This is a genomic window from Cellulophaga sp. (assembly GCF_039943695.1).
Classification (GTDB): domain Bacteria; phylum Bacteroidota; class Bacteroidia; order Flavobacteriales; family Flavobacteriaceae; genus Cellulophaga.
The window spans coordinates 1-47,606 of sequence record NZ_JBDVAA010000210.1 but is presented as its reverse complement, the minus strand read 5'-3'; the positions used below and the strand labels follow the sequence as shown (position 1 = coordinate 47,606).

45 protein-coding genes, 2 tRNA genes and 1 pseudogene are annotated in these 47,606 nt (G+C 32.2%); 21 read left to right on the top strand and 27 right to left on the bottom strand.

The features are described from left to right. Nucleotides 1-2,858: two-component regulator propeller domain-containing protein (locus ABJD66_RS15185; protein WP_348133190.1), on the bottom strand; the 2,858-nt coding region annotated here is incomplete at its 3' end. A gap of 239 nt (nucleotides 2,859-3,097) precedes the next feature. Here ABJD66_RS15185 and ABJD66_RS15180 point away from each other — a divergent pair. The 7 genes from ABJD66_RS15180 (at nucleotide 3,098) to ABJD66_RS15150 (ending at nucleotide 10,689) form a co-directional block, all read left to right on the top strand. Next, nucleotides 3,098-4,105 (top strand): zinc-binding alcohol dehydrogenase family protein, encoded by a 1,008-nt coding sequence (locus ABJD66_RS15180; protein ID WP_100895232.1) that lies wholly within the window; start codon nucleotides 3,098-3,100, stop codon nucleotides 4,103-4,105. Nucleotides 4,106-4,114: 9 nt separating this feature from the next. Beyond that, nucleotides 4,115-5,767, top strand: coding sequence for an altronate dehydratase family protein (locus tag ABJD66_RS15175; RefSeq protein ID WP_348133187.1), 1,653 nt, complete (start codon nucleotides 4,115-4,117; stop codon nucleotides 5,765-5,767). A gap of 34 nt (nucleotides 5,768-5,801) precedes the next feature. Continuing rightward, nucleotides 5,802-7,280: a tagaturonate reductase gene (locus tag ABJD66_RS15170; protein ID WP_348133184.1), complete on the top strand. Its 1,479-nt coding sequence runs from the start codon at nucleotides 5,802-5,804 to the stop codon at nucleotides 7,278-7,280. Nucleotide 7,281: 1 nt separating this feature from the next. After that, entirely contained in the window at nucleotides 7,282-8,109 is an 828-nt protein-coding gene (locus ABJD66_RS15165) for an amidohydrolase family protein (RefSeq protein ID WP_303544918.1), read from the top strand. A gap of 11 nt (nucleotides 8,110-8,120) precedes the next feature. Then, nucleotides 8,121-8,912, top strand: a complete 792-nt coding sequence (locus ABJD66_RS15160) for an SDR family oxidoreductase (protein WP_348133179.1) — start codon at nucleotides 8,121-8,123, stop codon at nucleotides 8,910-8,912. 92 nt (nucleotides 8,913-9,004) lie between these two features. Beyond that, nucleotides 9,005-10,345 (top strand): L-fucose:H+ symporter permease, encoded by a 1,341-nt coding sequence (fucP, locus tag ABJD66_RS15155; protein ID WP_348133176.1) that lies wholly within the window; start codon nucleotides 9,005-9,007, stop codon nucleotides 10,343-10,345. Nucleotides 10,346-10,347: 2 nt separating this feature from the next. Then, the gene (locus tag ABJD66_RS15150) at nucleotides 10,348-10,689 is read left to right on the top strand and encodes an L-rhamnose mutarotase (RefSeq protein WP_348133173.1); all 342 of its coding nucleotides are present in this window, start codon (nucleotides 10,348-10,350) and stop codon (nucleotides 10,687-10,689) included. A gap of 139 nt (nucleotides 10,690-10,828) precedes the next feature. Here the strand turns inward: ABJD66_RS15150 and ABJD66_RS15145 are convergent, their stop codons facing one another. The 12 genes from ABJD66_RS15145 to ABJD66_RS15090 form a co-directional block, all read right to left on the bottom strand. After that, entirely contained in the window at nucleotides 10,829-11,842 is a 1,014-nt protein-coding gene (locus ABJD66_RS15145) for an L-rhamnose/proton symporter RhaT (RefSeq protein ID WP_348133171.1), read from the bottom strand. A gap of 34 nt (nucleotides 11,843-11,876) precedes the next feature. Beyond that, nucleotides 11,877-12,914 (bottom strand): aldose epimerase family protein, encoded by a 1,038-nt coding sequence (locus ABJD66_RS15140; RefSeq protein ID WP_348133169.1) that lies wholly within the window; start codon nucleotides 12,912-12,914, stop codon nucleotides 11,877-11,879. A gap of 10 nt (nucleotides 12,915-12,924) precedes the next feature. Then, nucleotides 12,925-14,016 (bottom strand): mandelate racemase/muconate lactonizing enzyme family protein, encoded by a 1,092-nt coding sequence (locus ABJD66_RS15135; protein WP_348133166.1) that lies wholly within the window; start codon nucleotides 14,014-14,016, stop codon nucleotides 12,925-12,927. Between the two features lie 21 nt (nucleotides 14,017-14,037). Further along, entirely contained in the window at nucleotides 14,038-15,492 is a 1,455-nt protein-coding gene (aldA, locus tag ABJD66_RS15130; RefSeq protein WP_100895241.1) for an aldehyde dehydrogenase, read from the bottom strand. An 11-nt stretch (nucleotides 15,493-15,503) separates the two neighbouring features. Beyond that, entirely contained in the window at nucleotides 15,504-16,907 is a 1,404-nt protein-coding gene (locus ABJD66_RS15125; RefSeq protein WP_348133162.1) for a sulfatase, read from the bottom strand. 20 nt (nucleotides 16,908-16,927) lie between these two features. Further along, nucleotides 16,928-17,698 (bottom strand): SDR family NAD(P)-dependent oxidoreductase, encoded by a 771-nt coding sequence (locus tag ABJD66_RS15120; protein ID WP_348133160.1) that lies wholly within the window; start codon nucleotides 17,696-17,698, stop codon nucleotides 16,928-16,930. 16 nt (nucleotides 17,699-17,714) lie between these two features. Continuing rightward, nucleotides 17,715-18,731 carry an alcohol dehydrogenase catalytic domain-containing protein gene (locus tag ABJD66_RS15115; RefSeq protein ID WP_100895244.1) on the bottom strand — a complete coding sequence of 339 codons (1,017 nt, stop codon included), beginning with the start codon at nucleotides 18,729-18,731 and terminating at the stop codon, nucleotides 17,715-17,717. A gap of 195 nt (nucleotides 18,732-18,926) precedes the next feature. Then, complete coding sequence (locus tag ABJD66_RS15110; RefSeq protein ID WP_348133156.1) at nucleotides 18,927-19,718, bottom strand: IclR family transcriptional regulator; 792 nt, start codon at nucleotides 19,716-19,718, stop codon at nucleotides 18,927-18,929. 112 nt (nucleotides 19,719-19,830) lie between these two features. After that, a complete protein-coding gene (locus ABJD66_RS15105; protein ID WP_348133153.1) occupies nucleotides 19,831-21,057 on the bottom strand; it encodes a family 43 glycosylhydrolase in 1,227 nt (408 codons plus the stop codon). Nucleotides 21,058-21,061: 4 nt separating this feature from the next. Further along, nucleotides 21,062-23,593 carry a glycoside hydrolase family 2 TIM barrel-domain containing protein gene (locus tag ABJD66_RS15100; protein ID WP_348133150.1) on the bottom strand — a complete coding sequence of 844 codons (2,532 nt, stop codon included), beginning with the start codon at nucleotides 23,591-23,593 and terminating at the stop codon, nucleotides 21,062-21,064. A 386-nt stretch (nucleotides 23,594-23,979) separates the two neighbouring features. Further along, nucleotides 23,980-24,052, bottom strand: a tRNA-Lys gene (locus tag ABJD66_RS15095). A 197-nt stretch (nucleotides 24,053-24,249) separates the two neighbouring features. Next, a tRNA-Lys gene (locus ABJD66_RS15090) sits at nucleotides 24,250-24,322 on the bottom strand. A gap of 140 nt (nucleotides 24,323-24,462) precedes the next feature. Between ABJD66_RS15090 and ABJD66_RS15085 the strand changes: the two genes are divergently transcribed. After that, complete coding sequence (locus tag ABJD66_RS15085; RefSeq protein ID WP_100895248.1) at nucleotides 24,463-24,978, top strand: shikimate kinase; 516 nt, start codon at nucleotides 24,463-24,465, stop codon at nucleotides 24,976-24,978. On the opposite strand, the gene ABJD66_RS15080 is transcribed toward ABJD66_RS15085, so the two are convergent. Both ABJD66_RS15080 and ABJD66_RS15075 read right to left on the bottom strand, forming a co-directional pair. Then, the gene (locus tag ABJD66_RS15080) at nucleotides 24,970-25,467 is read right to left on the bottom strand and encodes a phosphoribosyltransferase family protein (RefSeq protein ID WP_303545591.1); all 498 of its coding nucleotides are present in this window, start codon (nucleotides 25,465-25,467) and stop codon (nucleotides 24,970-24,972) included. The two genes, ABJD66_RS15085 and ABJD66_RS15080, sit on opposite strands and share 9 nt — an antisense overlap. A 48-nt stretch (nucleotides 25,468-25,515) precedes the next feature. Further along, on the bottom strand, nucleotides 25,516-25,899 hold the full coding sequence (locus ABJD66_RS15075; RefSeq protein ID WP_100895250.1) for an RNA-binding S4 domain-containing protein: 384 nt from the start codon (nucleotides 25,897-25,899) through the stop codon (nucleotides 25,516-25,518). Between the two features lie 78 nt (nucleotides 25,900-25,977). Here ABJD66_RS15075 and ABJD66_RS15070 point away from each other — a divergent pair, with 78 nt between their 5' ends. Beyond that, entirely contained in the window at nucleotides 25,978-26,973 is a 996-nt protein-coding gene (locus ABJD66_RS15070) for a hypothetical protein (protein ID WP_348133146.1), read from the top strand. Nucleotides 26,974-27,072: 99 nt separating this feature from the next. On the opposite strand, the gene ABJD66_RS15065 is transcribed toward ABJD66_RS15070, so the two are convergent. The 3 genes from ABJD66_RS15065 to ABJD66_RS15055 form a co-directional block, all read right to left on the bottom strand. After that, a complete protein-coding gene (locus tag ABJD66_RS15065; protein WP_100895252.1) occupies nucleotides 27,073-27,657 on the bottom strand; it encodes an outer membrane beta-barrel protein in 585 nt (194 codons plus the stop codon). Nucleotides 27,658-27,762: 105 nt separating this feature from the next. Then, entirely contained in the window at nucleotides 27,763-28,716 is a 954-nt protein-coding gene (locus ABJD66_RS15060; protein WP_100895253.1) for a transketolase family protein, read from the bottom strand. A gap of 48 nt (nucleotides 28,717-28,764) precedes the next feature. Further along, nucleotides 28,765-29,610, bottom strand: coding sequence for a transketolase (locus tag ABJD66_RS15055; RefSeq protein ID WP_303545598.1), 846 nt, complete (start codon nucleotides 29,608-29,610; stop codon nucleotides 28,765-28,767). A gap of 170 nt (nucleotides 29,611-29,780) precedes the next feature. On the opposite strand from ABJD66_RS15055, the gene tgt reads away from it, so the two are divergent. The 11 genes from tgt to pyrF all read left to right on the top strand — a co-directional run bounded on the left by tgt (nucleotide 29,781) and on the right by pyrF (nucleotide 39,756). Beyond that, nucleotides 29,781-30,911, top strand: a complete 1,131-nt coding sequence (gene tgt / locus ABJD66_RS15050) for a tRNA guanosine(34) transglycosylase Tgt (protein WP_100895255.1) — start codon at nucleotides 29,781-29,783, stop codon at nucleotides 30,909-30,911. 3 nt (nucleotides 30,912-30,914) lie between these two features. Continuing rightward, the gene (locus ABJD66_RS15045; RefSeq protein ID WP_100895256.1) at nucleotides 30,915-31,994 is read left to right on the top strand and encodes an LptF/LptG family permease; all 1,080 of its coding nucleotides are present in this window, start codon (nucleotides 30,915-30,917) and stop codon (nucleotides 31,992-31,994) included. Then, on the top strand, nucleotides 31,981-32,895 hold the full coding sequence (locus ABJD66_RS15040) for an EamA family transporter (protein WP_348133139.1): 915 nt from the start codon (nucleotides 31,981-31,983) through the stop codon (nucleotides 32,893-32,895). Before ABJD66_RS15045 ends, ABJD66_RS15040 begins: the two co-directional genes overlap by 14 nt. Before the next feature lie 96 nt (nucleotides 32,896-32,991). Beyond that, entirely contained in the window at nucleotides 32,992-34,170 is a 1,179-nt protein-coding gene (locus tag ABJD66_RS15035) for an AIR synthase related protein (protein ID WP_348133136.1), read from the top strand. Between the two features lie 50 nt (nucleotides 34,171-34,220). Continuing rightward, complete coding sequence (locus tag ABJD66_RS15030) at nucleotides 34,221-34,667, top strand: Rieske 2Fe-2S domain-containing protein (RefSeq protein WP_348133133.1); 447 nt, start codon at nucleotides 34,221-34,223, stop codon at nucleotides 34,665-34,667. 29 nt (nucleotides 34,668-34,696) lie between these two features. Further along, on the top strand, nucleotides 34,697-35,131 hold the full coding sequence (locus ABJD66_RS15025) for a thioredoxin family protein (RefSeq protein WP_348133130.1): 435 nt from the start codon (nucleotides 34,697-34,699) through the stop codon (nucleotides 35,129-35,131). Nucleotides 35,132-35,166: 35 nt separating this feature from the next. After that, entirely contained in the window at nucleotides 35,167-36,120 is a 954-nt protein-coding gene (locus tag ABJD66_RS15020; protein ID WP_348133193.1) for an FAD:protein FMN transferase, read from the top strand. 9 nt (nucleotides 36,121-36,129) lie between these two features. After that, nucleotides 36,130-36,339: a DUF4266 domain-containing protein gene (locus ABJD66_RS15015; protein WP_100895261.1), complete on the top strand. Its 210-nt coding sequence runs from the start codon at nucleotides 36,130-36,132 to the stop codon at nucleotides 36,337-36,339. Between the two features lie 14 nt (nucleotides 36,340-36,353). Then, nucleotides 36,354-37,640 (top strand): DUF3570 domain-containing protein, encoded by a 1,287-nt coding sequence (locus ABJD66_RS15010; RefSeq protein WP_348133126.1) that lies wholly within the window; start codon nucleotides 36,354-36,356, stop codon nucleotides 37,638-37,640. 90 nt (nucleotides 37,641-37,730) lie between these two features. Next, nucleotides 37,731-38,807 (top strand): peptide chain release factor 1, encoded by a 1,077-nt coding sequence (prfA, locus tag ABJD66_RS15005; RefSeq protein ID WP_348133123.1) that lies wholly within the window; start codon nucleotides 37,731-37,733, stop codon nucleotides 38,805-38,807. Nucleotides 38,808-38,934: 127 nt separating this feature from the next. Further along, a complete protein-coding gene (gene pyrF, locus ABJD66_RS15000; protein WP_100895264.1) occupies nucleotides 38,935-39,756 on the top strand; it encodes an orotidine-5'-phosphate decarboxylase in 822 nt (273 codons plus the stop codon). On the opposite strand, the gene ABJD66_RS14995 is transcribed toward pyrF, so the two are convergent. Then, on the bottom strand, nucleotides 39,748-39,942 hold the full coding sequence (locus ABJD66_RS14995; RefSeq protein WP_100895265.1) for a hypothetical protein: 195 nt from the start codon (nucleotides 39,940-39,942) through the stop codon (nucleotides 39,748-39,750). The genes pyrF and ABJD66_RS14995 overlap by 9 nt on opposite strands. Nucleotides 39,943-40,141: 199 nt before the next feature. Between ABJD66_RS14995 and ABJD66_RS14990 the strand changes: the two genes are divergently transcribed. Further along, on the top strand, nucleotides 40,142-40,921 hold the full coding sequence (locus tag ABJD66_RS14990; protein ID WP_348133118.1) for an alpha/beta hydrolase: 780 nt from the start codon (nucleotides 40,142-40,144) through the stop codon (nucleotides 40,919-40,921). 217 nt (nucleotides 40,922-41,138) lie between these two features. Here the strand turns inward: ABJD66_RS14990 and ABJD66_RS14985 are convergent, their stop codons facing one another. From ABJD66_RS14985 to ABJD66_RS14950, 8 genes and pseudogenes are all read right to left on the bottom strand, one after another. Continuing rightward, nucleotides 41,139-41,843 carry a DUF4197 domain-containing protein gene (locus ABJD66_RS14985; RefSeq protein ID WP_348133115.1) on the bottom strand — a complete coding sequence of 235 codons (705 nt, stop codon included), beginning with the start codon at nucleotides 41,841-41,843 and terminating at the stop codon, nucleotides 41,139-41,141. Nucleotides 41,844-41,939: 96 nt separating this feature from the next. Continuing rightward, nucleotides 41,940-42,542 (bottom strand): short chain dehydrogenase, encoded by a 603-nt coding sequence (locus tag ABJD66_RS14980; protein ID WP_348133112.1) that lies wholly within the window; start codon nucleotides 42,540-42,542, stop codon nucleotides 41,940-41,942. Between the two features lie 16 nt (nucleotides 42,543-42,558). Further along, a complete protein-coding gene (locus ABJD66_RS14975) occupies nucleotides 42,559-42,822 on the bottom strand; it encodes a hypothetical protein (RefSeq protein ID WP_348133109.1) in 264 nt (87 codons plus the stop codon). Between the two features lie 50 nt (nucleotides 42,823-42,872). Then, nucleotides 42,873-43,175, bottom strand: a complete 303-nt coding sequence (locus ABJD66_RS14970; protein ID WP_100895270.1) for an ArsR family transcriptional regulator — start codon at nucleotides 43,173-43,175, stop codon at nucleotides 42,873-42,875. Between the two features lie 61 nt (nucleotides 43,176-43,236). Continuing rightward, nucleotides 43,237-44,124 (bottom strand): hypothetical protein, encoded by an 888-nt coding sequence (locus ABJD66_RS14965; protein ID WP_348133106.1) that lies wholly within the window; start codon nucleotides 44,122-44,124, stop codon nucleotides 43,237-43,239. Nucleotides 44,125-44,177: 53 nt separating this feature from the next. After that, on the bottom strand, nucleotides 44,178-46,436 hold the full coding sequence (locus ABJD66_RS14960; protein WP_348133103.1) for an FUSC family membrane protein: 2,259 nt from the start codon (nucleotides 46,434-46,436) through the stop codon (nucleotides 44,178-44,180). 153 nt (nucleotides 46,437-46,589) lie between these two features. Continuing rightward, on the bottom strand, nucleotides 46,590-47,258 hold the full coding sequence (locus ABJD66_RS14955) for a haloacid dehalogenase type II (protein ID WP_348133100.1): 669 nt from the start codon (nucleotides 47,256-47,258) through the stop codon (nucleotides 46,590-46,592). 2 nt (nucleotides 47,259-47,260) lie between these two features. Beyond that, nucleotides 47,261-47,606, bottom strand: a pseudogene (locus ABJD66_RS14950) (hypothetical protein); the annotation flags it as partial.

The following is a 47,606-nucleotide window of genomic DNA, read 5'->3' as shown; positions in this document are numbered from 1 at the left end:
TTTCTAAAATCTAATAGTTGATTTACTAAGCGTAACAAATAATCTGTGTTTTTGCGCATTAACACATATTGGTCTTTTGCTTCTTTAGGGCTAATGGTATCTGCTTTTTTTAATAAAAAATCTAAAGGGCCTTTTATAAGTGTTAGTGGAGTTCTAAATTCATGAGATATGTTTGTAAAGAACTCTAATTTTAAACGGTGAATTTCTTCGTGTTTTTCTTTCTCTAGATGATCTAACTCTAGCTTATGTTTTTCTGCAGATCTTATAATAGTGTATCTTCTAAAAGCAAGTAATAGTACAACTGCAAGCAATACGTATAACACTTTAGCAAGTGTTGTTCTCCACCAAGGTGGCGTAACATCTATTTTTAGCTCAATTGGTGTCTCATCCCAAATATAATCGTTATTAGATGCTTTTATTTTTAGCACATAAGATCCTGGTTCTAGATTTGTATAGGTAGCATATCTATTTTTTGATGTTGTGTATATCCAATCCTTGTCAAAACCTTCTAATTTATATGCATATTTGTTTTTTCTAGATGCGGCATAGTGCAAAGCAGCAAACTCAAAAGAGAAATTGTTTTCGCTATACTTTAGTTTTATTTTATCTATGGCGTTTATAGACTTGTCTAGAATTACTCTTCCGTTTATACGTTCTCCAATTGCAACAGGTTTATTAAAAATAGAGAAGTTGGTAAGTACAGTTTCTGCTTTAATTTTGTTACTTATTATTTCTTCAGGATAAAAAGTGGTAAAACCATTTACACCACCAAAAAATAATTGACCTTCCTTGGTTTTTAAAGCTGTTAGCTCGCTAAACTCATTACTTTGTAATCCGTCATTAACATCGTAATTCTGAAAACTTTCATCAGTAGGGTTAAATTTAGATAATCCATTGTTTGTAGATATCCATAAATTACCTTGGTTATCTTCTAAAATACCTTTAATTACATTATTGGGTAACCCTTCCTTTTCTGTGTAACGTTTAAAACCTATCGTTTTATCTTTATTTACAATTAGTTTATTTAGTCCGCCTCCAAATGTGCCAACCCATATGGTCCCTGATTTACACTCAAAAACAGTTAGTATATAATTATGACTTAATGTTGTATCATCATCAGGATTATTTTTAAAGGTTGTAAATTTAGGATTTTTAGAGTTTTGCTGTTCAGGAGTTAACTTACTTAAGCCATTACCTGTGGCAAACCATTTATTTCCTTTAGAGTCTTCAAAAATATCTCTAATAATATTATTAGGTAAGCTATACTGTTGGTTGTTATTCTGTTTTAAAATATCTTTAGTAAATGTAGAGCCATCTTTATTAATTAGCCATCTGTGTACACCGTCATTATAAGTTCCTATCCATATATTTTTTTCTTTGTCTTGTAAAATAGAAAACACACTACCAGATATGTCTGGGATTAATTTTAAATCGTTTTCAGATAATTTTTTATCATTAGTAACATCAATCTCATAAAGTCCTGGAGAAAATTCACCTCCAATAAATATTTTTCTTTTATTCTTTAATTCTATTTCTTCAATAGCAAAAATTTTGTTGACATTATTAAAGTGTTGAAACTGATTAAAATCTTTGGTAATGTTATTCTTTTTAAGAAAATTAAGCCCGCCACCTTCTGTTCCTATCCATAAGTTTTGACGACTATCTTCAAAAATAGCACGCACTTTGTCATTACTTAAGCTATTTGGATCTAAGCTCTTTTTTATATGAGAGAACTGCTTTCTATGCGGATCAAATTTATTTACACCACCACCATTGGCACCAGCCCAAATAATTCCAGTATGGTCTATAAATAAAGATTTTATAGCATTTTTACTTAAACTATTGCTAGGGTTTTTAGGATCATATTTATAAACACTAATTAACTCTGGCTTAGCAGTGCTAGATATGTTAGAAAACTCTAGTAAACCATTATCTCTACCTGCCCATATATGATTGTTATTTATAGAAATGGCGTTGTATGTGCCTTCTTGTAAAAGTTCAATTTGGTTGGTGTCTTTATATGGTGAGTACTTGTATAAACCGTTACTGGTACCTAACATTAAATTACCATAACTATCTTCTGCAATAGCTTTAACATTAACGCTAGGAAGATTAATAAGGTGGTTAACAGACTGAAAATAAATGTCGCCATTATTATCTCTAGATAATTTAGACAACCCGTTTATACCACCAATCCAAACTTGATGTTTACTATCCTCAAAAAATGAACTAACATTGTTGGTGTTTTTTATTGGTCTAGAGCTGTTTTGGTATAAATTGTAGTGTTTAAATTTTAAGGAATCTGTAGGCTCATTTAAATCTACCATACTAACACCTTTAACTGTACCAACCCATAGCCTATTACTACTGTCTCTAAAAAGTACAGTAACATAGTTGCTTTTTAAACTGTTATCATCATTAGGGTCATGTTTGTATGTTGTAAATTCTTCTGTCTCTCTATTAAAGTAATTTAATCCTCCACCAGTAGTTCCAATCCATAAATCACCTTTCTTATCATCAATAATTTTCCAAATTAAATTACTGCTAATGCTTTTTTTGTTTTCAGCATTGGGTTTAAATACCTTAAAGTTATAGCCATCATATCTATTTAATCCGTCATGAGTTCCAAACCACATGAACCGATCAATATCCTGAAAAATGACATTTACATCACTTTGTGATAAACCATTTTCTGTTGTTAAGTGCTCAAACTTTAAAGAATTTTGAGCATAAGTAATTGCAGTTAATATTAAGAATAAGCTAAGTGTTAGTAGCTGTATTCTATGGTAAGAGTAAAGTTTAGTTGGGTTGCTGGTCATACTAACAAATATATCAAAATAGTAAATACAATAGATCATATGTTTTATTACTTAAATAGGTGATAAAACATATGTGTTGCGTTTAAAGTATTGTTTTTAAGTTGTTTGCGTGTATTTGGTTGATGTTCCTTAGGGTGAACAAATAACATATGTTCTAGTTTTTAAATCATTTACTGTAATTAACAAAAATGATATAAACGAACTTTACCAAAGAACTAAAGATCGTATTTGGGTAACAATATCCAAATAAAATTAAACGCAAAATAACGCCATAAATAATGAAATATATAGTTTGTGAAAAACCAGGTGAATTTCTTTTAAAAGAGAAAAATGCACCAGTTAGAAAAGAAGGTGAAGCTCTACTAAAAATAAATAAGGTTGGTATTTGTGGTACAGATTTACACGCGTATGGTGGTAACCAAGCTTTTTTTACATATCCAAGAATTTTGGGTCATGAGTTAGCGTCTGAGGTATTAGAAATTGGAGAAAACCCAAAAGGTATTAAAGCAGGTGATAAGGTAGTAGTAATGCCATACATAAGCTGTGGAACTTGTATAGCTTGTAGAAACGGAAAAACAAACTGCTGCACTAATATTAAAGTTTTGGGTGTGCATACAGATGGTGGTATGCAAGAACAAATTACCGTACCTGCTAGTATTTTAATACCAGCTAATAATTTATCTAATGATCAAATGGCAATTGTAGAACCTTTGGCAATAGGAGCACACGCTATTAGAAGAGCAAATATTACAAAAGGAGAAACTATAGCTGTTGTTGGTTGTGGCCCTATTGGTATAGGGATTATGAAACTAGCACAAATTGCAGGTGCCAAAGTAATAGCTCTAGATTTAAACGAGCAACGATTGCAATATGCTAAAGAAAAAATAGGTGTAGACTACACTGTGAATGTTGCAGATGATCCTGTTGCTAAAATTACAGAGATTACAAATGGCGATTTATGTACTGCTGTTTTTGATGCATCTGGGCATAAAGGAGCATTAGAAACTTGTCCGTCTTATATGTCTCACGGCGGAAGATTTATACTTGTTGGCTTGTCTAAAGGAGAGTTAACCTATACGCACCCTGCAATACACGCTAAAGAAATGACATTAATGTGTAGCAGAAATGCAACAAGTCAAGATTTTGAACATGTAATTAATGTTTTAAATCAGTTTCCTACAGAATCATTTATTACTCATACTGTGCCTTTTACAGAGATGATTTCAAATTTTGATAGTTGGCTTAATCCAGAAACAGGAGTAATAAAAGCAACTGTAAATTTTTAAAAAATAGCAATGTCTAAAAACTACATACAAATAGATGCTAAAGACAATATTATAGTAGCTATTACAGCATTAAGTAAAGGTACAGTAGTAACTATAGCAGGTAAACAAATAGTTTTGCCACAAGACATAAAGCAAAAACATAAGTTTGCTTTACATGATTTTAATACTGCAGATAAAATTTATATGTATGGTGTTTTAATTGGTAAAGCAACAACAACTATTAAAGCAGGTAGTGCAATTACAATAGAAAATGTAAAACACGCATCATCAGACTTTACAAATAAAAAAGAAGAGTTTGTTTGGAGTGCACCAGACATATCTAAGTTTAAAAACAAAACATTTAACGGGTACCATAGAAAAGATGGTAAAGTAGGTACAGCCAATTATTGGTTGGTAATACCACTAACATTTTGTGAAAACAGAAATATTGATGTTTTAGAAGCTGCACTTGCAGAGAAACTTGGCTATCAAACAAAAAAAGATTTTGCTGTAGATACAGATGCTTTAATTAAGCAGTACAAATCTGGAGCAAGCAAACATGCTATTTTTAATACGCCTATAATTACTACTCACGAGGAAATGGCTAAAAATAGAGTATTTCCTAATGTAGACGGAATTAAGTTTTTAAAACATGATGGTGGTTGTGGAGGCATACGTCAAGACTCTGAAACTTTATGCAGACTATTAGCTGGGTACATTTGTAACCCAAATGTAGCAGGAGCTACAATTTTAAGTTTAGGATGCCAAAATGCACAAATTTCTATGCTGCAAGATGCCATTTTAGCCATAGATCCAAAGCTTACTAAACCAGTAAACTACTTAGGGCAACAAGGTAGTTTAAGTGAGCGTAACTTTATAGAAGAAGCTGTAAAACATACGTTTTTAGGTTTAATAGAAGCCAATAAAATAAATAGAAAACTCGCACCGCTTAGCAAATTAATTTTAGGGTTAGAGTGTGGTGGTTCTGATGGGTTTTCAGGAATATCTGCAAACCCTGCTTTAGGTTATACATCAGATTTATTAGTAGCCTTAGGAGGTAGTCCTGTTTTAGCAGAGTTTCCAGAACTTAACGGTGTAGAACAAGAAATAATTAATAGATGCGATAAAGAACAAGACTCTAAAAAGTTTTACAATTTAATGAGAGCGTACTCTGCTGCAGCTGTTGCTGTTGGTTCTGGTTTTGAAAACAATCCGTCTCCCGGAAATATTAAAGATGGCTTAATTACAGATGCTATGAAATCTGCAGGAGCAGCCAAAAAAGGAGGTACATCACCAGTAGTTAGTGTGTTAGATTATACAGAGCAGGTTACAAAGCCAGGTTTAAATTTATTATGTACACCAGGTAACGATGTAGAGTCTACTACCGGTTTGGTTGGTTCTGGTTGTAATGTGGTTGTATTTACAACTGGCTTGGGAACACCCACAGGAAACCCAGTTGCTCCTGTACTAAAAGTATCTAGTAATAGTGATTTGTACCAACGTATGAAAGACATTATAGATATAAACGCAGGTACTGTTATAAGTGGAGAAGATACTATAGAAACTATGGGAGAAAAATTTTTAGAACACATTATAAAAGTAGCTAGCGGAGAAGTAGCATCTAAAGCAGTAATACACGGTAATAACGACTTTATTCCTTGGAAGAGAGGAGTTTCTTTATAAATAAGATTTACGTAGTAAACAACGCATTGTAAGAATGACAACAAAAGAAAAAACTATACAATTATTAGACAGGCACACAGCTCAAAAACCAGTTAAGCATCCCGTGCGTGTTATGCAATTTGGTGGAGGTAACTTTTTGCGCGCCTTTTGTGATTGGATGTTTGATGTGTTAAACAAAACAACGGACTTTAATGGTAGTGTAGCTGTAATTAAACCAACAGAAAGAGGAGATTACACAGCTCTTAGGGAGCAAGATGGTTTGTTTACTGTAGCCTTAGATGGTATTAAAAATGGTGAAACAGTATCAGAAGTTACTTTAATAGAGTCTATAAGTACCATTATTCAACCTTACACAGAATGGGATAAATATTTAGAGTTGGCAGAGTTACCAAAATTAAGATTTATAGTATCTAACACTACAGAAGCCGGTATTCAGTTTTCTGAAAATGATAAAATTACAGATTGTCCTCCTAAAGAATTTCCTGCAAAACTAACATTGTGGTTACATCATAGGTTTAGTTACTTTAATGGAGACAAGGATAAAGGCTGTATTTTTTTGCCTTGTGAGCTAATAGAAAATAACGGTGAGGCTTTAAAAGAAACAGTTATACAGTATGCAAAACATTGGCAGTTAAAACAAGAGTTTATAGACTGGATTTTAAATTGCAACCATTTTTGTAGTACACTGGTAGACCGTATAGTATCGGGTTATCCTAAAGATAGGGTTGCGTCACTAGAGAATAAAATAGGCTTTAAAGACAAGCTTTTAGTTGCTGGTGAAGAATACCATAGCTGGGTTATTAAGGCAGATGAATTGGTACAAAAAGAATTGCCTTTTTCTAAAACAGATTTAAATGTACAGTTTGTAGATAATTTAGACGATTACCGAGAAATGAAAGTGCGTATTTTAAATGGTGCACATACTTCTTTAGTTCCGGTTGGTTATTTAGCCGGATTAAGAACGGTAAAGGAAAGTATGGATAATGATATAGTTAGTAATCATATTTTTCAAATTTTAGCTACAGAAATTAAACCTACGTTAACTAAGTTTTCTTCAAACGAAATAGATGCTTTTATAAACGCTGTGGTAGACAGGTTTAAAAATCCTACGCTTCAACATTTTTTAATTGCAATATCATTAAATAGTACCTCAAAATTTCAATCAAGATTATTGCCTGCATTTAAAGACTATAATGAGCTAAATGGTTCTTTTCCTAAACGCATTGCTTTTTCGTTGGCCAGTTTAATTCGTTTTTACAAAGGCAGTTTTAATGAAGAGGATATAGCTATTAAAGATGATAGCTTGGTAGTTGAATTTTTTAAAAATCAATGGCAAATGGTAGATAATAAGTCGCAATCTGTAACAGATTTAGTTACGCATACTCTAGCAAATAAAACTATAGTGGGTAGTGATTTAACTAAATATAAAGGGTTGGTAAACTTTATAGCTAAATCTATTTTAGAGATTGAAAAAAACGGAGTAGAAGAAAGTCTTAAAAGTTTAGAAGAATAATATGATAATAGATGCTCATCAACATTTTTGGAAATATGAACCAACAAAACATAGTTGGATAGACGATACTATGGCTGTAATTAGAAAAGATTTTATGCCAGCCAAACTAAAAAAAGTTTATTTAGAAAATAATATAGATGGTTGTGTAGCTGTACAAGCAGACCAAACAACTTTAGAGAACGACTTTTTAATAGACCTAGCTTCTAAAAATAGCTTTATAAAAGGTGTTGTTGGCTGGGTAGATTTTAGAGCTAAAAATATTGATGAGGTTTTAAAACATTACAGTAAAATAAATATAATAAAAGGCTTTAGACACGTAGTACAAGGTGAGCCAGATCATAATTTTTTATTAAGAACAGACTTTTTAAACGGAATATCAAAATTAGAAAAATACAATTTTACGTATGACATTTTGGTTTTTCCGCATCAGTTAGGAGCTGTATTAGAGTTTGTAAAAAAGTTTCCTAAAATAAACTTTGTCATAGACCATATTGCTAAACCATATATAAAAGATGGTTTTTATGATGGTTGGGCAAACTTAATGTTGGCAATTGGCGCACAACAAAATGTGTACTGCAAACTATCTGGTATGGTAACAGAAGCAGATTATATAGCGTGGACACCAGATACTATACAACCTTATATGCAATTGGTTTTAAAAGCTTTTGGAGTAGATAGGTTATTATTTGGATCAGATTGGCCTGTGTGCTTAGTAGCGGGCAACTATAAAAAAGTAAAAGAGTTAGTTACAGATTTTATTTCCCAATTAAGTGCAGAAGATCAAGAAAAGATACTTGGGTTAAATGCTGTAAAATTTTATAATTTATAAAAAGATATAAAATGGATTTAGGATTAAAAAATAAAGTAGTTGTAGTAACAGGAGCTGCAGGTATAAAAGGTAGTATAGGAGAAACAATAGTACAACATTTAGCTTCAGAGGGTGCAATACCAGTTATAGTTTGTAGAAATGATAGAGGTTTTGGATATGAAAAAGAACTTAAAGAAAAAGGTATAGATGCTTTGTTTGTAAAAACAGATTTATCAGACCATACACAAATTGAAGCTGCAGCTAAAACAATAGAAGAAAAATACGGTAAAATTGATGCCTTAATAAATAATGTTGGTGTTAATGATGGTGCAGGTTTAGATGCACCTATAGAAGATTTTATGTACTCTCTTAAGCTTAATATGGTAAGTTATTTTGCAATGGCCAAATACTGTTTACCAATGCTAAAAAAAACTAAAGGAAATATTTTAAATATTGGGTCTAAAGTAGCACTTACAGGCCAAGGAGGTACATCTGGCTACGCAGCATCTAAAGGAGGTGTATTTGGGTTAACACGTGAGTGGGCTGTAGATTTAATTAGCTACGGAATACGTTCTAATGCCATTGTTATTGCAGAAAGTTGGACACCTGCTTATGAGGCTTGGATTAAAACTTTAGAAAACGGAGAAGAAAAACTTCAATCTATTGTAAAAAAAATACCATTAGAAAATAGAATGACAATGCCAGCAGAAATTGCAGACCAATGTTTGTTTACGATATCTTCAAAATCATCACACACAACAGGACAGTTTATCACAGTAGACGGTGGTTATGTGCATTTAGATAGGTCTTTATTAACAGAGTAAAATAATAAAACATTTGTTCTATTATTTAAGCCAGTAGTGGCCTTTGCAAGCAGCTATCATTTTTAATTTTATATCAAAGTAATTACCTAAATATGAATCAACCAAAAGATAACCCAATAGTAAAAAAGGAATTGTTATTTCCTTTTATAATGATAACTTCTTTATTTGCTTTATGGGGAATTGCAAATGACTTAACCAACCCTATGGTTTCTGCGTTTAAAAAAGTAATGCCAGAATTGTCTAATATGCAGGCTTCTTTAGTGCAGTTTGCTTTTTATTTTGGGTATTTTTTTATGGCATTACCAGCAGCTTTATTTATTAGAAAATACAGTTACAAATCTGGTATTATATTAGGGTTGTGCTTGTATGCAATAGGAGCTTTTTTATTTTATCCGGCAGCAGCTTTACAAGAGTTTAATTACTTTTTAATTTCACTTTGGGTAATAACATGTGGTTTGGCATTTTTAGAGACCACATCTAACCCATTAATATTGTCATTAGGAGCAAAAGAAACTGCAACGCAGCGTTTAAATTTAGCACAAGCTTTTAACCCAATAGGATCTTTAATTGGGATGATAGTAGCACAACAATTTGTAATTTCCTCTTTACGTTCTGATGACAAAAATGAAGCAGGAGAGTTGGTTTATGACTCCTTATCTACTTCTGCAAAAGCTGTTATAAGAGAAAACGATTTAAACGTAATTAGTGTACCATACATTATACTTGGTGTAGTTGTTTTGTGTATTATGGGCATTATATTATTTATTAAAATTCCTAAATCTGTAGACGGAGATAAAATGTCTATTTCAGATTCTTTTAAAAAATTACTAGCTAATAAAAACTACATTTTTGGAGTTGTAGCACAGGCATTTTATGTAGGAGCACAAATTATGTGTTGGACCTATATTTTTCAATATGTAGATAACATAAATGAAGGTTTACATAAAAACGAGGCATTAACAGCTACGTGGTATAATGTAGCAGCAATGATTATATTTTTATCTGGTAGATGGATAGGTACAGCTTTAATGAAAACATTAAATCCGTCTCGTGTATTACTATTATTTGGTTTAGGAGGAGTATTGTTTTCTGCAGGTGCAATTTTAATACAAGGCCAGTTAGGTTTATATTCATTGGTTACAGTGTCTTTATTTATGTCTATAATGTTCCCTACCATTTATGGTATTGCACTTAAAGACATGGGAGATGAAGCTAAAATAGGATCTGCAGGTTTGGTAATGGCAATTGTTGGCGGTGCTTTAATGCCAGTTTTACAAGGAGGAATTTTAGATTGGGGAGGACCTGGTTTTTCAGATGTAAAAGTGTTAGGGTTTATACCAGAAATTAATTTTTCATTTATACTACCACTTATATGCTTATCTGTAGTTACTGCTTATGGGTATGTAACTTATAAATCATCAAAAAAAATATAATAATGAGTACCAAAAGATATTGCTATTCTTGCGACTTAAAAGACGACTCTAAACTTATAGAAGAGTATAAAGCCTACCACGCAGCAGGTAAAGCTTGGCCAGAAATTACTAAGAGTATAAAAGATGCTGGTATTGTAGATATGCAAATTTACCTAACAGGTAATAGAATGTTTATGATAATGGAGGTAGACACAACTTTTGATGCTAATAAAAAGGCAAAAATGGATGCAGAAAACCCCAAAGTACAAGAGTGGGAAAACTTAATGTGGAAGTACCAACAAGAATTACCATGGGCAAAAGATGGTGAAAAGTGGATTGCTTTAGAGAAGATATTTCAATTATAAAAAGTTAGTTTTTTTTAGTTCTTTTTGTTTAAGTTTAGGCTGTTTTTATTAACAGTCTAAACTTTTTACAGTTAAAAGGCCTGCTTAAAAAAGCAGGCCTTCCTTACAAATAAAACTAAACTAACTACAAGTTTTGGTTTTAAACTATACTGTTGCTATAAGCAACTATTACAATACCAATTACCATACAACTAAGTCCTAGGTATAAAAAGTTTCTTGCTTTTTTAGATGCGTTAATCCACTCTTTGGTTATTATACCACTTAAAATTGCTGTTACCACACATGAAGTATTAAAAATTGCGTAACCAACAGTGTTACCCGAAGCTCCTAATTTATAAGCTGCAAATGCAAATAGGGCAGAAGCGGCATAGTGAAAAAATGCCATTACTAATATTAATACAAAGTTTTTACTAAAAGCAGGCGTTTTAAAATCTTTCCAAGCTTTTTTACTGTTTAATTGCCATAGAAAATAGGCAGTCATTACAATACCACCACTAATAAAAATTGGAAACATAACAGCAACAGCAGTAATCCACTCAGCATTTCCTGCAGCTTGGCTAGCCTCATGTAGGTAAGGTCTTCCTGCTGCATTAGCATAACTAAAGCCTGTTGCTAACAAACCGCCAACTACAGCAATTAAAATACCTGTGGCCATAGAACCTTTTTTTAAAGTATCATCTTTTTTGTTTTTTTCTACTTTTTCTCGTATAAAACCAGCTTTTCCGTTAGCAAATATGCCTATTAAAACAACAAACAAACCAATCAAAATTATTGATAGTTTATTAGTTGGAGGTAAGCCATCTTCAATAAAAGGTAATACAGAACCTACTAAAATTATGGTTCCAATAAATAAAGAAAACCCTAAAGACAAACCAATGTGATTAATAGCCTTGCTCCACATCATAACTCCAACTCCCCAAAGAAAACTTGTAAGTCCCATTTTTATCCATATATCTGTTGGCATATTTCCAAAAATATCACCAAACCCTTTTATTAAAGTTATTGATGCAATTATTGGAACAACAAACATTGTTAGTAGAAAAAATAAGCTCCAAGTATTCTCATATTTAAAATCTTTGGTAAATTTTTCTGGTAAGGCATATAGGCCCAACATTAATCCTGCAAAAATTGCTAGTAATACTCCTTCTGTCATAGTTTGGTTGTTTTTTTGAGTGAATTAGTTATTGTTAAAATGAAAATTTAAAGACGGTTGTGCTCTTAAAATTTTCACCAGCTTTTGTGATAGATTTTGGTGAGTTTTTAATATTTGGTCCGTTAGGATATCTATGAGTTTCACAACAAAAACCTCTGTATTTGCCGTATTTAAGTCCGTTTTCTCGTTTTAAATTATTGGCAGTGTATTTACCTGTGTATAAAAGCATACAAGGCTCTGTAGTAAAAACATCTAAACTTAATTGCTCATTTTCATTGGCTACTGTTGCCACTTTAGTTACTGTTTCTCCAGTATTATCAAAAACATAAAAATGTTCAAAACCATCATTCATTGCATTGTGTGCGTCTGCAATTTTTTTTGGGTTTCTTAAATCATCTACAGCATTAGAAACATCTACTATTTCTCCTGTTGCCGCACCAGTATTATCTAATTTTAAACGTTTATTTGTAAATACTTGAGCTGTATGGTTCTCTATAGATGTACTAAAGCCAGACAAGTTAAAATAGGTGTGGTTTGTTAATGATAATGGTGTATCTGCGTCTGTAATGGCATTATAATTAATAGTAAGTTCATTATTCTCTGTTAAGGAGAAAGTTACAGATACGCTGACATTTCCAGGAAAACCTTCTTCTAAATCTTTACTTATTAAAGTTAGTTTTACTAAGTTTTCATTGGTACTATCTAGACTCCATAATCTTTTGTCAAAACCCACTGTACCTCCGTGTAAATTATTAGGGCCGCAATTTTTCTCTAATTGATATTGTTTACCGTTTAAAGTAAAATTAGCATCTTTAATTTGTGAGCAATACCTACCTACGGTACTTCCAAAATAAGGAGCATTTTCTTTATAGTCATCAGAGAAATAACCATCTAAAGTATCAAAGCCACAAGCAATTTCTACTAGGTCTCCTTTTTTATTAGGTATTTGTATAGACGTAATTGTTGCTCCGTAATTGGTTATTTTTACCACCATTCCGTTTGCATTTTTTAAAGTATATAAATCTACTTTTTTATCATCTATAAGTCCAAAATTGCTTTGTATTGGTTTCATACTATTTTTTTTATTGTTGATAAGTAGCTAGTTTTTCCCAGTTAAATACTACGCCTGTTCCTGCTTCGTTTGGAGCCACAGCTCTATGGTTTTTTACAACAAGTGGTCTAGTTGTGTATTCATCTATAGGAAAACTATGTACTTCTAACCAGCCTGCGTTAGGTTGGGCAGAAACTAAACTTACGTGCAGTTCTTGCATACCATGTGAACAAGCAGGAACTCCTTGTTTATCTGCTAAACGAGCAGCTTTTAACCAGCCTGTAATACCACCACAGTTAGATGCATCTGGTTGTATAAAAGAAAGCTTTGCTTGCTCAAAAGCATACTCAAATTCATGTATAGTGTGCAGGTTTTCTCCCATAGCTAAAGGAAATCCTGTTTTATCAACTATTTCTGCAAATCCTTTGTAATCATCAGGGATAATAGGTTCTTCAAACCAAGTAATATCATATTGTTTAAAACCTTCAATAGCTTTTATAGCCTTTTCTATAGACATAGAATAATTGGCATCTACCATAAAAGTAACGTCTGGCCCAATAAATTCTCTAACAGCTTTTATTCGTTCTAAATCTTCATCTAAATTTTCTCTTCCTATTTTAATCTTAACAGCATTAAATCCGTTTGCTAAATAGGTTTTCATGTTATTAAGAAGCTTTTCTATTGGAAATTGTAAATCTATTCCGCCACAATAAGCTTTACATGTGTTATCTGTACCGCCAGCCATTTTCCATAGAGGAAGATTGGCTTTTTTACATTTAATATCCCAAAGAGCTATATCTATAGTAGAAATTGCAAATGATGCAATGCCACCACGACCAACGTAGTGAATGTGCCACTCCATAAAATCGTATATACCATCTATATCTGTACCATCTTTACCAATTAAAACAGAAGCAAAGTCATATTCTATCATTGCTTTAATTGCGTGTCCGCCTTTACCACCAGTATAAGTATAACCTGTTCCTTGGCTGCCATCTTCTAAAGTAATAGTAGTAGTTACTAACTCAAAATGTGTGTGGTCACCGTGTTTGGCATCATTTAAAACCTCTGGCAACGGAACTTTAAATAGTTTAGCAACTACATTTTTAATTTTTGTACTCATTTTAAATATATAAAGTTGCTATTATGCTTTGTGTTTAATGTAAAAAGTCTTTTTCTCCATATACTGTTCAAAACCATATTTACCATCTTCGCCACCCGAACCAGAAAGTTTGTAACCATTATGAAAACCCTGGTGTTGTTCTCCGTGACCACGATTTACATAAATTTCTCCATATTCTAGTTCATCATTACATTTCATAATGGTATTCATGTCATTAGTAAAAACCATTGCAGCAAGTCCGTATTCACAGTCATTTGCATAGCCAATAACTTCATCAAAAGTTTTAAACTTTAAAACAGGTAAAATAGGACCAAAAGATTCTTCATGAACAATAGTCATATCTTGTGTTACGTTGGTTAAAACAGTAGGCTCAAACCAGTATCCTTTTTCAAATTCTGCTCCTTCTGGTCTTTTACCACCAGTAGCTATAGTTGCACCTTCTTTTACACTAACAGCAACTAAATGCTCCATATGCTTTAACTCGGCAGCATTTACTTTAGGACCCATATCTGTATTCTCTAACATAGGATTACCAACTTTTAATGCCTTAGTTTTTGTTATAAATTTTTCCATAAAAACATCGTAAATATCTTCATGCAAATACATACGTTCATTACAGGTACAAACTTGTCCGCAATTATCAAATCTAGAATGTAAAGCAGCGTCTACAGCAGCATCAATATCAGCATCTTTAAAAACTATAAAAGGAGCTTTACCACCAAGCTCTAATTGAACGTGAGTTAAGTTATTGGCTGCATTTTTTGCTATTTGCTGACCAACAGGTGTAGAACCTGTCATTGTTACCATTTTTGTAATAGGACTTTCTACCAATGCGTTGCCCATAGCTCTGCCAGGACCAGTAATAATGTTTATAACACCAGCAGGTATCCCCACTTTATTTGCTAAGTTTCCTAACTCTAGTGTTGCTAATGGTGTTTCTGATGTAGGCTTAATAACAATACTGTTACCAGCAACTAAAGCCGGACCTAGTTTACGGCCAGCCAAAGCCAAAGGAAAATTCCAAGCTGTAATTGCAACAACAACACCACGAGGAACTTTTTGAATCCAAATTTGTTCATTAGGATTGTCAGAAGGGATAATATCACCTTCAATTCTACGTGCACCCTCACAGGCATATCTAATAAATGAAGCAGTAACAGCAACCTCAAAACGGGCAACCTTTAAAAGTTTCCCTTGCTCTTTAGTTAATAGTTGAGCCAAATGTTCTGTATTTGCATCAATTTCATCTGCCAATTTATATAACATATCTGCTCTAGAACGGGCAGGTAATTTTTTCCATTCCTTTTGGGCTTTGTCTGCAGCTTTTAATGCATCTAAAGCTTCTTCAGCTGTTCCGTTTTGCACATTTGCTACCACTTCTTCTGTAGATGGGTTTACAATGGCTATGGTTTCTCCAGATGTAGATTTTACCCACTCTCCGTTAATAAATAACTTGTATTCTTTAGTTGATGACATAGTATTTGGTGTTATTTTTTTGTGTTCGTTTTTTTATAAGCATCCATACGCTCGGCAGCGTGGCCTTCAAACTCTCTTCTTAATTGCCAAAGAGGTCTTTCTAGGCTTAGTTCCCAAGCAAATAGTTGCTTGTATAATTTTTTAACTTTTTTAGGATATTGTGTTGCTAAATTGTTTGTCTCAGAGACATCTTCTTGTAAGTTGTATAGCTCTGCAGGCCTATCTGGAAATCGTATTAGTTTCCAATCCATATTCCTAATTGCTCCTCTGTTTTCTTTTTTCCAGAAAAGAACTTTATGCGGTCTTTCTTTATCTTCTCCTTTTAGATAAGGTATTAGATCTACACCGTCTAATTTTTTTAAGCTTGATGGTTCTCCGTTTGCAACATTTAAAAATGTAGGAAAAAGATCTAAGGTGCTAATTGGGTAGTTGTATGTTGTATTTTTCTTTAACTGACCAGGCCATGACATTAAAAAGGGAACTCTAATACCACCTTCCAAATGGTTAGCTTTTGTGCCACTAAGCGGATTATTGTTAGATTGGTTTGAGTCTGATGGTCCTCCGTTATCATTGGTAAATACAACCAATGTATTATTAGCTAATCCTTGCTTTTTTAACTCATTTAAAACAGTCCCAACAGCTCTGTCCATTGCTAAAGTCATTGCAGCTAATGTTTTTCTTTTTCCGATAAGATTTGGAAATTTATCTAAATCTTGTTTTGTTGCCTGCATTGGAGTGTGTACAGCATTAAACGATAAATAGATGAAGAACGGGTCTTGTTTGTTTTTTTTAATGAATGATATTGCTTCTTTAGCCAATTCATCTGTTAAATAGCCATTGTGTTCTAAAAAGTTTCCAAACCCTCTTTCTAATCTGTCTTCATTTTTAGTTAGTACATTATTTTCGTTATAGGGTAGGTAGCTACGAGCACCTCCTCTAAAACCATAAAATGTATCAAAACCACGTTTTGAAGGGTGAAAACGGTCTGCGTTACCCATATGCCATTTTCCAAATAAGGCAGTGGTATAACCTTGTTTTTTTAAGTAATTTGCAATAGTAAGTTGGTTTGTAGGCAACCCCATATTATCACCTGTTAAACCAGAATAGCTCATATAACCGGGTACGTTATTTTCTTCAAAACCAAATTTTTGTTGGTATTGACCTGTTAACATACCGGCTCTAGACGGTCCACAAACAGCTGCACTTACGTAAGCTTGTGTAAATTTTACACTCTTTTTAGCAAGTTTATCTAGTTCTGGAGTTTTAAATTCAGTACTACCTTGAAAACCAAAATCTGCATAACCAGCATCATCAGATAGTATAAAAACAATATTAGGTTTTTGCTGGCCAAATAGTAAACTCACCTCTAAAAGGACACAAAAAAGAACTGCTATTTTTATATTTTGATGATGCATTGTTATACTATATAAATTAATTATCTACCCATCCATCCGCCATCTACTAAGACGATAGAACCACTCATATAATTTGCAGCTTCAGATGCTAAAAAGACCACAGGACCAGCAAAATCTTCTGGTTTACCCCATCTTCCTGCAGGTATCCTTGCTAAAATAGATTCTGCTCTTTCTGGATTATTACGTAAAGCTTCAGTGTTATCTGTGGCAATGTAACCAGGAGCAATGGCGTTTACATTTACGCCTTTACCAGCCCATTCATTAGCAAATGCCATAGTTAACTGGCCAATAGCGCCTTTACTAGCAGCATAGCCAGGAACTGTAATACCACCTTGGTATGTTAATAATGATGCTGTAAAAACAATTTTTCCGTTACCTCTAGCAACCATTTCTTTACCAATTTCTCTAGTAAGTATAAATTGTGCATTTTGGTTAACTTCAATTACTTTATCCCACATTTCATCTGGATGCTCTGCGGCCGGAGCTCTTAAAATTGTACCAGCATTGTTTATTAGAATATCTATTTGTGGATGATCTTTTTTTACCTGATTTATAAATGTGTATAATGCTTTTCTATCAGAGAAATCGCATTGGTATGCGCTAAACTTTTTGCCTTTAGCTTCTACTTCTTTAGCCACGCTACTGCCCGTTAACTCTAAACTAGCCGAAACACCAATAATGTTTGCGCCAGCTTCTGCTAAGCCAATAGCCATTGCTTTACCAATTCCTCTTTTACAACCTGTAACTAAAGCTGTTTTACCTTCTAATTTAAATGTATCTAAAACACTCATTTTCTTATTTCTTAAATTATAAACTACAATCCATTAATACTTTCATCCCAGAAGGATTTTTATCTATATTTTCAAATACATCCTGAATTTTACTTAATGGCTGTACGTCTGTAATCATTGCCTCAAAAGGCAGTTTGTTTTCTGTTATTAATGCAATAGATTTTTCATAATCTTCTTTTTCGTAAACTCTAGCTCCAATTAAGCTTAGTTCTTTCCAGAAAAATTTAAAAAGATCTACAGGCTTTTTATCTCCGTGTATAGCAACCATTAAAATTCTACCTCTAATACCAGCAACCTCACACATAATATCTAAAGCAGGTTGTACACCAGCTACTTCAAAAACTACGTCTGCTCTTTTATCATCAGTTTTGCTTTTAACGTATTCTACTAAATCAACCTCAGTAGGGTTTACAGCATCAAAACCTAGGTCTTTAGCCATCTTAATTCTGGTAGGGTTAACCTCAGAAATTATTACTTGTGCACCAACTTCTTTAGCAACCATAGCAACCAACATACCTATTGGTCCACCTCCTAAAACAACAGCAGTTTCACCTTTTATAAGTCCGCTTCTACGTACATCATGTGTTGCTACAGATAGTGGTTCAATTAAAGCAGCTAGTTTTAAATCTGTTTCTGGTTTTAATTTATGAAGTACAAATGTGGGAACATTCCAATACTGTTGCATAGATCCAGGACTGTCTATACCTATAAATTTTAAATCTTCACAGATGTGGTTAAATCCCTTATCAGAAGCTTTAACTTTTCTGTCATCTAAAGGCCTAACAACAATTTTTTCCCCTACTTTGTAATCGGTTACATTTTTACCAACAGCATCAATAACGCCAGACATTTCATGACCAATTGTTTGTGGTATTGAAACTCTTTTATCCATCATACCGTGGTAAATGTGCACGTCGGTACCGCAAACACCAGAGTAGGCTACTTTAATACGTACTTCATCTTCAGTAGGTTCTTCAATTTTTTTATCAATTATGGCAAAAGTTTTATTGCCCTTGTATTGTGTTGCTATCATTTATTTAAGTTTCAAATAGTAAACTAGTTTCATATTTGAAACAAATATACATTTTTTTATAAGATATAAACTATCTATATAAACTTAAATTAAGTGTAATGTGTTAAAATATAGTAGTGTAGGGGTAAACCCTTTATTAAATAAGGGCTTGTAGATTATGTGTGCAATTTATGTATTGTATTATAAAGCTTGCTTTTACTGAGAAATAAAACCAAGTTTTACAGAAATATCTAAGGCATATTTTGCTACAATTTGCCCTTTTTTATGAAAATCTTCATGAGGTAATCTACCATGTGGAGCTGTTATCCAAAGCGCAGCTACTGGGTAACCAGACTCATTAAATATTGGTGCGCCTATACAGTGTATACCTTGTATATCTTCACCATTATCTATAGCATAACCATTTTGTTTTACCAATGCTAATGTTTCTTTAAACTCCTTTTTAGATGTAATGGTGTTTTTTGTGTACTTAGTAAGTGTTGTTTTTTTTAAAATTTTATCTGATTCTTCTTTGGGTAAAAAAGCTAAAATACATTTACCTCCAACCGAGCTGTGCAGGTTAAATTGCGTGCCAGGTTCTACAAATAATTTAACAGGATATGAAGATGAAACTTGTTCTAAAATTGTTCCTTTGGTGTCTAACAGAACCCCTAGCATTACAGATTCTTTTAGCTCGTCTCTTAAGGCTCGCATAACATCTATAGACATCTCTACAATGCTCTGTTCATTCATTGCAGATATGCCTAGAGTAAGCATTTTTCTAGATAAAGTTATTTTTTTTGTAGTCTCGTTTTTCTGAAGATAATTTTTAAAAATAAGCGTGCTCACTACTCTAAAGGCAGTAGTTTTTGTTAAAGCAAGAGCTTCTGTAATTTCTGCAAGAGTTAAACCATCTTTTTTTGTAGCTAATATTTCTATAACCAATAATCCTTTTTCTAAATTAGGAACATTGTATTCTGATTTTAAATCTACTTTAGGTTTGCTCATAAGACATCTACTTATATACCGTAAAATTACTACTATTTATTCAACTACAAATAGAATAAAAAAAGGAACAATGTATAACTGTTCCTTTTTAGTGTTTAGTTTATAGTATTGCTTATTTAGATTTTACACCTTTTGCTTTGTGCGAAGTTTTTTTAGCAGAGGTAAAGCTCATTATACTTTGGTAGTCACCACTGTTGTAAATGTGAGTTAATCCCCAGCGTAAAATTTCAGTAGGATCTTTTTCTGTGTCTGCAGATCTGTTTAAACCTATTGCATGTGCTGGTACGCCAGGAATAACAGATTTAATTTCAAAATTAATACCATCTGGAGCCCATTGTATAGTGTTTTTCTCCGGACCATCTGTAGTAATTAATGATGCAATACCACCATTATATGGCCAAACACAAATTTCATGACCACTATTACTTATTGGGTTGTATGGCGATTTTACATAAGGACCTAAAGGGTTGTCTGCAATAGCAACTCCATGGCGTATTTGTCTACCGCCAAATGTAATTTTTTCGCCCATTTGTTCTCCTTTATAATACAAGTAAAATTTACCTTTGTATGGTAAAATACAAGGGTCATGTACTTTATGACTATCAAAGTCACCTTTTTTCTCTACTGCAAAACGGTCTTGCTCTTCACCTTTCCAAATACCGTTGTCTGCTGGGCTAAGAATAGGTTCTTTGCTTTTTGTCCATGGTCCATTAGGAGAATCTGACCAAGCCAAGCCAACTTGGTTTTTTACACGTACATTGTATGGCGATTTTACAGTTTGATAGCATAGATAATATTTGCCTTCATATTTCATTATTTCTACAGTAAAAACAGATCTATCATCATAAGCACCTTTTTCACCTCTTGCTACAGCAACACCTTCTTCTTTCCAAGTTTCACCATCTTCAGACGTAGCGTACCAAATATCACACCTATCCCAAGGAAAAACTTTTTCATTTTCTATATCACCACCAAAACCCTGAGACGGGCCTAAACTTTTACTGTACCAAACGTAATATTTACCATTTTCTTTAATAATAGCACTAGGATCTCTACGTACAACACCTTCTTCATAAGCTAAATCTCCTTTTAAAGGTTTTAAGTTAGAAAACTGTATAAACCAATTGTTACCCAAATCTGCTGGCCACTCTAATGCTCTTTTAGTAGCACTGCTTAGTGAATCTGGATTTGTAATACCTAATTCATCAATTTGCTCTGGAGTAATTTTTGTTTTAGATTCCTTTGCAACACTGCTATTGTTTGTGTTGGTATTGTTTTTACATGCTGTAATTAAAAGTAAATAAGTAAATGCACATAATAATATTTTATTTCTGTTCATAGTATTAATTGTTGTTTGGTTCTATAGTAATTTTTATTTCGTTGCTATTTATTGTGTCAGAGTTTGCTTTAATTGTAATTGGGTTTGTCTTGTCTTTTAAAGACTGAATAATTAAAAGGGCTTTTCCTCTATAGGTTTTAATTTTATTATTTTTAAAATACTGTGTATTGGTTATACTACCATTATCTACACCAAGTAATTTGGTATCACCAATAATTTTAAAATCTATAGTCTTGTCTTCTGATTTTATAGGGTTTCCGTCTTTATCTTCAATTTGCGCAACAATGTGTGCAACACTATAACCGTCTGCTGTTAATACTTCTTTGTCTGCAGTTAGTTTAATTCTAGTAGGCTCTGATGTTGTAATTATTTTGGTTTCTACTTTTTTATCAGCTTTTAACCCTACTGCTTTTAAAGTACCTTTTTTAAAAGGAACAGCCCATTTGTATATATGATCTTCAAAATCACTTAGTTTTTTTATTCCTAATGATTTGTCATTCAAATAAAGCTCAACCTCTTCACAGTTAGAGTATACTTCTACAACTGTAGTTTCATTTTCTTTATAGTTCCAGTGTTCATTTACGTTATGCCATTGCCATAAAGCAGTTTTCCATTTGCCTTCTTTTTTTTCTACAGGATTGCTGTTGGCATCTAGTTTGTAAATAGATTTATCTAAAATTTGAGAAGTAATGTAAATATTTGGTTTGTTATTCCATAGTGTATTAAACATATGGTATGATGGTTTTTTAAAGCCAGCTAAATCTAACAGACCACTAGAGGTACCTTTTTTTGGCCAGCCTTTGTTAGATTCCCCCATATAATCTATACCTGTCCATAAAAATGTACCAGAGATAAAAGGTCTTTCCATTACAGCTTTCCATTCATGCCATTGCCCTAAATTTTCTGTTCCCATAACAGGTAAATTAGGATAGTTTTTGTGTCCGTAATCATATATTACTCTACGGTAACTAAAGCCGATAATATCTAAAGCATCTGCATAACCAGACTCATAACTAGAAGAAGGTAAAATGCTGTTTGCAATTACATATCTAGTAGTATCTAACTCTTTAGTCCATTTTGCTAGCTTTTTGGCTGTTTCACCAATATCATATTTAGCTTTAGGTAGGGTGTTTAATTTTTCTTTTATGGTGTTAATATCGTTAGGTGGTAGTGACCAAAAATAGTTTCCACTCCAATCCATATTATTAAAAAAGCCTGTAGATTCTGCATTTCTTGGATATGTCCATTCAATTTCATTTCCTATGCTCCATTGAAAAATTGATGGATGATTTCTGTGTGATAAAACTGTGTTTTTTAAATCTTTTTCTGCCCATTCTTGAAAATGTTCTACATAGCCTCTTGTAATATAGTCAACACTTTTTTCGTTCATATTTTTTCTCTTGTCCTTTGGGTTGTCCCATTCATCAAAAAATTCATCTTGTACAAGAAATCCCATTTCATCGCATAAATCTAAAAACTCATTAGAAGCAGGGTTGTGAGATATTCTAATAGCATTACAACCTATATCTTTTAATGCTTGCAATCTTCTTTTCCAAACTCCTTTTGGTACAGCCGCACCAACAAGCCCAGCATCATGGTGTAAACAAACACCTTTAATTTTTCTGTTTTTTCCGTTTAAATAAAAGCCTGTATCAGCATCAAACTTTATACTACGTATTCCAAATTTTATTTTTTGAGTGTCAATTACATCATCATCTAACTTAATTGTAGTAATTGCAGTATATAGAGTAGGGTTGTTGGTATCCCATAACTTAGGGTTATCAACAGTAATAGCAGTTATGTCTTTTAATAATGCATTTTTAGCTACAGATATTTTTTTGGTATCTGTATTTACAACTATATCATTTTTGTCATAAATAGTTGTGGTTAGCTCTGCTGTTTTTGTAGTGTTGTATTTGTTATTTATAGTTGTTTGTATGTTAACAGTAGCTAGTTCACTAGTTATGCTAGGTGTTGTAATAAAAGATCCCCAAATAGGAATATGTAACTTGTTTTTGGTTATAAACTTCACATTTCTGTATATTCCAGAGCCAGTATACCATCTACTATCTGCGTATCTAGTCCTATCTACTTTTACGTTTATAGTATTTTCTTTTCCATTTTCTTTTAGAGCATCAGTTATATCATAATAAAAGGGAGAGTAACCATAGGGGTGAAAACCTAACTTGGTGTTGTTTAATGTAATAGTTGCATTGTTATACACACCGTCAAAAACAATATATGCTACTTGGTTGCTATTTAAATTTGCAGTAAATTTTTTCTCATAATATCCAATTCCACCCAATAAATAACCTGTAGCGCCTTCACCTTTTATAGAGTCAAATTTATTAGAAATACTCCAATCGTGTGGTAATCTTATTTTTTGCCAATCGTTATCTTTAATGCCTGAGACAGAATCTTCAAGTTTAAAATTCCAATCAAAATTAAAGTCGTTTTTTGGAACTACAGTTTCTTGTGTACTACAGCTAATTGCTGTAATTAAGAATAGAGTAATAATAGCTATTTTGTATTTCATTTTACAATTGTTTGTATTCTAAAACTTTTAGGTGTTATGGTAAGGCTATACTTGTGTCAATTCTAAAATGAAAAATGTATAGTCAATAATGCAAATATGTATATATATTGATACTAAAATATATATAAGGACTAGACAATAACTGAACAACACACAATACGTTCTATCTTTTTAAACATTTGGACTAGACATTAATTTAACAACTTAAAAAATGAAGACTTTAAGTAGAAAATATTTTTTTTACAGTAAAATAACAGAAGCTTAAAATTTAGAGTAAAAGAGGTGTGTTATATCTTGGGAAGCAAATGGTAGAAAAACAATTTATTATAAAATAAAAAAACCTTGCAGAAAAAATCTGCAAGGTTTAAAGTAAAGATTTCTCTTTGTGACCGGGCTGGGGCTCGAACCCAGGACCCTCTCCTTAAAAGGGAGATGCTCTACCAACTGAGCTACCAGGTCATTATTCCAGCGAAGCAGCGTATTGCTGTTTGCGGGTGCAAATATATAACCTTTATTTTATTCTGCAAGGGTTTTTCTTGTATAAAAACATTTAAAATATAATAAAATTTGTAACCCCTTAACAAAGAATAAATTAAAATAAATAATATTAAAAATAAAGCATAAAAAAAACCGAAAGTATAAACTTTCGGTTTTTGTGACCGGGCTGGGGCTCGAACCCAGGACCCTCTCCTTAAAAGGGAGATGCTCTACCAACTGAGCTACCAGGTCATTATTCCAGCGAAGCAGCATATTGCTGTTTGCGGGTGCAAATATATGACCTTTATTTAATTTCACAAGGACTTTTTTAAATTTTATTCTATTTTTTTTATTTCGATATAAAATAGATCATCTTTGTATAAAAAAGATACATGCAGATAGTACTTATTGGTTATATGGGGAGTGGAAAATCTACAATAGGGAAGGAGCTTTCCAAACGTTTGAAAATCAATTTTTTGGATTTAGATTCTTATATAGAACAAAAATATGAAATGACTATTTCTGAGCTTTTCACTGCTAAAGGAGAAATATTTTTTAGGAAAGCAGAAATAGTATGTTTGAATGAGATTTTTGCCTCAAAAGAAGATTTTGTACTCTCTACAGGAGGAGGAACTCCTTGTTATGGAGATAACATTAACGTAATGACTAGTAATACCAATAATGTATTTTATCTTAACGTACCTATCCCAGAATTAATAAAAAGGTTAGTAAAAGAAAAAGAACAAAGACCGTTAATAGCCAATGTCCCAGAAAACGAGTTACCAGAGTTTATAGGAACGCACTTGTTTGAGCGTAGTTACTTTTACACAAAAGCACACCATACTATTTTAGTACAGCAGAAAGAGGCATTTAAAGTAGTAGATGAAATTGTAGAGAAACTAGTTTAAGTAAACAGCATCATCATTATCTTTAAATTCTACTTCTATATGTTCTTGTAACGATGTAGATAAAGAAATTCCTTTGTAGTCTGCCTTTACAGGATATTTTTTGTGATTTCTATTTACTAAAACTCCTGTTTTAAGCTGGCGTAATGGTACTTTTAAAAAATGAAAAACACCATAAATTAATGTGGTTCCAGAGTTTAGTACATCATCTATTAAAACAACAGATTTGTTTGTGTATTCTTCTTTTGTGATAGATGTAGTGACACCACTTTCTAATGGGTTTTTTTTGTTCATTTTTACAGTGCAAAGCGTAATTTTTGCAGTTGTAATATCTTCTAAAACAGCACTAAGTTTTTTTGCAAATTTGAGCCCGCCACCTTCTATACCGGCAATTATAATCTCTGTCTCTTCAACATTAGCTTCGTATATTTGGTAAGCTATACGCTTTATTTTATGCTGAATTTGGTTGTGAGATAATATTTTGTTCTGCATTTGTGCTCTAGTTTTATATAGTCAAAGATAGTAAACACTTTTTAAGTGTTATTCTTCTTCTGTAGAATTTGTGGTTGTATAATCGTCTATTTCTCTACGGTCTTTTTTGGTAGGTCTTCCAGTTCCCTTTTTTCTGTAATAATCCTTAGAGTATTTTAGTAAGTCAGAGTGCTCAAAAGCTTCTTTAGGTGTAGTATCTTTTCGGTACATATCTACTAATTTTGCTCCAACTCTGTTTGGCGGCACATCTAAAATAGTAAACTGGTAATTAATTTGGTTTTTGCGTACTGTTATTTTATCCATAGGAAAAACATCTCTAGACGGTTTAACTACTTTATCATTTACTTTAATATGTCCTTTTTTACAGGCCTCAGTAGCAATATTTCTTGTTTTAAAATAGCGTGTGCACCATAAATATTTGTCTATCCTCATATTAACTCTAAATTCTTTGTTAACTACTTCTGCAAAAATAGGGGAAAATTGTATCTTGCGACTCATAAATTAGAATAGATGAAATTTAAGAACATATTTTTAGTTGCGTTACTTGTCGTAATACTTTGGGCTTGTAATAGCGATGATAATGGGGTGACGATTGAGCCACCAAAGGCTTTGAGTGAAACAGTAGACCAAGATAAAGACTCAATAGTTGAATACTTAGAGACCCATTTTTACAATTATGAAGAATTTCAAAGTCCACCAGCAGATTTTGACTATAAAATTGTTTTAGGTAAAATTGAAGGTGACAATGCAGATAAAACTCCGTTGATAGATATGATGGAGACTGAAACGGTAACCGTGCGTTCTGAGGAAATAGGTTTGTCTTCTGGTAAAGAGGTAGAGCATACATATTACTATTTAGTTGCAAGACAAGGATTAGGGGTTAAATCAACTAGTGTAGATTCTGTATATGTCCGTTATGAAGGTTTGTTATTGGATGATACTGTTTTTGGAGCTTCTTCAGCTTCTCCTACATGGTTTGATGCAGCAGGATTGAAAGCACCTGGATCACTTTCGTTTGGTTCTTTGCAAAAAAGTGCTAGAGGGTTTTCTGAAATAATGCAATACTTAAAAGCAGGAGGGGATCCAGTTGTTAATGCAGACGGTACTTTTGAAATTGTAGATTATGGTGTTGGACTTATTATATTTCCATCTGCCTTAGGTTATTATAGTGGTAATGGTCCAAACGGAAATATACCAAGTTATAGTCCTATGATTTTTAAAATTGATTTGATGGCAGTAAATGAAGCAGATCATGATAATGATGGTGTACCAACTCATTTAGAAGATTTAAATGGAAATGGTTATTTGTTTGATGATAATACAGATTTAAAATCAGAAAACAGTTCAACATCAATAGCGACTGTACCAGATTATTTAGATACAGATGATGATAATGATGGTATATTAACTAGAGATGAAATTAGTGATGAAGATGGTAATATTATTTTACCTTACCCAGATACTGATGGTGATGGTGTGCCAAACTATTTGGATCCAAATAACTAACAGTATTAACACTATTTAGTATAGTAAAATTAAAAAGCCCTAGAAATTAATTTCTAGGGCTTTTATAATTTTAATTAAGTTCTTTAAAATAAAATACTGTTATAGTTTTAAAGATAAACTTAATATGAGTTGATCTGGTCTGGTGTCTATTCTGTCTCCTCCATTAATTAAGTTGTTGGAGTTTAGTATAGAAACTTCATTATCACTAAATCCTCTTTCATACCTTACGTCAACTCCTAAATTACCTAGGTTAACACCTACGCCTACGTTAAGACCTACGGTAAAGTCGTTATCTACATCGCCAATAGTTATACCATCATAATCTGTATCTAAAATATACTGGAAAGCAGGACCTGCAAATACGTTTACAGGGCCAATAACTTTTGCTCCAACTAAAACTGGTAAATCTAGTTTTTGCATTTTAAAATCTTCAGCATACCCAGATTTTAAAGATGTGTACACTAATTCTGGTCTTAAATACAAGTTGCCACCAGTTTGTGCAAAAATACCAAAGTGAAAACCTACATTTTTGTCAGGATCATTATATGCATCTTTTGCAGAGTCATAATAATCTCCGTTACCACCATAGTTTAAACCTCCTTTAATACCAAAACTTGCATCAGTTTGGGCAAAAGTTGTTAAACTTGCCAAAGCCATTGTAATTACTAAAAGTGTTTTTTTCATTTTAAAAGTGTTTTAAACAAAAAGAGAGCGACTGTAAAAAAACAATCACTCTCAATATGTTATTAATTAATATGTAAGTTAAGTATCAAAAACGATACCATTTCCTTACTTGCGTTCTATAACTTTTAAAACGGCTTTTTCTATAGCTTTATTGTCTAAACCGTATTTTTCCATTAATTGTGCAGGAGTACCACTTTCTCCAAAAGTATCGTTAGTACCAATAAATTCTTGCGGAGTTGGTTGGCTAGTTGCTAAAACACGAGCAACACTTTCTCCTAAACCACCTAAAACATTATGTTCTTCTGCAGTTACAATACAACCTGTTTTTTTAACAGAGTTAATAATTGCGTTAGCATCTAAAGGTTTTATTGTGTGCATATTTATAACTTCTGCAGAAATACCTTGGCTTTCTAAGTTTTCGGCAGCTACTAGAGCTTCCCAAACTAAGTGGCCTGTAGCAACAATAGTAACATCTGTACCTTCTGTTAAGTGTAAAGCTTTACCTATTTCAAATTTTTGATCTACAGGAGTAAAGTTAGCTACTTTTGGTCTTCCAAAACGTAAATAAACTGGGCCTTCATATTCTGCAATTGCAATGGTTGCTGCTTTTGTTTGGTTATAATCACAAGGGTTAATAACTACCATTCCTGGTAACATTTTCATTAATCCTATGTCTTCTAATATTTGGTGTGTAGCACCATCTTCACCTAGAGTAACACCAGCGTGAGAAGCACAAACTTTTACATTTTTACCAGAATAAGCTATAGATTGGCGTATTTGGTCATAAACTCTTCCTGTAGAAAAGTTTGCAAAAGTACCTGTAAAAGGTATTTTACCTCCAATAGTTAAACCTGCAGCAATACCCATCATATTAGCTTCAGCAATACCTATTTGAAAGAATCTCTCTGGATTTTCTTCTATAAATTTATCCATTTTAAGAGAACCAATTAAATCTGCACATAATGCAACAACATTAGGATTTGTTCTTCCTAATTCTGCTAAACCTGCACCAAAACCACTTCTAGTATCGTTTTTTCCTTGATCTATGTATTTTTTCATATCCTTTATGATTTTTCTCTGTGTAAGAGAAGGTAGATTTAATTTTTATTAGTAGTCTCCTAAAGTTTCAGGATTTTGTGCTAGTGCAGTCTCTAGTTGTTCATCACTAGGAGCTTTACCATGCCATGCGTGTGTGTGCATCATAAAATCTACACCATTACCCATAACTGTGTGTAATAAAACACAAATTGGTTTGCCATTACCTGTCATAGACTTCGCCTTTTTAAGACCAGCTATTACAGCTTCAAGGTTGTTACCTTCTTTAACATCTAAAACATCCCATCCAAAAGCTTCAAATTTAGCTCTAATGCTACCCATATTTAATACAGTGTCAGTAGAACCATCAATTTGTTGACCATTTAAATCTATAGTAGAAATTAAATTATCAACTTTATTGGCAGAAGCATACATCATAGCTTCCCAATTTTGACCTTCTTGTAACTCACCATCACCGTGTAAACTATACACAATGTTGCTGTCTTTGTTTAGTTTTTTAGCAAGTGCTGCACCAATAGCTACAGACATTCCTTGTCCTAATGATCCAGATGCTATACGCACACCAGGTAAACCTTCATGTGTAGTTGGGTGTCCTTGTAGTCTAGAATTAATTAGTCTAAAAGTGTTAAGCTCGTCTACAGGAAAATACCCGCTACGTGCTAATACACTATAGTAAACAGGAGAAATATGACCGTTAGATAAAAAGAAAAGGTCTTCACCTTTACCATCCATGTCAAATCCTTCGTTTAGTTCCATTAATTCATTGTACAGGGCTACAAAAAATTCTGCACAACCTAAAGAACCACCTGGGTGGCCAGAGTTTACTTTGTGCACCATTCTTAAAATATCCCTTCTCACTTGCGTGGTCAAATCTTGTAATTCTTCCAGTCTTGGCATTTTATATGTTGTGTTAATTCGCGTGTAAAAATAAGCTCTATCTTTTGCGTGTACAAGGCTAGTTATTATAATTTATTAACTACTTTATAATTAATACAGAACTTTATTTTTTTGTTGGCAATTTTTTGTAGATGAGTTGATTATATTTGCGGTTATAAATACTATAGTTTTTGAAATTTACATTAGAAAAAAAAGACCCGCAGAGTAAAGCACGTGCAGCTACAATGGTAACAGATCACGGTGTTATAGAAACACCTATTTTTATGCCAGTTGGTACAGTAGCTTCTGTTAAAGGGGTTCATCAGAGAGAATTAAAAGAAGAAATAAATCCAGATATTATTTTAGGAAATACATACCATTTGTATTTGCGTCCTAAATTAGATATACTTGAAGCTGCTGGTGGTTTGCACAAGTTTATGGGTTGGGATCGTAATATTTTAACAGATAGTGGTGGTTACCAAGTTTATTCTTTATCTGCTAATAGAAAAATAAAAGAAGAAGGTGTTAAGTTTAAATCTCATATAGATGGTTCTTACCACTTTTTTACTCCAGAAAACGTAATGGAAATTCAGCGTACCATTGGCGCAGATATTATTATGGCTTTTGATGAGTGTACACCTTACCCTTGCGATTATAATTATGCAAAGCGCTCTATGCATATGACGCACCGTTGGTTAGACCGTTGTATGAATCACTTAGAAAAATTACCTTTTAAATACGGATACGAACAAACATTTTTTCCTATTGTACAAGGTTCTACGTATAAGGATTTACGTAAACAATCTGCAGAGTATATTGCAAACGCAGGTGCAGAAGGTAATGCTATTGGCGGCTTGTCTGTAGGTGAACCAGCAGAAGAAATGTATGCAATGACAGAGGTTGTTTGCGATATTTTACCAGAAGAAAAACCAAGATATTTAATGGGTGTTGGTACACCAATTAATATTTTAGAGAATATTGCTTTAGGTGTAGATATGTTTGACTGTGTAATGCCAACGCGTAATGCGCGTAACGGTATGTTATTTACAGCACACGGTACTATTAATATTAAAAATAAAAAGTGGGAAGCAGATTTTTCTCCTATTGATGAAATGGGAATTACATTTGTAGACACAGAGTATACTAAAGCTTATTTACGTCATTTATTTGCTGCTAATGAGTATTTAGGTAAGCAAATTGCTACCATACATAATTTAGGTTTTTATTTATGGTTGACTCGTGAAGCTAGAAAGCATATTATTGCCGGAGATTTTACCGAATGGAAAAATATGATGGTAAAACAAATGGATAAAAGATTGTAATAGTTGAGTATATTAGATAAATACATATTAAAACGTTACCTGCTTACCTTTGCGGTAATGCTACTGTTATTTGTACCAATAGGTGTAATGCTAGATTTGGCAGAAAAAATAGCTAAAATGGTACGTAATGAGGCACCAACTATAGAGATTTTAAAGTATTATATGAACTTTATTATTTATATAGGTAGCTTATTATTTCCTATATTTTTGTTTTTATCTATCATCTTTTTTACATCTAAACTCGCCTCAAATACAGAAATTGTCGCAATATTAAGCTCAGGAGTTTCTTTTGGTAGGTTTTTAAGGCCTTATTTTATGGGTGCTACCATTATTGCTGTACTAATGTTTGTAATGGCAATGTTTATTGTCCCCAAAGCCAGTTTAGATTATCATGAGTTTATATTTAAGTACTTAAAAAAAGGTAAAAAGTTTCAGGAGACCAGTAATATTTATAATCAATTAAACGAAAACGAATTTCTTTACATTAGTAATTTTGACCCAAACAGACAGTTAGGGAGCAATTTTGTGTTAGAACATTTTAATGATGATGATAAATTAGCATATAAGCTTACAGCTTCTAGTATTAGATGGATACCAAAAGACACTGTTTATAGATTAACAGGTTTTACATCTAGAGTATTAAAAGAAGATATAGAAGTGGTTGAAAAGCAGAGTAGACTAGATACTATTTTTAATTTTAAAATAGATGATTTAACTCCTGTTAGTTACGTAGCTGAAACTAAAAATATTTTTGAGCTAAACGAGTTTATTGAAGATCAGCGTAAAAAAGGAGCATCAAACATAAATACATATGTAATGGCTAAGTATAAGCGTTGGGCATTACCTGTAAGTGCTTTTATACTAACTCTAATAGCAGTATCTGTTTCTTCAATAAAGCGTAGAGGGGGTATGGGGCTAAATTTAGCATTTGGAATTGTAATTGCCTTTGTTTACATATTTTTTGATAGAGTTTTTGCTATTCTTGCAGAAAAAGCAGGTTTGTCACCCTTAATAGCTATCATAATACCTAATGCAATATTTGCAATCATTGGCTTATTCTTGTTAAAAAATGCTAAGCGATAAATTTAAAAACTATCTACACTTACACTTTATTGTGTTTGTTTGGGGCTTTACAGCTGTATTAGGTAAATTAATAACTATAGGCGCGCTACCATTAGTTTGGTATCGTATGTTTTTTGCAGCTATTTTTGTGCTGCTATTTATATTGGTACGTAAAAACAGATTAAAAGTTAGTCGCAAAACATTATTGTTACTGCTTGGTACTGGTGTAATAATAGCCTTGCATTGGGTAACTTTTTTTTCCTCTATAAAAGTCTCTAATGTATCAGTAACATTAGCAACAATTTCTTCTGGGGCATTTTTTGCAGCTATTTTAGAACCAATTTGGTATAAACGTAAAGTTATTTGGTATGAGATTGTTTTTGGACTTGTGGTTATTGGAGGTTTAGGCTTAATATTTAATATTGATGCATCATATAAAGAAGGTATTATACTGGCATTAATTTCTGCATTTTTAGCCACAGTTTTTTCTTTAATGAATGGTAAGCTTATTAAAGAGCACAAACCTTCAATTATTTCTTTTTATGAACTTGGAGCAGGTGTAGTGTTTTTATCAATTTATATGCTTTTTCAAGGTAATTTAGAACAAGTAAGTTTTAAACTATCAACATCAGATTGGATTTACATTCTAATACTTGCATCATTTTGTACAGCTTACGCATTTATTGCATCGGTTAAAATAATGAAATTTTTAAGTCCGTACACTGTAATGCTAACTACAAACCTAGAGCCTGTTTACGGTATTTTATTGGCGTTTATAATTTTTGGAGATAGTGAAAAAATGGACCCTATGTTTTATTTAGGAGCATTTATTATTTTAATAACAGTAATTGCAAATGGTATTTTAAAAAATAGAACGGCCAAAAAGAATTTAAAAGCCGCTAACAAGCAAGTAGTTGTTTAACTTTTTAAGGTTATAAACTATCTTTGTTGATATCTACCAAAGTTTATTGCTGCTAATTTTATGGATTACATTATTTTTGCGTCAAAGCAAAAAAGTATGAGTTCATCTAATAGCGAAAGATATAACCAAAGAGGAGTTTCTGCATCTAAAGAAGATGTACATAATGCAATTAAGAATATAGATAAAGGTCTTTTTCCTAAAGCGTTTTGTAAAATTGTTCCAGATTACTTAACTGGCGATAAAGATCACTGCTTGGTAATGCACGCAGATGGTGCAGGTACAAAATCGTCTTTAGCATATATGTATTGGAAAGAAACAGGAGATATTTCTGTTTGGAAAGGCATAGCACAAGATGCTTTAATTATGAATATTGATGACCTTATATGTGTTGGAGCAACAGATAATATAATGTTATCTTCTACCATAGGAAGAAATAAAAATTTAATTCCAGGAGAAGTTTTGTCTGCTATTATAAATGGTACAGAAGAACTTATTGAAGATTTAAAAAATCACGGAATAGTAATACATTCTACAGGTGGTGAAACGGCAGATGTAGGTGATTTGGTACGTACAATAATTGTAGACTCTACTGTAACAGCAAGGCTTAATAAAAAAGATGTTATAGATAATGCTAACATTAAAGATGGCGATGTTATTGTAGGTTTAGAGTCTTTTGGACAAGCAACATATGAAACCGAGTATAATGGTGGTATGGGAAGTAACGGACTTACCTCTGCAAGACACGATGTGTTTTCTAAATACTTAGCAGAAAAATACCCAGAGAGTTTTGATGCTGCTGTACCTGAAGATTTGGTATATTCTGGCGCTGTTAAATTAACAGATGCTGTAGAAAACTCTCCAATAGATGCAGGTAAATTGGTGTTGTCACCAACTAGAACGTATGCACCTATTATTAAAAAAATATTAGAAAAGTATAATGCAGCAGACATACATGGTATGGTGCATTGTAGTGGAGGAGCACAAACAAAAATTTTACACTTTGTAGATAATTTACACATTGTAAAAGACAACCTTTTTCCTGTGCCACCTTTATTTAAATTAATACAAGAACAGTCTAAAACAGATTGGAAAGAAATGTACCAAGTTTTTAACTGTGGTCACCGTATGGAGTTGTACGTAAACCCTGCAGTAGCAGAAGACTTAATTGCTATTTCTAAAAGTTTTGGTGTAGATGCTAAAATAGTTGGTAAAGTAGAGGCTAGTGCAACTAAAAAATTGACTATTACTAGTGAGTATGGAACTTTTGAGTACTAACTAACAACAATTTTCACCTTTTAATCGTTGTATTTATAAAACAACTAATTATGGAAAGAAAACAGTTTTTAAGAACCTTAGGAGCAGGAGCAGCTTTTGCTTTAACTTTTCCTTGTTTAGGAGGGTGTTCTAGTGATAGCGACAGTGAAGAAGGAGATAAGAAAGAAGTACCTACTAATGTAGATTTTACAATAGATTTGGAGTCTAGTGAAGCTTCTAATTTACAAAACAATGGAGGTTTTATTTTGAAGAATGATGTTGTTGTGGTTAAAAATTTAGAAGGTGAGTTTGTAGCTGCTACTCAAATTTGTAGTCACGAAAATTATGACCAAGTACGTTTTGCAGATGTAGATGGTGGTATTTTTTATTGTGACGTTCACGGCTCTAGATTTAGTCAAACTGGTGAGCCTTTAAACCAAGTAGATAGCAAAGCGGCAAAACCATTAAAAGTGTACCAAATAGCACTTACTGGTACTATGCTACGTGTATTTGAGTAGTTTGGCAATATTATTGTTTTTAAATTGATATGAAAAATTTAATATTAGTCTTTAGCTTATTGTTTTCTGGAATAATAACAGCACAAGAATGGAGTACTAGTTTTTCTGATGCAGTAAAAAAAGCAAAAGAAGAGCAGAAGCAAGTATTATTAGTTTTCTCGGGTTCAGACTGGTGCGCGCCTTGTATAAAGTTAGATGCTGAAATTTGGAAATCATCAGAATTTAAAAAATATGCAGAAGAACATCTAGTTCTTTACAGAGCAGATTTTCCTAGAAAAAAGAAAAATAGATTAGCTAAAGATGTAGAATTAGCCAACAAAGAATTAGCAGACACCTATAACCAACAAGGTTTTTTCCCGTTAGTACTACTTTTAGATGCAGATAAAAATATTTTAGGTAAAACGGGATATAAAAACGTTTCTCCATTAAAATATATAGCGCATTTGACTACTTTTGTTAAGTGAAAAAATTAGTATTCCCCCTGTTTTGTTTTTTCTTTATGCTTACAGTTGCACAAGAAAAGCATATTACTGCCCACAGAACTGTAAAATTAATGGGCAATAGATTTGATTTTACCATAGTAGCAAAAGAAACAGCTACAGCAAATGCATATATAGATGAATGTATTGCAGAGGTAAAAAGAGTAGAAAAAATTATTTCCTCTTGGGATGTAAATTCCCAAACCACACAAGTAAATAAAAATGCAGGTATTGCTCCTGTTAAAGTGGCACCAGAGCTTTTTGGTTTGGTAGAGCGCGCTATACAAATATCTAAGGTAACAGATGGCGCTTTTGATATTACATATGCGGCCTTAGACAATGTTTGGAAATTTAATATAAATATGGAGTATTTGCCTACAGACTCTCAGGTTGCAAACTCAATTGCAAATGTAGGCTACCAAAATATTATTTTAGATAAAGAAAAGCAAACCATTTTTTTATCAAAAAAAGGAATGAAAATAGGCTTTGGAGCTATAGGTAAAGGCTTTGCAGCAGATAAAGTAAAAGAGCTAATGATTGGCAAAGGTGTTGTTGGTGGTATAATTAACGCATCTGGAGATTTAACAACTTGGGGAACGCAAGTTAGTGGTAAAAAATGGTTGGTAGGTATTAGTAATCCGTTAGATGCAGATAAAATATTTTCTTGGTTACCAATTGTAGAGTCATCTGTGGCAACATCTGGTAATTATGAAAAATATATCATTTTTAAAGGAGAAAAGTACTCGCATATTATAGATCCTAGAACCGGTTGGCCTTCTAAGGGCGTAAAAAGTGTTTCTATTTTTGCTAAAAAAGCAGAACTGTGTGACGCACTTGCAACATCAATATTTGTAATGGGAGTAGAAACTGGCTTATCTGTAATAGAGCAACTAAAAGGTGTAGAAGTCATAATTGTAGACCAGAAAAACCAAATACATAAAAGTAAAGGCATTGCTTTTCAGAATAATTATTAAATTTAAAGTATGAAAAAATTATTCATTCTTTTTTGTTTAGCACTTTCTGCAACATCTTGCGTTACCGTAAAAGGGTATGATAAGGTATATCTTAATGATGAAGAAATGACCTTGGCGGCAAAAAACATAGAACGTTACGAAACTAATTTTCAGGTTTACAGGGAGTCTGCTTCAGGGGCAAATGGCGGTAAAACCGGTGGTGGCTGTGGCTGTAACTAATAAAAATTAAAGTAATGCAAAAGGTTTTTATACTATTAGCTATGTTGTTTTCTGTTGTTTTTTATGCGCAAGAAACAGAAGAAGCTACTTATACTAAGCGTGTTTTAGAAGAGACAGAAGTAGATTTACTTTTTAGTTATTATGACCAAGACGGTGATAATGCAGCTGTAAGTGGTGGCGAAGGTACACAAGAATTAACAGACGTAACATCTACAATTGTTGTAAAAATGCCTCTAAACAATGATGACGTACTTACTGTAGATGTTGGTATATCTGCGTATACGTCTGCTTCCTCTAGTAACGTAAACCCTTTTGATGGCGATGTAACAAAAAAAGCAAGTCCTTTTAGCGCATCATCTGGTGCATCTAAAAGTGATAAATTAGTGCACATTAAAGCAGGTTATGAGCATAGTTCTAAAGACCGAAACCAAATTGTAGGCGCAAACTTTTACGCTGCCAAGGAGTATGATTATAGTTCTTTAGGTTTAGGAGTTAGTTATGCATATTTATTCAACGAAAAAAATACAGAATTATCATTCTCTGGACAAGTATATTTAGATACTTGGAAACCTCAATATCCAACGGAATTAAGAACTGGTTTTTTTGATAATAGAATAACAGGCACAGGTACATACAACCCTAATTTTACAGCATTTACAGATAAAAACAGAAATACCTATTCTGTTTCTTTAGGTTTATCTCAAATACTAGGTAAAAAAGTGCAAGGCTCTTTATTTGCAGATGTTATTGTACAAAGCGGATTATTAAGTACACCTTTTCAACGGGTGTATTTTGGAGATGTAAATAATTTTTTTATAGATGATTTTCAATTAGCTGATGATGTAGAAATTTTACCAGACAATAGAGTTAAAATTCCAATAGGAGGTCGTTTAAATTATTATGTAAATGATGCATTAATAGTACGTACTTACTATCGTTTTTATACAGATGATTGGGGAGTAAGCTCTAATACAGCAAGTATAGAGTTGCCTATAAAGTTAAATAATGCCTTTACATTATATCCTACATATAGATTTTACAACCAAACGGCCGCAGATTATTTTTATGAAAAAGAAGCAGCTGTATCTACTTTAGATTATTACACATCAGATTATGACTTAAGTAAGTTTGTATCTCACCAATACGGTGCCGGATTGCGTTACAAAGATATTTTTGCAAAACAGAAGGTTTTTGGTTTTGGTTTAAAAGCTGTAGATGTAAGAGGTACAATGTATAATAGAGACAACGGACTAGACTCTTTTATAGTTAGTTTGGGTGCTACTTTTGTAAATATGAAGTAGTAAAAAGCTCTTTTTTATTGTCAACACTGTTTTGTTGTTTATAAATCTTTAAAAATATCGTAAATTCGCAGTCCAAGCGAAGCACGGATTATGATTGACAAATTAAATATAGTAAAACAACGTTTTGATGAGGTTTCGGATTTAATTATCCAACCAGATATTATATCAGATCAAAAACGCTATGTAGAGCTCAACAGAGAATACAAAGATCTTAAGAAGTTATGTGACAAAAGAGATGTTTATCTTGAGTACACAAACAATATAGAAGAAGCTAACGAAATTATAGCAGACGGAAGTGATGCTGAAATGGTAGAAATGGCCAAAATGCAGCTTGAAGAAGCTAAAGCAGGTTTACCTCCGTTAGAAGAAGAAATTAAACTATTGCTTATACCAAAAGATCCAGAAGATTCTAAAAATGTTGTGGTAGAGGTAAGAGCAGGTACTGGTGGAGATGAAGCTAGTATTTTTGCAGGTGATTTGTTTAGAATGTACACTAAGTATTGTGAGTCTAAAGGTTGGAAAACCAATGTTATAGATTTAAGTGATGGTACCAGTGGTGGTTATAAAGAAATTCAGTTTGAAGTTACAGGTGATGAGGTTTACGGTACATTAAAGTTTGAAGCTGGTGTACACCGTGTACAACGTGTGCCACAAACAGAAACTCAAGGTAGAGTGCATACAAGTGCAGCAACAGTAATGGTACTACCAGAAGCTGAAGATTTTGATGTGCAAATAGATCCTAAAGATGTTCGTATAGATTTCTTTTGTTCTTCTGGACCAGGTGGGCAGTCTGTAAACACAACTTATTCTGCAGTACGTTTAACTCACGTGCCAACAGGTTTAGTTGCGCAGTGTCAAGATCAAAAATCACAGCACAAAAACAAAGAAAAAGCATTTAGAGTATTACGTTCTAGATTGTATGATTTAGAATTGGCTAAAAAGCAAGAAGAGGATGCGGCTAAACGTAATTCACAGGTGAGTAGTGGAGACCGTTCTGCAAAAATTAGAACTTACAACTATCCACAAGGTAGGGTTACAGACCACAGAATTGGTTTAACTCTTTACGATTTGCAGAATATTATAAATGGTGATATTCAAAAAATTATAGATGAATTAAGACTGGTAGAAAATACAGAGAAATTAAAAGAAGCATCTGAAATTTTCTAATAAAACATAATTCTAATAAAAAGAAGAGATTTTGTACGTTGATATATTGAAGAATGAAGAAGTTCAGATTCAAAAAAAATCAATTACAAAATCTTTTTTTATACACTAAAGTCAAAAAAAACATAAAATGACAACAGAACAGTTAGTAGCACAAATACATAAAAAAAAATCTTTTTTGTGCATAGGTTTAGATGTAGACTTAACTAAAATTCCGCAGCATTTATTAAAAGAAGAAGATCCTATTTTTGCTTTTAACAAAGAAATTATAGATGCTACGCACCATTTATGTGTTGCCTACAAACCAAATACAGCTTTTTATGAAGCATATGGTATAAAAGGTTGGATGGCTTTAGAAAAAACAATAAAATACCTTAATACCAACTACCCAGAAATTTTTACTATAGCAGATGCTAAACGTGGAGACATAGGAAATACCTCTACAATGTATGCTAAAGCTTTTTTTGAGGACTTAGGGTTTGACTCGGTAACTATTGCGCCTTATATGGGAAAAGACTCTGTAGAGCCTTTTTTAGCCTTTACAGACAAGCATACAATATTATTAGCTTTAACATCTAACGCAGGTGCTTTTGACTACCAAACAAAGCTTGTAGATGGTAAAGAGTTATATAAACAAGTATTAGAGACCTCTAAAACATATAAAGGGGCTAAAAACTTAATGTATGTTGTTGGGGCAACTAAAGCAGAATATTTATCTGAAATTAGACAAATAATACCTGACAGTTTTTTGTTAGTACCAGGAGTAGGGGCACAAGGAGGTAACCTTGCTGATGTTTGTACTTATGGGATGAGTTCTAATGTAGGTTTATTAATAAACTCATCTAGAGGTATAATTTATGCTGGCGCCGATTTAAATTTTGCCGATAGCGCTGCAAAAAAAGCTCTAGAGTTACAACAGCAAATGAAAGTAGAGTTAGAAAAATTAAACTAATTTCTCTAAAGTTCTCCTTGTTTTAACAGCCTTTACTTGTAAAAACTCTGCCAACTTAGTGTTACTATTTCCTATCTGAGCAGCCATTTCTACAAAAGAATTGTATCTGCGTTCTAGAAGAGAAACCATATTTTCTTCGTTAGTTAAAGGAGTAGTTGTGCCTACTTTGCAATATTGATTTTTCATAGCTAATGTTTTGTTCTTTACAAAGATACGTTTCAATTAGGGGTTTTGGTTCACTGGAAAAGGGGTATACAGCTAATAAATAGGTTATTTATCTTTTTTTTAACTTTAATTTCTGAAAATCCTAACATTGTGATACAATCAACATATAAAATTCCTATTTTTACGTGCTTAAAGCATCATCAATCAATACAAAAATATATTGCTTAATTATACAACTTATAGACACAAAACTTCTGAGAAATGGGTTACGTTTATTCACGGAGCAGGAGGTAGTTCTTCTATCTGGTTTAAACAAGTAAGAGCATTTAGGAGTGAGTTTAATATACTACTTATAGACCTTAGAGGTCACGGTGGTTCTAAACACAGTTTTAAAGATGTGTATGATAAAAAGTACACCTTTAATTTTTTAACTGAAGATATTGTACAGGTACTAGAGTTTGAAAAAGTTGAAAAATCGCACTTTATAGGTATATCATTAGGTACAATTTTAATTAGAAACTTAGCAGAAAACTATCCAGAAAAGGTAGAGAGTATGGTATTGGGAGGTGCAATACTAAAATTAAACTTTAGATCGCAAGTATTAATGCGTTTAGGAACCATTTTTAAATCTGTTGTTCCTTATTTATGGTTGTACAAGTTTTTTGCGTTTGTAATAATGCCTAATAAGAACCATAAAGAGTCTAGATCTCTTTTTGTACGTGAAGCTAAGAAATTATACCAAAAAGAATTTATACGTTGGTTTAAGCTTACGGCAGACATAAATCCGTTGTTGCGTTTTTTTAGAACAAAAGATATAAAAATACCTGCGTTATACATTATGGGGCAAGAAGATTATATGTTTTTACCATCAATAAAAAAAGTAGTACAACAGCATAAGTCATCGGAACTGGTAGTAATTGAAGACTGCGGACACGTAGTAAATGTAGAGCAACCAGACGTTTTTAATGAAAAAGTTATAAAATATATAGCATCATTTTAAATACAAAATGCTATAAAAAACAAAAACCGGTGCTCCCACCGGTTTTAAACTAACTAACTCAAAAAAATACTAACTCAATTTTTTTACAAAAATCGAAAATTTTGTAATATCCACGGTTAACTAAACATTAATAATAAGTTAGATAACGCGTTTCATATTTAGATAACGTCCTTATTTTTAGATTATTGTAAAAGAGTAAAAAAAATTAGTAATATTTTTAATCTTGTAGGGCAAATACTTTTTTAAGAAGATCTGTAGACCTAGAAGACACTTTGTTTCTTATTTCTTTTTCTTCAACAGCAATCATTGTAAATACACCTTCTAAAGCTTGTTGTGTAACATAGTCTGTTAAATCTGGATTTACAGGTTGTACCAATGGTATGTTGTTGTATTTAGTAATTAATTGTGTCCAAATTTTATCTGCACCAACTTTAGAAAAAGAGCTTTTAATTACAGGGTTAAATTTATTGTATAATGCCGTTTCTGTATTTGCAGTTAAATATTGTGTGGCAGCATTATCAGAACCAATTAATATATTTTTAGCATCTGTAAAGCTCATATTTGTTATCGCATTTACAAAAATAGGAGTAGCCTCACCAACAGCATCTTCTGCAGCTCTGTTAATAGCTTTTAAACCTTCGTCTGCTAAATTACCTAACCCAATTTTACGTAAAGTGTTATCTACTTTTTGTAATTCTTCTGGTAGTAATATTTTTACAAGTTCATTTTTATAGTAGCCATCTTTAAGAGTAAGCTTGCTAACTTGTTTTTGTACACCTTGGTTAAGTGCTGCGGTTAAGCCATTTGCAATTTCTTGGTTGCTTAATACAGCTCCGCTTTGTGGTAATTGATTAACTACTTGTTGTAACTCTGCACAACTAACTAAGCTAAAAATAGCAAAAAGTAATAGTAATTTTTTCATAATGTAATGGTTTGTGTTTTTTACTGTCCCATATTAAGGAGGTACAAAAGTAATAAAAGCCTTGAGTTTTATATCTTTTTTTGTCTTTTTTTAACCTTAATTATAAAGTCTTATAATTTCACCATTACGTTTTCCTTTTACGCTCCTAACATAAGCACCAACTAACTTGTTCATAGATATTGGCATATTACCAGGAAAAAAATCTTTGTACTTTTCATAAGCGTCTTCTACAACATTAGCAGACACGGCATTAACTCTTATTCCGTTCTCTATTTCTAATGCTACAGCCATAACAAAGCTATGTATAGCTCCGTTAACCATAGCTGCACTGGTTGTTTTAGCTACAGGATCATCTGCTAAAATACCTGTAGTTAAGGTAATAGAGCCATTTTTATTTAAATAGCTTTTACCTATACGTACAAGGTTTACTTGTCCCATTAGTTTGCTATTAAGTCCAATATGGTAATCCTCTTCGGTTAAGTTATTAAATGTATCCCATTTGGCTTCACCTGCAATAGATATTATAGCATCTAGTTTTCCTATTTTAGCAAACATTTCTTTTATAGAGTTGCTATTGGCAATATCAACAGTTATATCACCACTTGTTCTACCAGCAACAAGTACCTCTGCTTCATTTTTAAAGTGTGCTGTTACTTTTTTACCAATTGTTCCGTTACCACCAATAATTAGAATTTTCATATCAATATATTTATAATTACACATTTCTTTTTTGTCTGTGTGTATTGCTTTTTCGTTTTTTATAAATTGTTAGTGTGGCTATTATACTCCATAATAAATTAGTTACAAATGGCGGATTTGCATTGTAATAGTAACAGTTTAAAGCAATAAAAAGTCCGCCTATTAAATTAAGATACTTACCGTAGTCTAAATACTTTACATTTTCTATAAGGGTAAGTGCATAAGCTAAAATAATTAATACAGATCCTGACCAACCTAATATATCTATTGTTAATTTCATTTTATATATTGTTATATCTATATATGTCTATATGATAAAGTAAAAAAATACTAACTAATAAAGTTAGTATACTCTTTAACAGTTTTTTCATTACGCTTAAAATAAGCCCATTTACCGTGCTTGGTAAGTATTAACAACCCACATTTTTCCATATTTGTTAAATAGGTAGATATTGTAGATTGAGATAATCCAGATTTTTCTTGAATATAAGTTACACAAACCCCGTCATTAAAATGTTTTAAGGTTTCGTGAGGTGGAAAATTAGCTTCAGGTTTTTTTAACCATTCCATAATTTGAACTCTGGTTTGGTTAGATAAGCATTTACCTATTTCTGTGGCTAATTTTACATTCATACCTCAAATATATCTATAATTCTAGATATATAAAAATGAGAAGTGTAGTTTAAACAGTATTTTAACAAATAGGTTCCCAGTAGTTTGCGTGTAGTAAAAAGTTTTTAAACGTAATAGTTTTAGGTTTGTCTCCCTTTTCTTTTATATAAAATGCAGCTTTTTCTTTATCCCAACCTAAAATTATATAACTGTGTTTTATACTTAAATAAGATTGATAAATATTTTTTAACTCTTCAAGTGTAGATGAAAGTTCTTTGGTGTTAGAAAAACTTTTGTTTGTTATACTAGTTTTAATAATTTTTAGATCGTGTGCATTTATACTGTCTAAAGTACCTAATATTAGGTGGTCTAATGTTTCATCATTTTTAATACTATTTACAATCTCTTTAATTGTGGATATAGATTTTGGATTAGCATTGTTTTGATCATAATTAAATACCCAAGCACTTTTTTTATCTACGTTTAACCCAAAAGGTATAAGTTCTGGTGTAACTTTGGTATCTGTACCTTCTCTTGGTATGGTAAAGTTTAAATAAAAAGCAGGACTTTTTAAAAATGGAATTATTTGAGCAGAAGAAAAACTATTAAAGCCAAAATTATCTGGTAAAATTGAAGATATTTCTTGGTTAGAGCTTACACTTTTTGTCCAGTTACAAGTTTCTTCATTTGTTTGCAGAAATGTGTAGTTTTTGTTAGAGTCTTTGTAAGCTGCAACTATGGCACTACAGTAGCAACCACAAGTAGGGTAGGTACCGCAAATTTCTAAGTAACCGTTTTTAGCATCATCTATAATATCTAAATTTTTTTTCTCTTCTTTATTTAGATCCTGAAAATTAGAATAACAACTTTTTACTTTTTGCCAAAGAACTTTATTTAAATCAATTTTTGTTTGAGAATAAATAGTGTTGGTAAGTAGTATAGCTAAAAGAGTAATAACAATTTTTTTCATAGAGTCTAAATTAATTACACTTGTATTTTATTTAAAAGTAGACAATTTTAGCTCTATTTAAAAACGTCTGTATATTTTATGGTAACCTTTCTTAGATTTTCAGACAGTGTTTTTAACCAAACCAATTGGTTAGATATTAAGTGGGACTCTTGTAGATTTAGCAAAGTGTCTTTATCTATTTTTGTTTTTCCGGCTTCAATATCTTTATCTCTAGCTAAGGCTAAGGCATCAAAATCTTTAATAAGTTTTTGTTGTGCTTTGTCTACTTTTAACTCTTCTTCAACTGCAGTAAAGTTTACTTTTTCTAATGTTAAAGCCGAATTTTTTAATGAAGTATTTATACTAGAAACAATAATATCAAACTCCTTAGAAGCAGGAGTAGTCTTGTGGTTTAAAATGTAACTTCCTATAGACGCAATAGCAGATAACATTGTATGGTTAAGCGTAACAATGTCATAAATTAAAACAGATTCTTTTTGTTTAGATTTTGGATCTTGTGTTAACCTTTGGAAAGCAGCATTTAAATTACTCATAGCCAAAAAAGCTTCTTTTCTATAAACCTTATATTCTAAAGTGTTGGTTTCTTTATTTTGATATAACTTTTTTGTTGCCTCTAAATAATCTCTATTAGACAATATTACTTTTAAAATTACAGTATCTAAGTTTTTATACTCCCAACTAGGAAAAACGACATAATTTGCAAGTAAAGCAATGCCAGCCCCAATAACAGTATCTATTACGCGGTACTGAATTACAGAAAAAGCGTTGGGGTCTAATAATGCATATACAAAAACAATGTTTAAAGTAATAAAAGCTGCCCCAGCTTTGTAACTCTGCTGTATTAATGAAAAGGCAAATGTTAAAGATATTACGGCTAATACCATATAAACTATAGTATTTTGTGTAACAAGTATTATAAGTGTGGCAATTACGGCACCAATTATAGTTCCTATAATTCGGTTTTTAGAGCGCTCTTTGGTTAACCCATAATTGGGTCTCATAATTACAATTATGGTAAGCACTATCCAATAGGCATTTTTTAGATCTAAAATACTACCAATTAAAAAACCAAAAACAATAGCTAAAGACAAGCGCAGAGCGTGCCTTAACATTGGAGATTTAAAACTAAAATGCTGTAAAAGAATATTAAATTTGTACTCTTGCAGCGTTAAAAACTTTTTAGATTCTTGTGTTTTTGGTAAAACCTTATCAGCATTTTCTGAGTTGCTTAATACACGTCTAATAGCTTTAATTTCTGCTAAAAGTTGTTTTTGGTAATCGTATAAATTACGTAATGTAATAGCACCGTCTCTAGCTTTTGGCAATTTTACCTCTGCCACAAAAGCATTTATAGACTTGTTACACTCCTTAAAAGTTTTATTTAATATGGCTATCTCTGGTAACTTATCTTTTTTAAGTAGTAGTTCTGATAATGTAATAAGATGATTTCCCATTACTTTATTCATTTTTTTAAACGACTTAATATGATGTTTTTGAAGCTCAAAAAGAGAATCTATTTTAGAATAATCTAGATTATTAGCAAGAGCAAGTTCAAAAATGTCTACCAGCGAAATAAAAATTAGTAATCTTTTTTCGTTTGATAAAGACCTGCCAGAACGCTTACGATCTTTTAATAAAAGCTCTCTTAGCGTTTCGTGTTTTTCACTTATCTGTGTTTGTATAACAAGTGCTTTTGTAGAGAATTTATCTCTTTTTGCAGGCTTAGTTAAAAGTTTGGCTCTTATTTTTAAATACTTACCGGTAAGCGCAGAAGTGTCTGATAATAATTGATCTACATCTTTTTTAGGGGAAATCCACCCAGAAATTAAGGATACAAATAAATACCACAATCCACCAATGCCAAGTAAACCAACGTGTTGCCAAATTTCACTAGCTTCTGGTTTTTTAACAGCCAATCCTAAAACAATAGCAAGTAAACCAGAAAAAGAGACCAAAGAAGCTCTAAAACCGTAAGCAGAAATTAAAGCAATTATAAAACTTAATATTGTAATAGAAATAAGCAGTACTACAAAAATAGGTTTTGTAAAAAGTATAATAGTAGTAACTAACATTGTTAGTACTATGCCAATTAAAATGCCGTTTATTTTACGTTTTAAACTACCAGGAACATCACTTGGCGCATTTAAAAAAGCACCTAAAACAATTGATGGCGCGTATTCCATTTGTCCAATTGCGTAAAAAAATACTAAAGGAATAACAACAGATATAGTTAGTACAATGCCTCTATAAAAGCTAGACCCTTTTAAAAAGAGTTCAATGGTTTTTAAATAAGAGGTAATCTTTTTTTGCATTGTAGACAAAGATAGTCTAATTGTTTTTAGCTATTTTACCTATTATGTTAGCTAAATGTATACAAACTATTAGGTTTATAATATTACAATTATAGGTAGTGTATGTTTATAAAAAACACCCTAAAAAAAATATCTAGAGTGTTACTTTAAAGGCTATAAATTTTTAGCTAAATCTGTTAATTTATGTATTACTGTTGTAGGCTCTATTCCCCAAGGATCCATAATAGCATCTGGCGTACGTTGTACCCAAGCAGAATGAATACCAAACATTTTAGAGCCAATAACATCAAAATTATTGCTAGATATTAACCAGCTTTCCTCTTTTTTAGAGTTTGTAGTTTCTAAAAAGTAGTCATACACAATAGGGCTAGGCTTAAACATTTGCACATTTTCTACACTAATTACAGCTTCAAAATAATGAATAATATTAGCGGTGGTAAGTAATTTTGTAACAGCCTCTTTACTACCATTAGAAAAAGCAAATAAACGGTGACCAGCATTTTTTAACTCCTCTAAACCATTTGCAACATCATCAAAAACAGGTAATGTTTTATACTCGTTTAATAGTGCTTTTTTTTGGTCACAACTTAAGTCTATTACAAACTTTTTACAAGCGTAGTTAAGTGCGTTGTCTGTACATACAGAAAAATCAGTATACTTATTCATTAAGCCACGCCTAAAAGAATACTCTAATTGCTTGTCTCGCCAGGTATCCATAAAAGATTTAGCTACATTTTTGTCAATTAGTTTTTCTAGTGAAGCAAGTACAGCAGATGTATTTATAAGAGTGCCGTAAACATCAAAAGCTAAAGTAAATTTCATAATTAATTTTTTGCTAATTCAATTTTATTAACTGTAAACTCCATATCAGAAATATTTGCGGTTACCTCATTTATTCTAGAGTTGGTATAATATAAATATCCATTGTATATACTAAAGGTGTCTGCCCATTTTACAGCATCACCCTTAAGCAAAGTATGTATGCTACCGTCTGGTTTACGATACATAATTTTATTGTGTTCTAAATCTGCGTAATATAAGTTTCCATTTTGGTCAAAAATCATTCCGTCAGGAGCAGATGTTTTAGCTTCAAAAGTTACTTCTTTTTCTAAAGCAACACTATCTTTTAAAATTAGTGCAGCAGTAGGTATGCTATATAAACTATACCCT

Bases quoted from the DNA above. Each gene is read 5' to 3' on its own strand.
- ABJD66_RS15180 (WP_100895232.1), top strand. From the start codon at position 3,098: ATGAAATATATAGTTTGTGAAAAACCAGGTGAATTTCTTTTAAAAGAG.
- ABJD66_RS15175 (WP_348133187.1), top strand. From the start codon at position 4,115: ATGTCTAAAAACTACATACAAATAGATGCTAAAGACAATATTATAGTA.
- ABJD66_RS15170 (WP_348133184.1), top strand. From the start codon at position 5,802: ATGACAACAAAAGAAAAAACTATACAATTATTAGACAGGCACACAGCT.
- ABJD66_RS15165 (WP_303544918.1), top strand. From the start codon at position 7,282: ATGATAATAGATGCTCATCAACATTTTTGGAAATATGAACCAACAAAA.
- ABJD66_RS15160 (WP_348133179.1), top strand. From the start codon at position 8,121: ATGGATTTAGGATTAAAAAATAAAGTAGTTGTAGTAACAGGAGCTGCA.
- fucP (WP_348133176.1), top strand. From the start codon at position 9,005: ATGAATCAACCAAAAGATAACCCAATAGTAAAAAAGGAATTGTTATTT.
- ABJD66_RS15150 (WP_348133173.1), top strand. From the start codon at position 10,348: ATGAGTACCAAAAGATATTGCTATTCTTGCGACTTAAAAGACGACTCT.
- ABJD66_RS15145 (WP_348133171.1), bottom strand. From the start codon at position 11,842: ATGACAGAAGGAGTATTACTAGCAATTTTTGCAGGATTAATGTTGGGC.
- ABJD66_RS15140 (WP_348133169.1), bottom strand. From the start codon at position 12,914: ATGAAACCAATACAAAGCAATTTTGGACTTATAGATGATAAAAAAGTA.
- ABJD66_RS15135 (WP_348133166.1), bottom strand. From the start codon at position 14,016: ATGAGTACAAAAATTAAAAATGTAGTTGCTAAACTATTTAAAGTTCCG.
- aldA (WP_100895241.1), bottom strand. From the start codon at position 15,492: ATGTCATCAACTAAAGAATACAAGTTATTTATTAACGGAGAGTGGGTA.
- ABJD66_RS15125 (WP_348133162.1), bottom strand. From the start codon at position 16,907: ATGCATCATCAAAATATAAAAATAGCAGTTCTTTTTTGTGTCCTTTTA.
- ABJD66_RS15120 (WP_348133160.1), bottom strand. From the start codon at position 17,698: ATGAGTGTTTTAGATACATTTAAATTAGAAGGTAAAACAGCTTTAGTT.
- ABJD66_RS15115 (WP_100895244.1), bottom strand. From the start codon at position 18,731: ATGATAGCAACACAATACAAGGGCAATAAAACTTTTGCCATAATTGAT.
- ABJD66_RS15110 (WP_348133156.1), bottom strand. From the start codon at position 19,718: ATGAGCAAACCTAAAGTAGATTTAAAATCAGAATACAATGTTCCTAAT.
- ABJD66_RS15105 (WP_348133153.1), bottom strand. From the start codon at position 21,057: ATGAACAGAAATAAAATATTATTATGTGCATTTACTTATTTACTTTTA.
- ABJD66_RS15100 (WP_348133150.1), bottom strand. From the start codon at position 23,593: ATGAAATACAAAATAGCTATTATTACTCTATTCTTAATTACAGCAATT.
- ABJD66_RS15085 (WP_100895248.1), top strand. From the start codon at position 24,463: ATGCAGATAGTACTTATTGGTTATATGGGGAGTGGAAAATCTACAATA.
- ABJD66_RS15080 (WP_303545591.1), bottom strand. From the start codon at position 25,467: ATGCAGAACAAAATATTATCTCACAACCAAATTCAGCATAAAATAAAG.
- ABJD66_RS15075 (WP_100895250.1), bottom strand. From the start codon at position 25,899: ATGAGGATAGACAAATATTTATGGTGCACACGCTATTTTAAAACAAGA.
- ABJD66_RS15070 (WP_348133146.1), top strand. From the start codon at position 25,978: ATGAAATTTAAGAACATATTTTTAGTTGCGTTACTTGTCGTAATACTT.
- ABJD66_RS15065 (WP_100895252.1), bottom strand. From the start codon at position 27,657: ATGAAAAAAACACTTTTAGTAATTACAATGGCTTTGGCAAGTTTAACA.
- ABJD66_RS15060 (WP_100895253.1), bottom strand. From the start codon at position 28,716: ATGAAAAAATACATAGATCAAGGAAAAAACGATACTAGAAGTGGTTTT.
- ABJD66_RS15055 (WP_303545598.1), bottom strand. From the start codon at position 29,610: ATGCCAAGACTGGAAGAATTACAAGATTTGACCACGCAAGTGAGAAGG.
- ABJD66_RS15040 (WP_348133139.1), top strand. From the start codon at position 31,981: ATGCTAAGCGATAAATTTAAAAACTATCTACACTTACACTTTATTGTG.
- ABJD66_RS15035 (WP_348133136.1), top strand. From the start codon at position 32,992: ATGAGTTCATCTAATAGCGAAAGATATAACCAAAGAGGAGTTTCTGCA.
- ABJD66_RS15030 (WP_348133133.1), top strand. From the start codon at position 34,221: ATGGAAAGAAAACAGTTTTTAAGAACCTTAGGAGCAGGAGCAGCTTTT.
- ABJD66_RS15025 (WP_348133130.1), top strand. From the start codon at position 34,697: ATGAAAAATTTAATATTAGTCTTTAGCTTATTGTTTTCTGGAATAATA.
- ABJD66_RS15020 (WP_348133193.1), top strand. From the start codon at position 35,167: ATGCTTACAGTTGCACAAGAAAAGCATATTACTGCCCACAGAACTGTA.
- ABJD66_RS15015 (WP_100895261.1), top strand. From the start codon at position 36,130: ATGAAAAAATTATTCATTCTTTTTTGTTTAGCACTTTCTGCAACATCT.
- ABJD66_RS15010 (WP_348133126.1), top strand. From the start codon at position 36,354: ATGCAAAAGGTTTTTATACTATTAGCTATGTTGTTTTCTGTTGTTTTT.
- prfA (WP_348133123.1), top strand. From the start codon at position 37,731: ATGATTGACAAATTAAATATAGTAAAACAACGTTTTGATGAGGTTTCG.
- pyrF (WP_100895264.1), top strand. From the start codon at position 38,935: ATGACAACAGAACAGTTAGTAGCACAAATACATAAAAAAAAATCTTTT.
- ABJD66_RS14995 (WP_100895265.1), bottom strand. From the start codon at position 39,942: ATGAAAAATCAATATTGCAAAGTAGGCACAACTACTCCTTTAACTAAC.
- ABJD66_RS14985 (WP_348133115.1), bottom strand. From the start codon at position 41,843: ATGAAAAAATTACTATTACTTTTTGCTATTTTTAGCTTAGTTAGTTGT.
- ABJD66_RS14980 (WP_348133112.1), bottom strand. From the start codon at position 42,542: ATGAAAATTCTAATTATTGGTGGTAACGGAACAATTGGTAAAAAAGTA.
- ABJD66_RS14975 (WP_348133109.1), bottom strand. From the start codon at position 42,822: ATGAAATTAACAATAGATATATTAGGTTGGTCAGGATCTGTATTAATT.
- ABJD66_RS14970 (WP_100895270.1), bottom strand. From the start codon at position 43,175: ATGAATGTAAAATTAGCCACAGAAATAGGTAAATGCTTATCTAACCAA.
- ABJD66_RS14965 (WP_348133106.1), bottom strand. From the start codon at position 44,124: ATGAAAAAAATTGTTATTACTCTTTTAGCTATACTACTTACCAACACT.
- ABJD66_RS14960 (WP_348133103.1), bottom strand. From the start codon at position 46,436: ATGCAAAAAAAGATTACCTCTTATTTAAAAACCATTGAACTCTTTTTA.
- ABJD66_RS14955 (WP_348133100.1), bottom strand. From the start codon at position 47,258: ATGAAATTTACTTTAGCTTTTGATGTTTACGGCACTCTTATAAATACA.